General features: G+C 48.4%; 62 protein-coding genes (2 of these 62 only partly in view). 51 read left to right on the top strand and 11 right to left on the bottom strand.

Annotation, left to right across the window (positions count from 1 at the left end; translation table 11 throughout):
- The 30 genes from fliG to JQX58_RS09290 all read left to right on the top strand — a co-directional run.
- Positions 1–936 carry the 3' portion of a flagellar motor switch protein FliG gene (gene fliG, locus JQX58_RS09145; RefSeq protein WP_204146527.1) on the top strand. 75 nt of this gene lie to the left of the window's left edge, so the window shows 936 of its 1,011 coding nt (coding positions 76–1,011); its start codon lies off the left edge, out of view; the stop codon is at positions 934–936.
- Between the two features lie 3 nt (positions 937–939).
- Complete coding sequence (locus JQX58_RS09150; RefSeq protein WP_204146528.1) at positions 940–1,743, top strand: flagellar assembly protein FliH; 804 nt, start codon at positions 940–942, stop codon at positions 1,741–1,743.
- Between the two features lie 6 nt (positions 1,744–1,749).
- Positions 1,750–3,087 carry a flagellar protein export ATPase FliI gene (fliI, locus tag JQX58_RS09155; RefSeq protein WP_204146529.1) on the top strand — a complete coding sequence of 446 codons (1,338 nt, stop codon included), beginning with the start codon at positions 1,750–1,752 and terminating at the stop codon, positions 3,085–3,087.
- 49 nt (positions 3,088–3,136) lie between these two features.
- On the top strand, positions 3,137–3,574 hold the full coding sequence (gene fliJ, locus JQX58_RS09160) for a flagellar export protein FliJ (protein WP_204146530.1): 438 nt from the start codon (positions 3,137–3,139) through the stop codon (positions 3,572–3,574).
- Positions 3,574–5,274 (top strand): hypothetical protein, encoded by a 1,701-nt coding sequence (locus JQX58_RS09165; protein ID WP_204146531.1) that lies wholly within the window; start codon positions 3,574–3,576, stop codon positions 5,272–5,274. Before fliJ ends, JQX58_RS09165 begins: the two co-directional genes overlap by 1 nt.
- Before the next feature lies 1 nt (position 5,275).
- Positions 5,276–7,021, top strand: a complete 1,746-nt coding sequence (locus JQX58_RS09170; RefSeq protein ID WP_204146532.1) for a hypothetical protein — start codon at positions 5,276–5,278, stop codon at positions 7,019–7,021.
- Between the two features lie 44 nt (positions 7,022–7,065).
- The gene (locus JQX58_RS09175; RefSeq protein ID WP_204146533.1) at positions 7,066–7,365 is read left to right on the top strand and encodes an STAS domain-containing protein; all 300 of its coding nucleotides are present in this window, start codon (positions 7,066–7,068) and stop codon (positions 7,363–7,365) included.
- Positions 7,366–7,381: 16 nt separating this feature from the next.
- Positions 7,382–9,076, top strand: a complete 1,695-nt coding sequence (locus JQX58_RS09180; RefSeq protein WP_204146534.1) for a SpoIIE family protein phosphatase — start codon at positions 7,382–7,384, stop codon at positions 9,074–9,076.
- Between the two features lie 46 nt (positions 9,077–9,122).
- The gene (locus JQX58_RS09185; RefSeq protein ID WP_204146535.1) at positions 9,123–10,889 is read left to right on the top strand and encodes a flagellar hook-length control protein FliK; all 1,767 of its coding nucleotides are present in this window, start codon (positions 9,123–9,125) and stop codon (positions 10,887–10,889) included.
- A 92-nt stretch (positions 10,890–10,981) separates the two neighbouring features.
- Entirely contained in the window at positions 10,982–11,506 is a 525-nt protein-coding gene (locus JQX58_RS09190) for a flagellar basal body-associated FliL family protein (RefSeq protein WP_204146536.1), read from the top strand.
- Between the two features lie 9 nt (positions 11,507–11,515).
- The gene (gene fliM, locus JQX58_RS09195) at positions 11,516–12,484 is read left to right on the top strand and encodes a flagellar motor switch protein FliM (RefSeq protein ID WP_204146537.1); all 969 of its coding nucleotides are present in this window, start codon (positions 11,516–11,518) and stop codon (positions 12,482–12,484) included.
- 12 nt (positions 12,485–12,496) lie between these two features.
- Positions 12,497–12,961, top strand: coding sequence for a flagellar motor switch protein FliN (gene fliN, locus JQX58_RS09200; protein ID WP_239090225.1), 465 nt, complete (start codon positions 12,497–12,499; stop codon positions 12,959–12,961).
- Between the two features lie 6 nt (positions 12,962–12,967).
- Entirely contained in the window at positions 12,968–13,351 is a 384-nt protein-coding gene (gene fliO, locus JQX58_RS09205; protein ID WP_204146538.1) for a flagellar biosynthetic protein FliO, read from the top strand.
- 52 nt (positions 13,352–13,403) lie between these two features.
- Positions 13,404–14,108: a flagellar type III secretion system pore protein FliP gene (gene fliP, locus JQX58_RS09210; RefSeq protein ID WP_204146674.1), complete on the top strand. Its 705-nt coding sequence runs from the start codon at positions 13,404–13,406 to the stop codon at positions 14,106–14,108.
- Between the two features lie 2 nt (positions 14,109–14,110).
- Complete coding sequence (locus JQX58_RS09215) at positions 14,111–14,368, top strand: flagellar biosynthetic protein FliQ (RefSeq protein WP_204146539.1); 258 nt, start codon at positions 14,111–14,113, stop codon at positions 14,366–14,368.
- Positions 14,368–15,150, top strand: a complete 783-nt coding sequence (gene fliR, locus JQX58_RS09220; RefSeq protein WP_204146540.1) for a flagellar biosynthetic protein FliR — start codon at positions 14,368–14,370, stop codon at positions 15,148–15,150. The genes JQX58_RS09215 and fliR overlap by 1 nt, the downstream gene beginning before the upstream one ends.
- The gene (gene flhB, locus JQX58_RS09225; protein ID WP_204146541.1) at positions 15,143–16,279 is read left to right on the top strand and encodes a flagellar biosynthesis protein FlhB; all 1,137 of its coding nucleotides are present in this window, start codon (positions 15,143–15,145) and stop codon (positions 16,277–16,279) included. The genes fliR and flhB overlap by 8 nt, the downstream gene beginning before the upstream one ends.
- Positions 16,280–16,304: 25 nt before the next feature.
- A complete protein-coding gene (flhA, locus tag JQX58_RS09230) occupies positions 16,305–18,434 on the top strand; it encodes a flagellar biosynthesis protein FlhA (protein WP_204146542.1) in 2,130 nt (709 codons plus the stop codon).
- A gap of 99 nt (positions 18,435–18,533) precedes the next feature.
- On the top strand, positions 18,534–19,883 hold the full coding sequence (flhF, locus tag JQX58_RS09235; protein WP_204146543.1) for a flagellar biosynthesis GTPase FlhF: 1,350 nt from the start codon (positions 18,534–18,536) through the stop codon (positions 19,881–19,883).
- A 113-nt stretch (positions 19,884–19,996) separates the two neighbouring features.
- A complete protein-coding gene (locus JQX58_RS09240; RefSeq protein WP_204146544.1) occupies positions 19,997–20,713 on the top strand; it encodes an RNA polymerase sigma factor FliA in 717 nt (238 codons plus the stop codon).
- Positions 20,714–20,773: 60 nt separating this feature from the next.
- Complete coding sequence (locus JQX58_RS09245; protein WP_204146675.1) at positions 20,774–21,154, top strand: chemotaxis response regulator CheY; 381 nt, start codon at positions 20,774–20,776, stop codon at positions 21,152–21,154.
- Positions 21,155–21,163: 9 nt separating this feature from the next.
- Positions 21,164–21,961: a protein phosphatase CheZ gene (locus JQX58_RS09250; protein WP_204146545.1), complete on the top strand. Its 798-nt coding sequence runs from the start codon at positions 21,164–21,166 to the stop codon at positions 21,959–21,961.
- 15 nt (positions 21,962–21,976) lie between these two features.
- Positions 21,977–24,316: a chemotaxis protein CheA gene (locus JQX58_RS09255; protein WP_204146546.1), complete on the top strand. Its 2,340-nt coding sequence runs from the start codon at positions 21,977–21,979 to the stop codon at positions 24,314–24,316.
- Positions 24,317–24,337: 21 nt separating this feature from the next.
- A complete protein-coding gene (locus JQX58_RS09260) occupies positions 24,338–25,408 on the top strand; it encodes a protein-glutamate methylesterase/protein-glutamine glutaminase (protein ID WP_204146547.1) in 1,071 nt (356 codons plus the stop codon).
- The gene (locus tag JQX58_RS09265; protein ID WP_204146548.1) at positions 25,408–26,145 is read left to right on the top strand and encodes a flagellar motor protein; all 738 of its coding nucleotides are present in this window, start codon (positions 25,408–25,410) and stop codon (positions 26,143–26,145) included. The genes JQX58_RS09260 and JQX58_RS09265 overlap by 1 nt, the downstream gene beginning before the upstream one ends.
- Positions 26,138–26,962: a flagellar motor protein MotB gene (locus JQX58_RS09270; RefSeq protein WP_204146549.1), complete on the top strand. Its 825-nt coding sequence runs from the start codon at positions 26,138–26,140 to the stop codon at positions 26,960–26,962. The genes JQX58_RS09265 and JQX58_RS09270 overlap by 8 nt, the downstream gene beginning before the upstream one ends.
- Positions 26,963–27,033: 71 nt before the next feature.
- Positions 27,034–27,807 (top strand): AAA family ATPase, encoded by a 774-nt coding sequence (locus tag JQX58_RS09275; RefSeq protein WP_204146550.1) that lies wholly within the window; start codon positions 27,034–27,036, stop codon positions 27,805–27,807.
- A 6-nt stretch (positions 27,808–27,813) separates the two neighbouring features.
- Positions 27,814–28,863 (top strand): chemotaxis protein CheW, encoded by a 1,050-nt coding sequence (locus JQX58_RS09280; protein ID WP_204146551.1) that lies wholly within the window; start codon positions 27,814–27,816, stop codon positions 28,861–28,863.
- Positions 28,864–28,881: 18 nt separating this feature from the next.
- On the top strand, positions 28,882–29,373 hold the full coding sequence (locus JQX58_RS09285; RefSeq protein ID WP_204146552.1) for a chemotaxis protein CheW: 492 nt from the start codon (positions 28,882–28,884) through the stop codon (positions 29,371–29,373).
- A gap of 27 nt (positions 29,374–29,400) precedes the next feature.
- Positions 29,401–29,817 (top strand): DUF2802 domain-containing protein, encoded by a 417-nt coding sequence (locus JQX58_RS09290; protein ID WP_204146553.1) that lies wholly within the window; start codon positions 29,401–29,403, stop codon positions 29,815–29,817.
- 1 nt (position 29,818) lies between these two features.
- Here JQX58_RS09290 and JQX58_RS09295 read toward each other — a convergent pair whose 3' ends face one another.
- Positions 29,819–30,088, bottom strand: a complete 270-nt coding sequence (locus tag JQX58_RS09295; protein WP_204146554.1) for an EscU/YscU/HrcU family type III secretion system export apparatus switch protein — start codon at positions 30,086–30,088, stop codon at positions 29,819–29,821.
- 2 nt (positions 30,089–30,090) lie between these two features.
- Positions 30,091–31,815, bottom strand: coding sequence for a flagellar hook-length control protein FliK (gene fliK / locus JQX58_RS09300; protein WP_204146555.1), 1,725 nt, complete (start codon positions 31,813–31,815; stop codon positions 30,091–30,093).
- A 105-nt stretch (positions 31,816–31,920) separates the two neighbouring features.
- Between fliK and ccmA the strand changes: the two genes are divergently transcribed.
- The 12 genes from ccmA (at position 31,921) to JQX58_RS09360 (ending at position 41,998) form a co-directional block, all read left to right on the top strand.
- Entirely contained in the window at positions 31,921–32,538 is a 618-nt protein-coding gene (ccmA, locus tag JQX58_RS09305) for a cytochrome c biogenesis heme-transporting ATPase CcmA (RefSeq protein ID WP_204146556.1), read from the top strand.
- Positions 32,535–33,197 (top strand): heme exporter protein CcmB, encoded by a 663-nt coding sequence (gene ccmB / locus JQX58_RS09310; RefSeq protein WP_204146557.1) that lies wholly within the window; start codon positions 32,535–32,537, stop codon positions 33,195–33,197. Before ccmA ends, ccmB begins: the two co-directional genes overlap by 4 nt.
- Positions 33,197–33,943 (top strand): heme ABC transporter permease, encoded by a 747-nt coding sequence (locus tag JQX58_RS09315; protein ID WP_204146558.1) that lies wholly within the window; start codon positions 33,197–33,199, stop codon positions 33,941–33,943. The genes ccmB and JQX58_RS09315 overlap by 1 nt, the downstream gene beginning before the upstream one ends.
- Positions 33,933–34,109, top strand: a complete 177-nt coding sequence (gene ccmD / locus JQX58_RS09320; RefSeq protein ID WP_204146559.1) for a heme exporter protein CcmD — start codon at positions 33,933–33,935, stop codon at positions 34,107–34,109. Before JQX58_RS09315 ends, ccmD begins: the two co-directional genes overlap by 11 nt.
- Positions 34,110–34,553 (top strand): cytochrome c maturation protein CcmE, encoded by a 444-nt coding sequence (gene ccmE, locus JQX58_RS09325; RefSeq protein WP_204146560.1) that lies wholly within the window; start codon positions 34,110–34,112, stop codon positions 34,551–34,553.
- A gap of 12 nt (positions 34,554–34,565) precedes the next feature.
- A complete protein-coding gene (locus tag JQX58_RS09330; protein WP_204146676.1) occupies positions 34,566–36,503 on the top strand; it encodes a heme lyase CcmF/NrfE family subunit in 1,938 nt (645 codons plus the stop codon).
- Between the two features lies 1 nt (position 36,504).
- On the top strand, positions 36,505–37,014 hold the full coding sequence (locus tag JQX58_RS09335) for a DsbE family thiol:disulfide interchange protein (RefSeq protein WP_204146561.1): 510 nt from the start codon (positions 36,505–36,507) through the stop codon (positions 37,012–37,014).
- On the top strand, positions 37,011–37,415 hold the full coding sequence (locus JQX58_RS09340; protein ID WP_204146562.1) for a cytochrome c-type biogenesis protein: 405 nt from the start codon (positions 37,011–37,013) through the stop codon (positions 37,413–37,415). The genes JQX58_RS09335 and JQX58_RS09340 overlap by 4 nt, the downstream gene beginning before the upstream one ends.
- Positions 37,416–37,417: 2 nt before the next feature.
- Complete coding sequence (locus tag JQX58_RS09345) at positions 37,418–38,593, top strand: c-type cytochrome biogenesis protein CcmI/CycH (protein ID WP_204146563.1); 1,176 nt, start codon at positions 37,418–37,420, stop codon at positions 38,591–38,593.
- 66 nt (positions 38,594–38,659) lie between these two features.
- Positions 38,660–39,670: a cell division protein ZipA gene (gene zipA / locus JQX58_RS09350; protein WP_204146564.1), complete on the top strand. Its 1,011-nt coding sequence runs from the start codon at positions 38,660–38,662 to the stop codon at positions 39,668–39,670.
- Positions 39,671–39,730: 60 nt separating this feature from the next.
- Positions 39,731–41,770: an NAD-dependent DNA ligase LigA gene (gene ligA / locus JQX58_RS09355; RefSeq protein ID WP_204146565.1), complete on the top strand. Its 2,040-nt coding sequence runs from the start codon at positions 39,731–39,733 to the stop codon at positions 41,768–41,770.
- Positions 41,771–41,998 (top strand): YheU family protein, encoded by a 228-nt coding sequence (locus tag JQX58_RS09360; RefSeq protein WP_204146566.1) that lies wholly within the window; start codon positions 41,771–41,773, stop codon positions 41,996–41,998.
- Positions 41,999–42,029: 31 nt separating this feature from the next.
- Here the strand turns inward: JQX58_RS09360 and cysE are convergent, their stop codons facing one another.
- Positions 42,030–42,833 (bottom strand): serine O-acetyltransferase, encoded by an 804-nt coding sequence (cysE, locus tag JQX58_RS09365; RefSeq protein WP_204146677.1) that lies wholly within the window; start codon positions 42,831–42,833, stop codon positions 42,030–42,032.
- Between the two features lie 117 nt (positions 42,834–42,950).
- On the opposite strand from cysE, the gene JQX58_RS09370 reads away from it, so the two are divergent.
- On the top strand, positions 42,951–43,280 hold the full coding sequence (locus tag JQX58_RS09370; RefSeq protein WP_204146567.1) for a hypothetical protein: 330 nt from the start codon (positions 42,951–42,953) through the stop codon (positions 43,278–43,280).
- A gap of 18 nt (positions 43,281–43,298) precedes the next feature.
- On the opposite strand, the gene mnmC is transcribed toward JQX58_RS09370, so the two are convergent.
- Both mnmC and JQX58_RS09380 read right to left on the bottom strand, forming a co-directional pair.
- On the bottom strand, positions 43,299–45,272 hold the full coding sequence (mnmC, locus tag JQX58_RS09375) for a bifunctional tRNA (5-methylaminomethyl-2-thiouridine)(34)-methyltransferase MnmC2/FAD-dependent 5-carboxymethylaminomethyl-2-thiouridine(34) oxidoreductase MnmC1 (RefSeq protein WP_204146568.1): 1,974 nt from the start codon (positions 45,270–45,272) through the stop codon (positions 43,299–43,301).
- Positions 45,262–45,813, bottom strand: a complete 552-nt coding sequence (locus JQX58_RS09380; protein ID WP_204146569.1) for a peptidylprolyl isomerase — start codon at positions 45,811–45,813, stop codon at positions 45,262–45,264. Before JQX58_RS09380 ends, mnmC begins: the two co-directional genes overlap by 11 nt.
- An 84-nt stretch (positions 45,814–45,897) precedes the next feature.
- Here JQX58_RS09380 and JQX58_RS09385 point away from each other — a divergent pair, with 84 nt between their 5' ends.
- Positions 45,898–46,191, top strand: a complete 294-nt coding sequence (locus JQX58_RS09385; RefSeq protein WP_204146570.1) for an Rdx family protein — start codon at positions 45,898–45,900, stop codon at positions 46,189–46,191.
- 44 nt (positions 46,192–46,235) lie between these two features.
- On the opposite strand, the gene JQX58_RS09390 is transcribed toward JQX58_RS09385, so the two are convergent.
- On the bottom strand, positions 46,236–46,532 hold the full coding sequence (locus JQX58_RS09390) for a YciI family protein (protein ID WP_204146571.1): 297 nt from the start codon (positions 46,530–46,532) through the stop codon (positions 46,236–46,238).
- Positions 46,533–46,535: 3 nt separating this feature from the next.
- Positions 46,536–47,072 (bottom strand): septation protein A, encoded by a 537-nt coding sequence (locus JQX58_RS09395; RefSeq protein WP_204146572.1) that lies wholly within the window; start codon positions 47,070–47,072, stop codon positions 46,536–46,538.
- 66 nt (positions 47,073–47,138) lie between these two features.
- On the opposite strand from JQX58_RS09395, the gene JQX58_RS09400 reads away from it, so the two are divergent.
- The 6 genes from JQX58_RS09400 to JQX58_RS09425 all read left to right on the top strand — a co-directional run bounded on the left by JQX58_RS09400 (position 47,139) and on the right by JQX58_RS09425 (position 52,467).
- Complete coding sequence (locus tag JQX58_RS09400; RefSeq protein ID WP_204146573.1) at positions 47,139–47,984, top strand: PHP domain-containing protein; 846 nt, start codon at positions 47,139–47,141, stop codon at positions 47,982–47,984.
- 56 nt (positions 47,985–48,040) lie between these two features.
- Positions 48,041–48,661, top strand: a complete 621-nt coding sequence (locus JQX58_RS09405) for an L-threonylcarbamoyladenylate synthase (RefSeq protein ID WP_204146574.1) — start codon at positions 48,041–48,043, stop codon at positions 48,659–48,661.
- Positions 48,662–48,800: 139 nt separating this feature from the next.
- Positions 48,801–49,715: a 23S rRNA pseudouridine(2605) synthase RluB gene (gene rluB, locus JQX58_RS09410; protein WP_204146575.1), complete on the top strand. Its 915-nt coding sequence runs from the start codon at positions 48,801–48,803 to the stop codon at positions 49,713–49,715.
- 14 nt (positions 49,716–49,729) lie between these two features.
- A complete protein-coding gene (locus JQX58_RS09415; RefSeq protein WP_239090229.1) occupies positions 49,730–50,191 on the top strand; it encodes a DUF1499 domain-containing protein in 462 nt (153 codons plus the stop codon).
- 42 nt (positions 50,192–50,233) lie between these two features.
- Positions 50,234–50,953: a winged helix-turn-helix domain-containing protein gene (locus JQX58_RS09420; RefSeq protein WP_204146576.1), complete on the top strand. Its 720-nt coding sequence runs from the start codon at positions 50,234–50,236 to the stop codon at positions 50,951–50,953.
- A 5-nt stretch (positions 50,954–50,958) separates the two neighbouring features.
- On the top strand, positions 50,959–52,467 hold the full coding sequence (locus JQX58_RS09425; RefSeq protein WP_204146577.1) for an ATP-binding protein: 1,509 nt from the start codon (positions 50,959–50,961) through the stop codon (positions 52,465–52,467).
- 25 nt (positions 52,468–52,492) lie between these two features.
- Here the strand turns inward: JQX58_RS09425 and JQX58_RS09430 are convergent, their stop codons facing one another.
- Both JQX58_RS09430 and argF read right to left on the bottom strand, forming a co-directional pair.
- Positions 52,493–53,419 carry a LysR family transcriptional regulator gene (locus JQX58_RS09430; protein WP_239090230.1) on the bottom strand — a complete coding sequence of 309 codons (927 nt, stop codon included), beginning with the start codon at positions 53,417–53,419 and terminating at the stop codon, positions 52,493–52,495.
- A gap of 92 nt (positions 53,420–53,511) precedes the next feature.
- The gene (gene argF / locus JQX58_RS09435; RefSeq protein WP_204146578.1) at positions 53,512–54,417 is read right to left on the bottom strand and encodes an ornithine carbamoyltransferase; all 906 of its coding nucleotides are present in this window, start codon (positions 54,415–54,417) and stop codon (positions 53,512–53,514) included.
- Between the two features lie 194 nt (positions 54,418–54,611).
- Between argF and grxD the strand changes: the two genes are divergently transcribed.
- Positions 54,612–54,944, top strand: a complete 333-nt coding sequence (gene grxD / locus JQX58_RS09440) for a Grx4 family monothiol glutaredoxin (protein WP_204146579.1) — start codon at positions 54,612–54,614, stop codon at positions 54,942–54,944.
- A gap of 65 nt (positions 54,945–55,009) precedes the next feature.
- On the opposite strand, the gene JQX58_RS09445 is transcribed toward grxD, so the two are convergent.
- Positions 55,010–55,966 carry a LysR family transcriptional regulator gene (locus tag JQX58_RS09445; protein ID WP_204146580.1) on the bottom strand — a complete coding sequence of 319 codons (957 nt, stop codon included), beginning with the start codon at positions 55,964–55,966 and terminating at the stop codon, positions 55,010–55,012.
- 110 nt (positions 55,967–56,076) lie between these two features.
- Positions 56,077–56,635 carry the 3' portion of a 2-hydroxyacid dehydrogenase gene (locus tag JQX58_RS09450; protein WP_204146581.1) on the bottom strand. The gene runs 449 nt beyond the window's last position, so only the last 559 of its 1,008 coding nucleotides appear in the window; the start codon falls outside the window, past its right edge — the gene reads right to left on this strand; it ends in the stop codon at positions 56,077–56,079.

Raw genomic sequence — 56,635 nt, forward strand, 5'->3', positions numbered from 1 at the left:
GACGCCGCACAGATACTTAAGCACATGGGGCCGAAAGAGGTGCAGCGTATTGGTCAAGCCATGGCGCAACTGTCGAACGTGCAGCGCCACCAAGTGGAAAAGGTACTGGATGAGTTTTTGATCCTTGTCGGTGACCAAACCGGTCTTGGTTTGGGAGCGGATGGCTACATTCGTAACATGCTTAAAGAAGCGCTGGGTGATGAAAAAGCTGGCAGTCTGATTGACCGTATTTTATTGGGTGGTAATACCACAGGTCTGGACACGCTGAAGTGGATGGAGTCCCGTGCGGTGGCCGATGTGATTCGCTATGAGCACCCGCAGATACAGGCAATCGTTATTTCATACCTTGATCCTGACCAAGCGGCAGAAATCCTGTCAAACTTTGATGAGCGTGTGCGTTTAGATATTGTCTTGCGTGTAGCCTCCTTGGAAACGGTACAGCCGGCGGCTCTGCAGGAGCTTAACAGTATTCTTGAACGGCAGTTCTCAGGTAACAACTCAACCAAGTCGACATCCATTGGTGGTGTTCGTACTGCCGCCAATATTATGAACTTTATCGACAGCTCTGTGGAAGCTGAGCTAATGGAGTCGATCCGTGATGTGGATGAAGATCTGGCTGGCAGCATCCAAGACTTGATGTTTGTGTTTGATAACCTACAAGAAGTGGATGACCGTGGTATTCAGGTGATCTTGCGTGAAGTGGAATCCGAAACACTTATTTTGGCGCTTAAAGGTGCCGATCCCGATATGCAAGAAAAGGTCTACAAGAATATGTCTTCTCGTGCTGCGGACATGCTCAAAGACGATTTGGAAGCTAAAGGCCCAGTACGTGTTAGTGAAGTGGAAGTGGCACAAAAAGAAATTCTTGCGATTGCTCGACGCTTGGCTGATAACGGTGAAATCGTCCTTGGTGGCGGTGGCGAGCAGATGGTCTAGTAAATGTCAGACGATAATCCTAGTGAAAAAAAACTCACCGCATACGAGCGATGGGAGCTACCTAATCTCAACTCGGGACAGCAGTTAAATGCTAAAAAGCCTTCTGCAGCACTGGCTATCAAGCCAGAAGAAGATGAAGCGATAGAAGTCACCGAAGAATTTGATCAAGATTCGGTAGTGTATGAGCCGCTTACGGCCCAGCAGCTGGAAGAGATTCGCTCGGCGGCCTATGAAGAAGGTTTTGCTCAGGGCGTCGAAGAAGGGCAGCAAAAAGGCTATGAGGAAGGTCTGGTAAAAGGTCAAGAAGCAGGCCAACAAGAGGGCTTTGCCGCGGGCCTTGAACAGGGTGCGGAGCAAGCAAAAACGGCTGGCATTGAATTGGCGCAAACACAGTTGGCAGACCTTGAGCAGCTGCTTAATAATGTACTGAAAGAATTTGAGTCGCCCCTTGAGCAGTCTCGTGAGGTGCTAGAGAGCCTGTTGCTGACATCGACCAAGCGTATTGCAGAGCATGTGGTACGCCGTGAGCTCAGTGAAGACAGCAACAAACTGTTAAACGCTGAGCTCTCCAAGGTCTTACAAGCCATTGGTGAAAGTGACGGTCGCGCGGTCCTTCGTGTACATCCTGATTCATTGGAAGCTGCTCATGAACTAGCCGTAGACACCCGCCTACAAATTAAAATTAAAACCGATGAATCCCTAATGGCCGGTGGCTTTATTCTTGATTCCCACAGCTTTTATGTTGACGGCAGTGTCGAGACTCGTTTAAAAGAAGTGCTTAAATCCTTAGAAAAGTCAGACTTTTAAGCGCTTATGCCAACCTTGTTAGACCGCCTCACTCGCATTACCGAACAACCGTTACCGGATTACTCTGTTGATATTGAGGGCAAAGTCACACGCATGGTAGGCCTTACCATGGAGGCGATCGGTTGTGTGGTGGCCTTGGGTGATCGTTGTGCGGTGCAAATCGGTCATAACCGCTGGGTGGAATCCGAAGTAGTGGGTTTTACGGGCGATCTAACTTATTTAATGCCAACCGAAGCAATCGAAGGTATCTCACCTGGCGCCCGTGTGCGCCCTCTACGTGAAGACAGTCATATGCCGGTCGGCCCAGGTTTATTAGGGCGCGTAGTCAATGGTTTAGGGCGACCACTTGATGGCAAAGGTCCGATCGCCGCACAAGAAAGCATTAGTCTGCAAGGGGAGATCATTAACCCGCTGCAGCGTAAGCCGATTAGTGAGCCTCTTGATGTAGGTATCAAAGCCATTAACTCACTGCTTACAGTGGGAAAAGGGCAGCGTCTAGGCTTATTTGCCGGCAGTGGTGTCGGTAAAAGTATGTTATTAGGCATGATGACGCGTTTTACTGAGGCCGATATCACGATTGTGGGCCTAATCGGTGAACGTGGGCGTGAGGTGAAGGAGTTTATCGAGCAGATTCTTGGTCCTGAAGGTCTTGCACGCTCGGTGGTTGTCGCATCGCCCGCGGACGACTCGGCTTTGATGCGTTTGCGCGCTGCGGTGCTGACTTCGCGCATCGCCGAATATTATCGTGACCAAGGCAAAAACGTTCTGCTGCTGATGGATTCACTGACACGCTACGCACAGGCTCAACGTGAGATTGCCTTGTCCGTGGGTGAGCCACCAGCAACTAAGGGTTATCCGCCCTCCGTATTCTCTAAACTGCCATGGTTAGTTGAGCGTGCCGGTAATGGTAAAGAAGGCGGCGGCTCGGTGACGGCCTTCTATACGGTATTAACCGAAGGCGATGATCAGCAGGATCCGATTGCCGATGCGTCGCGTGCCATTCTTGATGGTCATGTGGTGTTGTCACGCCGCTTGGCTGAAGAAGGGCATTATCCGGCGATTGATATCGAAGCCTCTATTTCACGTGCCATGCCGCACATTGTCTCCGATGCTCATATGCAAGGTGCCATGCGGGTTAAGCAGCTGTATTCACGCTACCAGCAAAATCGTGATTTAATTGCTGTAGGCGCTTATACCAAAGGCTCAGACCCCGAGCTTGATCAAGCGATTCAATTAATGCCGGCAATCAATGACTTCTTACGTCAGTCCCTCAATGAGAGCTTTACCATTGATCAAAGTCTGGAAGCGCTAGTAGCGGCCATGACCTCAACGCCTTCTGCCTAGACGGTGCGTGCTGAAGCCGCTACTATCAAGGTGCTGATAAGGGAGGCGTATGAAAAAATCAAAGCGCATGCAAATACTGGTGGACATCGCCAAACGCAAAGAGGATGAGGTCGTCAAAGTGCTGGCCAAGGAGCAAGCGCGCCTGCAGCAAGATCAGCAAAAACTACAAGAACTCAAAGATTACGCAGAGCAATACGATCAGCAACGTAATCTGATTGGTTTATCCCCCTATCTTACCTCCAATTATCAGCACTTTGTTGATCGCCTTCAGCAAGCCATCACACAGCAGCAAAATCAGGTCAATCGATCACAGCAGCAAGTGAATATGGCCATGCGTCGCTGGCAAGAAGCGCAAGCCAAAACCAAGGGCATGGACTGGCTCAAAGATAAAAGTGTGTCAGAAGAAATTGCGGCAGAAGATCGCCAAGATCAGAAGCAGATCGATGAATTTGCTAACCGAGCTTTTTTCAACCGGATGCGCTCCTAATGCCCAGTGTTTCAGCGTCCACTTTGGCACAAGTGAGTAATAGCTTTTATCGCTTAGAAGGTGCGCTTTATTTGGCATCGAGTAAGCCTTTGAAAGCCATGCTGGAGATGAGCGAGGCATTGGCCTTGATTCGTCAGCATTGGCCTCAAGAGAGTTATGGTGCAGAAGACTGGATAAAACTTGATGATGTGCTGGTCCAATGCGTGGCGCAAGAAGCATTTTTACCCTCCGCTTGCCATCGATCTTTATTAGCCTGGTTCTCGGAGGCGCGTTCTCAGTTTTTGGCACAATACGCTTTTTATCTAACGCCCGATTGGCGTGCCTATGAGCGTTTAAAAGAGGGTTTTTGGCAAAGCTATCAGGGCATGATGACGGCACAAGACTATGACTATGTCGGCACCTGCCATGCACCGATTCAGCAAGCCTTCGATGAATTGCTGTCGATGCAAGATTTGGGCTTTTGGCAGATTCAAACTGGACTGCATCCCATCTACCGTGCTGAGCAACCTCAAGCCCCTAGCTTGACCATTCGCTTGCACTCCGCTTTGTCTTTAGAGCAATTAGGTGAGCGTTTTAAGGCTTGGCATTGGCAGTTAATGCCAAGTTCCGAAGCCAGTGCGGAAGTGTTGCCTAACAAAAGCTGCTTTGAGGCGATTCAATGGTTGCACTGGCTGGCGGCAGAGCGTCATATGTGGCGCAAGAATGCCACCTTAGTACAGCTTTATAAGTCCTTGCATGAGCATGTCAGCAGTCACTATTCACAGAATCTAGGTAAGCGTACTCAGGGCGCTCTGGGGGCAGGGTTGGAAGTAGGTTATGATGATTTGCCCAGCGCTCAGCAGGCCGTGTTTATTGAACTGTATTGGGGGCGTGTTTGTAGCTTTGATGAGAGCTACCAATGCCTGCACAGAATGATAGCGACGAATACCTCATTGCCTGTCTATCGGCTTACCTTTGATGAGCAGCAGATTGTGATTCCGGCCTATCGCGTCGAGCCTGGCTCAGTGGTTGAGCAAGCGCACACTTGGCTGCGCTATGGTGCAGAGGGTTGGTATGAAATCCCCCCTGTATCCGTTAACGATACCTCGGCAGTGTTGGTGCGCGCCTTAGGTAAGCTGTTTGCACTGTTGCCTGATGATAAGGTGCGGGATTATGGGGTCGTGTTGCCTGCGTCGGTTTTACCTCCGGCTTACAACAACTGCTGGCGCTTACGTTCGGATGATCTGTTTGAGCCAGGTTTACCCGGTGAGTTGGCTTATATACCTAAGCCAACAGTAACCTTCGCTGCACCTCATGGAGATTTGAGTTGTGTCGCGTTGCACCTTAATGCTGCGCAGGATTTAGTAGTGTTTAATCAATGGGTGATGGCCATTGTGCCTGTGAATCAAGTGACTTGGTTAACGTCAGGTTTGCTCTACATCCATGGTGCCGTGGTGCCGTGGCTGACGACGGCTGAACGTATGAGCGCAAATGATGTGATGGTGATTCTAGGCAATGGTGATGAGGCATACTTTGCGCTGCATGCAGAGCGTTTAAAAGTACACGCCAGTGCGCCAGAAGGGTTAGTGAATTGTGATCCAATTGTGCTAGATTGGATTGATAATCATATAAGAGTTGGGCTTACAGGGCCTGGGCAAGTGTTGCTTGATCATCAAGCAATGGATGCCTGTTATCAGCAGCTGCTAGAGATATTTATTTAAGATGGATGTAAAAAATACGGTTCATTCAGCGTTTGATAAGCGTCGTATACGCTTCGCCGATTGGTTGGTGCAATATAGTGTCGGCTTCACGCTTATCTTGGTCGCTATGCTAGTGGCGTCAGGCTATTTGGTTGAGCGTTATTACAGTGAGCGCGTCGCTAAATTGACAGCGCTGCAAGAGGTCTCTGTTGTCAGTCTTGAACTGGTGCATGCTTGGCAAACGACAGACTTTGACGCGACGCAAGCGCGACGACAAATCTCCTCATTATTGCAGCAAGAGCAGCAGTTACTTCAGCACTTACGTGCGGTTTCAGAGAAGATCGATGGTTTGCCCACCGCCCCCGTCGCCATCGCTCAGTTTACCCCCCAAGAACAAGTACAGCTCGCCCTTAATCGATTACAGCAAGTGGGGCAGGTGGCTGCTGAAAAACGCTTAATTATGTCACAGCGAGGCGTTTTGGAGAGTGCGTATCTATGGCCATTGTTGATCGGTTGGGCGCTATTATTTGTCTACACTGTGTGGGGCTGGCGTCGGACTTTGGTTGATCAACGAGAGGCGCTGCAGTTTTTCCATAGCCAAGTTGATAAAGCCCAAGGGGGTGTTGAACACCTGCCAGTACCGATTATGCGTAACGATGAATTTGGTGATTTTGCGCGCTATCTCGACAGTATGCTGAGTTCAATGCTTCAAGATAAAGCTGAACAGCAAGCGCTGGCGCAAGCCTATAAAGCGGCTTTGGCAAGTTCGCTATCTTATAAGTTACTGCTTAATGAAGAGCGCGAGGTGCTCGTGGTGAGTGAGGGCTTAAGCGAGCTCTGGGTATTAGAACCGAGTGCCTTGGCGCAAATATTAGGCGTTGACGAACATTTAGATGATCTGCATGAAGAAGTGGTCAATGCCGACGTCTTAGAAGTAAACCTTAATAATCGCTACCGCGTTGGCAAACGCTTATACGAGTTGCGTTGTACGCCTGTGGCGGGTCACCATGCAGGCTATCTGGTTGAATTGGTGCCGCAAGATGCCTACAACGAGCTTAAAGTATTGGAGACCACTGTCAGCCTTATGGCCAATGACGTATGGGACGCCCCGATTCGATTGTTAGACACCAGCTCTCCATACACGGCGTTTTCTAGCAAGCTTGAGCAAGTGCGTTTGCAAGTTGTGAAATTTATGTCGACTTTACAACCTGCTATAGACAATCTTGACAAACCATATCCCAAGATTACCAAACTGCAACAGTTGTCCCAAGTGCTGCTTGCTACACTCAGTCAAAGTGAAACAAGCGATGCTCAAACCGCATGGTTAAGCGATCGGCTTGCTTCAGAAGTGGATGTAAGCCGGCAAGATTTCTTGCAGGTGCGAGAACAAATTGAGCAACGCTTTGAATTATACGAGGCGTATTTGCAGCAGTTGGTTGAGCGTCAAGCTGCTCAGTCAACTTGGGTTGCCACGGTAAGTGAAGGCTTGCTTGATACCAAGCAAGCGGTGCTCAATTTACTTAGCTTGGTGAATGGTGATCAAAAAAGTGCCAGTGAGATTGAGCACAGTGTCATCGATTTAACTCACGACATCGATACCGTGTTGGCGGATATTTTAGACGCAAAACCTGGTATGGGTGAATTGGGAGTGGAGCACATTAAGGGCTCGGAATCTGATTTGATGCTGCGTTTAAACGATGTTCAAACGCAATTTGATCGCATTACTGACTTGGTGAAATCCAGTGCAGTAGAAAGTTCTCGCGAGTAGCTTACTTTTATTTTGACACAGCAAATTGTTGTGAGGCGAGACCTATGATCATTAGTCAGTTTGATGAAAAAACAACCACAGCGACTTTGTCTGTGAAAGGGCGCTTCGATTACTCTTGCCAAAAAGAGTTTCGCGAATGTTTCGGGCAATATCCAAAAGGAACTGGCTACATTGTGGATCTGGATGAAGTGAGTTACATCGACAGCTCTGCACTGGGGATGTTGTTACTGCTGCGCGATCACTCCGGAGGAGACAGCAGCAAAGTGGTGCTTAAAAACGCTAACGACTTTGTGGCGAACGCATTGCGTATGGCACGTTTCGAACGCTTATTTTCACTTAGGTAGAGATGGATGACTGACCATGAAAGAGCAATTTCTAAAGATCCTAGTAGCAGACGACAATCCGTCTGATCGATTACTCTTAGAAACCATGCTCAGTCAGCTTGGGCATCGTGTTGAAACGGCTGTAGATGGTCAGGATGCGGTCGAAAAGTTTGATCCAGAACTGATTCAGCTGGTTTGTCTTGATATCAAGATGCCGCGCAAAGATGGCTGGGAAGCCGCGTTAGAAATCCAAAAGATTGCCCAAGATCGTGTCATTCCGATTGTCTTTTTGTCTGGGGTGACTGACCCAGTCGTGTTGCAGAAATGCTTGGATGTCGGAGCCACCGATTTTATCTCAAAACCTTACAGTCCTACCTTGGTATCAGCAAAATTAAATGCGATTGCCCGTCTCTTAGTCTTACAAAACACATTGTCCGAGCAGCGTGATGAGTTGTCGTTGTTTAACCAGCAAATGGTGCATGACCAAGAAGTCGCGATGTCGGTGTATGAGCGTATTACACACTCTAATTGTCTTAGCGATGCGGCGTTAAATACTTTGCATCATGCCAGCCAAGTGTTTAATGGTGATGTGATTTTGGCGGCTTATAAGCCTAATGGTGGCATGCATTTGCTGCTGGGGGATTTTACCGGGCATGGTTTGTCCGCTGCTATTGGTGCGTTGCCGTTGGCGGATATTTTCTTTGAGTGGACCGAAAAAGGCTTTTTGATGCGCCAGATTTTGCCGGAGATCAATAAGCGCTTACACGCTATTTTGCCGCCGAACATGTTTTGCGCAGCCGCCTTTGTCGACATTAATTTTGCTAACCGAACCCTAGCAGTTTGGAATGGTGGCCTGCCAGATCTGTTGTTTTTTAGTGGCGATACGAAAGAACCTAAGCAGATCCGTTCAGACTCGTTACCTCTTGGTATTCTCAATGAAGGCGAGTTTGAGTCCAATATCGAATTGTTGTCTTATGACCCATCCGATTATTTCGTGGCTTTTACCGATGGTGTGTATGAGGCGCGTACCAAAGATAATAAGATTCGCTACAACAGTGCGCTCGACCCTTTGTATCAAGGCGATATAGAAGGTGATCCGTTTACTTGGTTACAGACGATGCTCAAGCAAGAAGGCATTTTAGATAATCCTCATGATGATATTTCGGTACTCGGGGTCGATTTATCTTTATGTGTCGAGGGCGGTCAATCCGAGGTAGTGGTTGAAGCGTCTGAATTAAAGCGTGAGCCGGCCAATTTTGCGTTTCGCTATGAATTGAATGCGGACTCTCTGAAAAATACCGATCCGCTGCCTTATCTATTGCAGATATTAACCACAGTACCTGGGCTTAATAAGCATTCGAGTGAGGTATTTATGATCTTGTCTGAAATGTATTCCAATGCTTTGGAGCATGGCGTACTAAAGCTTGATTCGCGATTGAAAAAAACGGTCGAAGGCTTTGCTGAATACTACGTCGCTCGCGATCGACAGTTATCGCTACTTGAGCAGGGTTGGGTACACATTGATACGCAAGTGGTGTCTAATCGCGAAGGTAGCCGTTTAATCATCAGTGTTTCTGATAGCGGTGATGGTTTTGACACCGCACAAGCTAATCTGAATAACTTTGATCATGAGAAGCCCTTTAGCCGCGGTCTGACGTTGGTGAATCAGCTCTGTGAGTCGCTTACCTTTTCCAACCAAGGCTCAACCTTAACCGTAGAATACTGCTGGTAAACTTGGCCTCTAAATTGCAGTCTCTAAGCGAATAGTGGAGGTTGCCATGATTAATAGTCCATCTTTATCGCTAACACCGACGGCGCAAAGCGTTGCCAGAAGTGGTGCTAACAAAGCGCCCGGTGAGGGCTCGTTTGCGACCCACATGGAGCAGGTGCAAAGCGCTCAACACGCGCCAAACCAGCGCCCGTCAACGCTTGAGCAAGAGTCGCGTACGTCATCTAAACCTGTCACAAACGACAGGGAACAACCTTCAGAGCCTGCTGAAAATGGTTCCAATACCCGTTTAAATGACCGACAAACAACTTCGACAGCTCAAGCAGAGTCATCAAAAGACGCTTCTAAAGAAACGGCCGATGGGCAAGATTCTGCCTCTAGTGCTGAGAAGATGACGCCAGACGGCAAAGAGGGGCAATCCCTTGCAGGTCAAGGTAAAGGCTCAGAGACCCAAGCTGACGCAGAAGTAACTGATAATGCTAAGACTAACCTCAAGGCTGAAGCCGATAGCGAAACCTCTGAATCTGACCTAGCGGCGACAACGGACGCTAAAGCTCAAACGCAAGAGACAGATGTCGCTACCGAGACAAAATCATCTGACGCCTTGGCAGATGCGGCGCAAGACAGCACGACAAAAACTGAGCAAGTGTCTGAAGAAGGCGAATCGCTTAAAGCGCAACCTGTTGCAACAGAACAAGAGGCCGACGCGACTCAAGCCGATAAGGCGCCGAACGCTCAGTCTGAGGATGCTGATTCTGCCGTGTCTGAGGCAGAGGACCTACAAGCGTCAGTGGATGCCAGTACTACCGTTTCTCAAGCAACCCCTAGCGCAGATGCTGAGGCGGCTGGTGTGGCAGCCGCTCAAGCAGCTGAATCGTCACAAGCCGCTATGCAGGCAGGCGTAGGTGTACAAAAGGCTGGCAGTCAAACTGGGATAGTCGATGATGCTGTGGCCCCCGCAAATGTGACGACGACGGTAAGCCCAAGTGTTGCAGCGGCGGGAGCTGAAGCGAAGCCTGCTGAGACGAATAACTTGCGGTGGGTGATGGATCAAATGTCGCTTAAGGGAGATAAAGCCAATCTTGCTCAGACGTTTGCTCAGGCGAATGCAGAAGCAGTAAAGGTAGATCTTAACCTGCCTGTTAAAGACGCTGTGCTGATGGCTGAAGGTGAAATGTTGCAGGAAGACTTTAGTCTTCTGGCGAATGGTAAAAAATCCCTTGATCAATTGATGTCCTCGTTGGGGAGTCAGCTACCGAACACCTCTCAGACGGGGATGAATAATGCCGCGGCCAATGCAGCAGTGCTTGCAACGCCAACGGCTCAAGCAGCAGTGCCGACTCGCGCTGATGCCAGTGCGCCGCAGCTGACGATGCAGACCATGCCTAACTCTGCCGCTTGGACAGCAGAGATGACCACCAAAGTTTCGTGGGTTGCTAAGGAGGGTTTCAAAACGGCTCACATTCAGTTGGATCCGCCAGAGCTTGGCAGCTTGACGGTTAAGGTATCGATGGATCAAGACTCCAATACTCAAGTCAGCTTTATTGCTAGTTCAGCCCAAGCGCGCGATGCGCTAGAAGGACAAATGCAACGCCTGCGTGACATGTTGGCGCAGCAAGGAGTTGATGTTGAAAGTGTGGATGTCGAAGTCTCTCAAGGTAATGATCAATCTACCGCGCAAGAGCAACTCCAGGGTGAGGGTGGAACAGGGCAACGCGGCACAGGTGAGATGCTAAGCGATGCCGAGCTAGATGAGTCGCTGGAAAATGTGGCGCATATTGCGACGCCCGAGCGCGGGATCGACTTTTACGCATAGAAAACCATGGTGATTCACGGCAATCTTAGTAGAATAGGGGCACAAGAACTGGTTTATAGGCCAGCGTTAATCAGACAGTACAAGGGTAAGTTATGGCTGAAGATGGATTGGATGTAGGTGCCGAAGAAGGCAAAAAAGGCGGTAAGAAAAAACTCATTATCATCATTGTGGCTGCCTTGTTAGTGCTTGGTGGTGGCGGTGCAGCAGCCTACTTTTTCTTGTTCAGCGGTGATGATAGCAGTGCTGAACAAGCTGATGGCGAAGGGGCTAGCGCTGAAGAAGTGGTTCAAACCGATGGCCCGGCTATTTACCTCGAGTTAGAGCAGCCATTTGTGGTCGACTTTATGGTGTCAGGGCGTCAGCGCTATCTGCAATTAAATATGACGTTGATGTCACGCGACCAAGGTCAAATTGACGCGGTGAAGCTGCATATGCCTTTGATTCGCAATAGCTTAGTGTTGTTGTTCTCAAGTCAGTCGTTTGATGAATTGCAAACCATTGAGGGTAAGCAAGCTCTGAAAGCGTCTGCGGTGGAGTCGATTAACCAAATTCTGACCCAAGAAACCGGCTTGGGTGGTATTGAAAATGTATTGTTCACAAACTTCGTGATGCAATAAGGCGTATATATGGCGGCGCAAGATTTACTCTCTCAAGACGAAATCGATGCACTCTTACACGGTGCAGATGAAAAACCTGAGGCCGATGATCGGGACGCAGGTGGTATATCGTCTTATGACATAACCAGCCAAGAGCGGATTGTGCGTGGGCGCATGCCGACGCTTGAAATGATCAATGAGCGTTTTGCCCGTTATACTCGTATCAGTCTGTTTAACTTATTACGTCGTACCGCTGATGTCTCTTCGGGCGGCTTACAAATTATGAAGTTTGGTGAGTACGTACACACCTTGTATGTACCGACCAGTCTTAACCTAGTGAAGTTTCGCCCGCTGCGGAGTACTGCTTTGTTTATCTTAGACGCCAAGCTGGTGTTTAAATTGGTAGATAACTTCTTTGGTGGAGATGGCCGCCATGCGAAGATCGAGGGTCGTGAATTCACTCCAACGGAAATTCGCATTGTCCAGCTGATGTTAGAGCAAGTGTTTGTTGATTTAACTGAGGCGTGGGCGCCGGTGTTAAAAGTTGACCTAGAGTACATCAGCTCCGAAGTGAACCCGGCGATGGCTAATATCGTGAGCCCCAGTGAAGTGGTAGTGGTCTCGACCTTCCACATTGAATTGGATGGCGGTGGCGGTGAGCTTCATATTACCTTACCTTACTCGATGATTGAGCCAGTGCGTGAGCTTTTAGATGCGGGCGTGCAAAGTGACGTCGATGAAAAAGATGAGCGCTGGGGGAAGTCGTTAGAGCAGGATGTACGTGAGTTAGATGTTAACTTGCAGGTCAATGTCGTGAATAAAAAAGTCACGCTAGGCCAAGTGATGAAGTTCAAAGCAGGCGATATTATTCCGATAGAAATGCCTGAGCTGGTGACTGTGCGCTCCAATAATGTGCCGACCTTTAAAGGTAAGCTTGGGGTTAGCAATGGTCACTACGCAGTGGAAATGGTAGAAAGTCTTAAAGGTTCGAAAAGTTAATTAGGTCAAATTATGGCAGAAGAAACAAACCCAGATGCAGCTGGCATGGATGACGATCTCGCAGATGAGTGGGCAGCAGCCATGTCGGAAGCTGGTGATACCGGCGGTGACAGTGATATTGATGATGAATGGGCGGCGGCCATGTCTGAGCAGGACGTTAAGCCTGTTCAGCTTGATCAGTTAGGTGGCGAGGTCAGCGCTGGTGGTGCAGGCCTTGGCTCAGATCTTGAGTTAATCATGGACATCCCAGTGACATTGTCGATGGAGCTGGGTAACACGGAAATCGCCATTCGCAATTTGTTACAGTTAACTCAGGGTTCAGTAGTTGAGCTTGATCGCTTTGCTGGTGAGCCGTTGGATGTATTGGTAAACGGCACCCTTATCGCTCATGGCGAAGTGGTTGTGGTAAACGATAAATACGGTATTCGTTTGACCGACGTAGTCAGTCCTAGTGAACGTATTAAGCGATTGAAGTAACCCCTCTTGAAGTATTTTTTTGCACTTATGGTTCTGCTTGGCAGCATGGGTATCGCCACCGCTGCCCCTGCTGGTATGGCGCACATCGCTGACACCTCTTCTATTTGGCGCTTGTTCTTAGCGCTTGGTTTGTTGATTGCGCTGATTCCTTTGGTTATCTGGGGGCTTAAGCGTTTGCAAGGGCTGCAGCATAAGCTTTCAAAATCAGAAATCACCTTGGTGTCGACTCAGTCTGTCGGGCCGAAAGAACGTTTATTGTTGGTGGAGGTTGATGGCCGACGCTTACTGTTAGGCGCAACGTCTCAGTCGATTACTTGCCTCAAGGAACTGAATGGCACAGGCGGCCAGTTCGCAGAATTAATGGATGAGCAACTTAAACATGATCAGTAAGGCAGAGACAAGGCGTTGGCTAGGATGTGTACTGGTCTTGTTGACTGGCTTGATGCCATGGTTTGCCCATGCAGAGCAAGGCTTGCCAGCTGTGACGGTTGTGACCAACCCAGACGGTAGCCAAGAATACACCGTCTCCTTGCAAATCCTCTTTATCATGACGGCGCTGACGCTTCTGCCAGCAGCGCTGATCATGATGACCGCCTTTACCCGCATCATTATTGTGTTGGCCATTTTACGCCAAGCCATCGGCTTGCAGCAGTCACCGTCTAATCAGATTATGCTGGGCATGGCGTTGTTTTTAACCTTGTTTATCATGACGCCGACGCTTGATCGCGTGAATGAAGTGGCCTTGCAGCCATATTTAAATGACGAGCTGACGTCACTGCAGGCGGTGGAAGCCGCTTCGGTGCCAGTGCGTGACTTTATGCTGGCACAAACCCGTGAAGATGATATCGCCTTGTATGTGAAGCTTGCAGGGCGTGAAGGACAGATTGAGTCGTTAGAAGAGTTGCCTTTTACCATTTTGATGCCAGCTTTTGTGACCAGTGAATTAAAAACTGCCTTTCAGATTGGCTTTATGTTGTTTATTCCATTCTTGATTGTCGACATGGTAGTGGCCAGCGTTCTGATGGCGATGGGTATGATGATGTTGTCCCCTATCATTATCTCGCTACCGTTTAAGATTATGCTGTTTGTCATGGTGGATGGCTGGTCTATGATTATGGCGACGTTAGCCGCAAGTTTCGGGGTGTAACCATGGATCCACAGGTCGTTCTTGATCTTTATGGGCAGGGCTTTTACCTGATCGTGGTGATTGTATCGGCGGTCATGGTGCCAAGTTTGGTGGTGAGTATTTTCCAAGCGGCGACTCAGATTAATGAGCAGACCTTGTCTTTTTTGCCGCGACTGATTGTCACTATTTTCGCGATTATGCACCTAGGTCCTTGGTTGCTGACCACGCTTACGGACTTCTTCAATCAGTTGTTCATTGATATTCCTATGTTGATAAGCTGATGCTTGAGCTCAACCCTGATCAATTGCTGGCACTAGCGTTTAGCTTTCTGCTGCCATTTTTTCGCATCGGGGCTTTTCTTATGGCGCTGCCGCTATTTGGCAGCCAGCTTGTCAGTGTTCGAGTACGCTTAATCTTTGCGTTTATTATTGCCATTATTGTCACGCCAGTCGTACCGATTCCTGAGTACGATGCGATTTCTCCTGCGATTATTCCTCTTATAGCTGAGCAACTAGTGATCGGTTTGGTGCTGGGCTTTGTGGTGACGGTCCTGTTTCAGGTGTTTGCCCTAGCCGGACAGTTGGCGGCGATGAAAGCCGGACTGGGTTTTGCCATGTCGAATGACCCTGCCAACGGTGTCACGGTAGCCAGTATGGGGCAGTATTACATGACCATGGCCGGGTTGGCGTTTTTAGGTACCAATGGTCACTTGGTGATGATTGAGTACTTAGTCGAAAGTTTTCAGTATTGGCCCATTGGTGAGGGCTTCGATAGTGAACGCTATTGGGATATCGCGTTACTCGGCGGTTGGTTGTTTGAAAAAGCCTTGTTAGTGGTGCTGCCTTTGGCGGTTGCGACCTTGATTATGAACTTGTCCTTTGGTGTGGTGGCGAAGGCGTCAGCACAATTGAATATCTTTGCGCTAGGCTTTCCTATTATTATGGTGTTCTCTCTTTGGTTCTTTTGGATCATGTTAGAAGACTTTTTGAATATTTACCGACTCTTTTTTCAAGAGTTAACTGATTGGCTTAGGTTAACGTTGGGGGCTTCCATCGATGGCTGAAAACGAAGACGGCACAGAAAAAACCGAAGACGCCACCTCCAAACGCATCGAGCAAGCACGTAAAGATGGTAATGTGCCTAGGTCGCGCGACCTTAGTAGTGCCGCGTTATTGATTGTCGCGGCATTGTCCATTTATATGGTTGGGATGCTGATTGTCTCCGATTTGAGGGGCTTGTTTGCGTTTAATTTTCGTCTCGCTCGAGAAGATTTATTTGATCATGCGATGATGATTCATCATTTGTATGAGTCGATCATGGCGACGATTGATTCCATGACCGTTTTGATGGCGATTATCGCGGTGGCGGGCATCGTCGGTAGTGTTGCTTTGGGCGGGCTGAACTTTTCCTGGAAAGCCATTACGCCAAAATTATCCAAAATGAGCCCCATCCAAGGTTTTAAACGAATGTTTTCGGTGCAATCCTTGGTGGAGCTGGTGAAGTCTTTGCTCAAAGTGGGCTTGGTTGGTTTGATTGCAACACTGGTGCTGATGAACTATTTGCCGACGCTGACTGACCTTACTTACGAAGCGACTGGCACCGCCCTCACGCATACTGTAGAGATCTTAATCTGGGCCTTTATTTTTGTATCGTCGTCTTTGGTGATCATCGCGGCCATCGATGTGCCTTTTCAAGCTTGGCAGCATAAAGATAAGCTTAAAATGACCAAGCAAGAGGTAAAGGACGAATACAAGCAAGCCGAAGGTGACCCGCAAGTGAAAGGGCGTATGCGCCAGCTGCAACGGCAAGCGGCGATGACACGCATGATGGCTGATGTGCCTGAGGCCGATGTCATCATTACTAACCCAACACACTTCTCGGTGGCATTAAAGTACGATCAGGTGACGGGTAAAGCGCCTGTCTTGATTGCGAAAGGGCCTGATTTCATTGCCTTAAAGATTCGTGAAGTGGGTAATTACTATGATATCCCTGTGATACAATCCCCCGCATTAGCTAGGGCTGTTTATAAGCACACTGAAATTGGCGATGAGATACCTGAAGGGTTATTTAAGGTGATTGCTCAGTTACTTGCCTATGTGTATCAGCTTAGAATGGCGCGTACTGGCGCTAAACCGCCTGAGGCTATGCCAAATCTAGATGTGCCAGAAGAGTTTGAATGGAATGGTCAGTAGTCAGTGATGATGTATCGAGGTGTAAGTGGAGTTTGATCGCCAACGGTTTACCGGGCAAGTAAGAGGCATCTTAAGTGGCAACTTAGGCGTGCCGTTTATGCTATTGGCCTTGCTGGCCATGATGGTATTGCCGCTGCCTGCGTTTTTGCTGGATGTGCTATTCACCTTCAATATTGCCTTGGCCATTGTGGTGCTTTTGGTGGCTGTGTACTCCATGCGGCCATTAGACTTTGCCGTGTTTCCGACTATTTTGCTGGTCTCCACTTTGATGCGTTTGGCACTCAACGTGGCCTCGACGCGAGTGGTGTTGCTCAATGGTCATGAGGGGGGCGATGCTGCTGGTAAGGTCATCCAAGCCTTCGGTGAAGTGGTGATCGGCGGTAACTACGTGGTTGGTTTTGTGGTGTTTGCCATCTTGATGATCATCAACTTCGCCGTAGTGACCAAGGGTGCAGGGCGTATTTCTGAGGTGAGTGCACGTTTTACCTTAGATGCGATGCCGGGTAAGCAGATGGCCATTGATGCGGATCTGAATGCGGGCATGATCGATTCAGATCAGGCCAAGCAGCGTCGCGATGAAGTAGCCGCCGAGGCAGAGTTTTATGGCTCGATGGATGGTGCGTCTAAGTTTGTTAAAGGTGACGCGATCGCGGGTCTGTTGATCCTTGGTATTAATATTATCGGTGGTTTAGCCATCGGTATGGCACAGCATGGTTTGTCATTTACCGAAGCGGTACAAGTCTACTCACTGTTGACCATTGGTGATGGTCTGGTGGCGCAATTACCTTCTCTAATGTTGTCGACCGCTGCCGCCATCATGGTGACGCGTGTTAATGAAGCTGGCGATATGGGCCAGCAGATCTTTGGCCAAATGCTGGGTTCCAGCAAGGCGCTTTATGTGGCTGCCGCGATCTTGACGATCATGGGGATTGTGCCGGGCATGCCGCACTTCTCCTTCCTTTCTTTAGCCGCTGCCGTAGCCGGATTGGCTTACTTTATTGAATACCGTAAAAAACAACAGGCGCAAGCCAAGTCGGCTTCCAAAGGCGCTAAAGCCAATGCTGATGGCAGTGAAGCACAGCCCCCTGCAGAGACCAAAGATTTAAGCTGGGAAGATGTGGCCCCTGTAGATATGCTGGGTCTGGAAGTGGGTTACCGTTTGATTCCTTTGGTAGATAAAAGCCAAGGAGGAGAGCTGTTATCACGTATTAAAGGGGTGCGACGCAAATTATCCCAAGAGCTAGGGTTTCTGGTACCAAGCGTTCATATTCGCGACAACCTTGATCTTATGCCCAATGCCTATCGCATCACTCTAATGGGCGTGAGCTTAGCAGAAGCGGAAGTGCACCCAGATAAAGAGCTGGCAATCGATCCAGGCCAAGTGTTCGGTAAGGTCGATGGTATTCCAGGCAAGGACCCTTCCTTTGGCTTAGACGCGATCTGGATTGATACGAAAAAACGCGATCAAGCTCAGACTTATGGTTATACTGTGGTCGATGTGAGCACCGTGGTTGCGACACATATTAACCAAGTGATGCAAAAGCACGCTTATGAGTTGATTGGCCATGATGAAGTGCAACAGTTATTGGGCTTGCTAAAACAACACAACCCGAAACTCGCTGAAGAATTAGTGCCCAATACGGTACCATTGAGTGTATTGTTGAAAGTATTGCAAAATTTGCTGCTGGAAAATGTTCCTTTACGCGATATGCGTACCATTGCCGAGGCGATTATGGGGGTGCAGCCAAAATCACAAGACCCGATGGTGTTGACGGCGGCAGTTCGTACTTCGTTGGCTCGTATGATTATGCAATCGCTTGCTGAAGGGGTGGAAGAAGTGCCCGTGATGACACTTGATCCACAGCTTGAAAAAATGCTGATGCAAACGGTACAGCAAAGCCAGCAGTCAGGCATCAAAAATGAAGAGGCTCTTATCTTGGAGCCACAAATGGCTGAGCAGTTGCAAAAGTCATTTAAAGAACACGCGGAGCAGCAAGAGGCCATGGGAAATGCGCCGATCTTGATCGTCTCTGCCCCGATTCGTCCAATGTTGGCGCGTTTTATGCGCTATGGCGGTGTCGGGATGTCGGTCTTATCTTACCAAGAAGTACCGGATAATAAGCGCGTCACGGTTGTTGCTGTCATCGGCCAGTGAAATAAGGAAATCCATTGATTTCCGAGCTATATTTATCAAAATCTTTCGGGTAAGCTATGGATTTGTATGCATAAATAATTTTAAAAGGACTGGTATTAGATGCAGTATAGGCGGTTTCGAGCTCCTGATATGCAAAAGGCGATACGGAAAATCCGTGACGCTGTGGGGCCTGATGCTGTCATTATGTCTAATAAACGCCTGTCTACCGGTGAGGTCGAGATCGTCATTGCGATCGATTATGACCCAAGCGCGGTGAATAATAATACGGCTGCTTCCGCACCGGCTATGGATGCGCCCGAGTCACGTGCAGCGCAGCCAAGTGAATCCTACCAAGAGCGTATTGAGCAGGCGCGCAACTTAAGTGGCCAACCTGCGCCAACTCCTGCCCCTAAAAAAGGCGAAGCCTACGAAGTCTTTGAAGAGGCTGCCCCAGCGGCGAGTAAGCCCGCTAAAAATCGCTACTTTGATGTGGAAGCCCCCATCAAAGAAGATTTATCTATCCGTCCGCATACCGAGCAGCGTCCTTCGCCAGATGAAGAAAAACTGCGAGCAATGGAAAAAGAGCTCGAGCAAGTACGTGAAATGCTACTACACAGCCAAGCTCAACAGGAGCAGGTGGCTGTTACAAAGTCGGCTGCTCCCAAAACTCGTACGCCGGCAGATAAGCTTCATGAGCAACTCGCAACGTTAGGGTTGTCAGATAAGGTGATTGAAAAAATCTCCGCTGATCTAGCTTTAACGGGTCGAGAAGAGGATTGGAAAAAAGCATTGTCACATTTGGCTGATAGTATTCCTATTCGCACCAATGGTGACGCGTTTAATGGCTGTATTGCTTTTATGGGACCTACTGGCGTCGGCAAAACGACCTCAATCGGTAAAATCGCTGCACAATATGTTTTGAAATATGGCTCGGACAGTGTGGTATTAATTACCACGGATACCTACCGTATTGCCGCGCATGAACAGCTACGCACCTTTGGCCGTATTTTAAATGTACCTGTTGAAGTGGTCAGTGAGTATTCGGATTTAAATGAAGTACTAGATAAGTATTCAAACTACTCTTTGATATTGGTTGATACCGCGGGTATGAACCCAAGGGATCGCAATTTAGAACGCCAATTAGCCATGATGAAACGTGCTCGTGGTTATTTAAAAAAATTACTCGTCTTACCTTGTACCAGTCAGCGACAAGTTTTAAAAACCGTGGTCGATGTGTATTCGCAAATACAACTAGACGGTTGTGTCTTGAGTAAGCTTGATGAGTCAGCCTCTCTCGGTGAAGCCATCAGTGTCGTGATAGAAGAAGGATTGCCGGTAATGTATGTGGCAGATGGCCAGCGCATACCGGATGATATTGAGCCAGCACGCGCCCATAATTTAATCAGTCGTGCCGTTTATACAGCAGAGCAATTTGGACAGCTCTATGGGTCACTAAAGTATGGGAGTTAGTAAAAATATGTTATTTGTCAGAGCACGCGTTAAAACTATATAGTACATTAAACAATAGCTCTTTCAGGTAATGGAAAAGTTTGGCCCATTGCAACGTAAAGAATGGATGTAGCATGTATACGAAAAAGGCAACGCTATCAATTGATGCGATTGTTCAAAAGTATGACTTCTTAGTCAAAAAAATTGCCTACCACTTATTGGCGAGGTTGCCGAGCAGTGTAGATGTCGACGATTTGCTTCAAGCGGGCATGATGGGATTAATCGAAGCTTATAAGCGTTTTGAGTCGAGCAAAGGGGCTTCTTTTGAAACTTACGCAGGTATTCGCATACGTGGCGCGATGATGGATGAAGTGCGCAAAAGTGACTGGGCGCCTCGCTCTGTGCGCCGTAATGGTCGTGCTGTAACCAGCGCGATTCGTGAGGTTGAGTCACTGACTGGTCGCGAGGCGACCGATGTTGAAGTCGCTGCTCATATGGGTGTTAGCATCGATGAGTATCACGACATTCTTCACTCATCCATGTCTACCCAATTGTTTAGTTACGAAGAAATGCTCGACAGTGAAACAGGCTCGCGCGAGCTCGATATCACTGTAGATGGTGAGTCCTCTCAGCCGGATCATTTAGTCGCAGAGGTAGGGTTTCAGCAACAGCTAGCAAAAGAAATTGATGCGCTACCTGAGCGCGAAAAACTCGTCTTATCACTGTATTACAACGATGAGTTGAATTTAAAAGAAATTGGCGCTGTACTTGGTGTAAGTGAATCACGTGTCAGCCAGATACACAGTCAAGCGGCCATGCGTCTCAAAGCAAGATTGGTCGATTGGCAATGATGAAAGAGAACGAAAAAATGACTTTACCTGAAGGTTGTGGAGGTTGCATTGGATAAAAATATGAAAATCCTGATTGTTGATGATTTCTCGACGATGAGACGTATCATCAAAAATCTACTGCGGGATTTGGGATTTACCAATACAGTTGAAGCAGATGATGGCACGACTGCATTGCCTATTTTGCAGACTGGTACAATCGATTTCTTGGTTACAGACTGGAACATGCCTGGCATGACGGGGATTGAGCTTTTGCGTGCGGTGCGCGCTGATGAAAAGCTTAAAACCATTCCTGTGTTGATGGTAACCGCAGAGGCCAAACGTGATCAGATCATTTCCGCCGCGCAAGCAGGTGTAAATGGTTATGTAGTGAAGCCTTTCACTGCTGTGGCCTTAAAAGAGAAAATCGAAAAGATTTTTGAACGTATTGATTCAGCTAAGTAGGGGCTACGAATGTCTGAACATAACGAGTCAAAGCTTGGAGAGTTTGAAACGGTCGTCAAGGATGGCGCAGTCGATTTGCTAAACAAGCTAGAAGTCGGTGACTTCAGTGGCGCAATTAAAACGATACAAGAGCTTAGCGAAGCTCGTCATAAAAGCTTCTACAACGAAGTGGGATATCTGACGCGTAGCTTGCACGATGCAATTCGAGATTTTCAAATTGACTCGATGGAAATGATGGTACGCAGTGGTGAAGCCGAGCCAGAAACAGGATCGCGCATAACTGACGCTTCAGATCGCCTTAATTATGTTGTAGAGATGACAAGTTCTGCGGCAAACAAGACCATGGATATGGTCGATAGTAGTGTGCCAGTGGCGAGCGAGCTACAAACGCAAGCACGAGAGCTACATAAAGACTGGAACCGTCTTATTCAACGAGACCTGACACCACAAGAGTTCCGTGAGCTTTATAAGCGTATTGATGCCTTTCTTAAGTACACTGATGAAAGTGCCACAACACTGCATAACAATTTAAATACCATTCTTCTTGAACAGGGTTATCAAGACCTGACTGGACAAGTTATTACACGAGTTAACGAACTGATACGTGACGTAGAAGAGCGTTTAGTGCATCTTGTTTCAGTAGCAGGCCGTGTTGATAGTATCTCTGGTATGGAGCATGAGTCAGAAAACGAAACGAAGAATAACGACGATCGTGGACATGGCCCTGCAATTAATAAGAATGACAACCCAGAAGTATTAAATAACCAAGACGAAGTTGACGATCTTCTTTCCAGTCTAGGTTTTTAAAAGGAGCTGCTGCAGATGAGTTTCGAAGTCGATGAAGAAATTCTACAGGATTTTTTGGTAGAAGCTGGAGAGATCCTGGAACAGCTCTCTGAGCAATTAGTAGACCTTGAGCAAAATCCTAATGATACGGCCTTGCTAAATGCTATTTTCCGTGGCTTTCACACGGTAAAGGGTGGTGCGGGCTTTCTACAATTAAGTGCACTTGTAAATTGCTGTCATTACGCCGAAAACGTGTTTGACGTACTTCGAAACCATCAGCGTGAAGTGGATTCGGATTTGATGGATGTTGTGCTGCAAGCACTAGATGCAGTCAATGAGATGTTTGAAACGGTTCGTGCTGGTGGCGAGCCAGAGCATGCGGATCCTGAGTTAATTGAGCAGCTAAGTTTCTATGCGAAACCACCTTCGGAAGATGAATTGGCCGAAGCTGAAGACGATGAAGACAGCGTAGAAGAAGACGTTGTCGAGGCCAGTGAAGATGTGGTGACAGATGAGCCAGCAGACGACACGCCAGCTGATATTTCTGATGATGAATTTGAATCTTTACTCAGTGCTCTAGGCTCAGATGATTCAAATGAGTCATCATCGGCGGCGGATGCTTCAGAGCCTGAATCCGATGACATTACTGAAGATGAGTTTGATGCCTTACTAGATCAGTTGCACGGGGGCGGTGCGCCAGGTGTAGATGCTGACAAAAAAGCTGAGCAACTTACCAGTGAAGAACCTAAAGCAAGTGCGGAAGGCAGTGATTCGGATGACATCACAGAGGATGAATTTGAAGCCTTGTTAGATCAGTTACATGGTGGCGGTGCGCCAGGTGTAGAAGACAACGAGACTGCAGCAACCTCTTCTGAACAAAACAGCTCTTCTGAAAAAGATAGCAAAGCCTCAGCAGCGAGCGACAAAAACGATCAAGCGGCGCCAGAGAGTGGCGAGTCTGATCTCATTACCGAAGATGAATTTGAGCAACTGCTAGACAGTTTACATGGTAAAGGCCACGCGCCTAGCCCTAAAGATGAGCCCGCTGCTAAAGCTGAACAGCCAAAAGCAGAAGCCAAACCCAAAGCGAGCGATAAGCCTAAGGCAAAAGCAGCACCTAAAAAACCAGCCGCGCCAGCGCCTAAAGCGAAAGAAAAAGCGGAACCTGAAGAAGCCAAAGCTGAAAAGTCTCAACATGCTCCTGTGGTGCAAGAGACGACAGTACGTGTCGATACCAAGCGTCTTGATGACATCATGAACATGGTGGGCGAATTAGTACTGGTGCGTAACCGTTTAGTGCGACTTGGTCTGCAAAGCGACGACGAATCAATGGGTAAAGCGGTTGCCAACCTTGACGTGGTGACCGGTGACCTGCAGAACGCGGTGATGAAAACGCGTATGCAGCCGATCAAGAAAGTGTTCGGTCGTTTCCCACGAGTGGTCCGCGACTTGGCGCGTAACTTGAAAAAAGAAGTTAACCTTGAGTTGCGTGGTGAAGATACTGACCTAGATAAAAACTTAGTCGAAGCCCTAGCGGATCCATTGGTCCACTTGGTGCGCAACTCAGTTGACCATGGTGTCGAAGCTCCTGATGTGCGTGAGGCCAAAGGCAAGCCAAGAACGGGTCATGTGATCTTGTCAGCGGAGCAAGAAGGCGATCATATCTTACTATCTATCGATGATGATGGTGCAGGTATGGATGCGGATGTGTTGCGTCGTAAAGCGGTTGAAAAAGGTCTAATGGACACTGACGCGGCTGAACGCTTGTCAGATGAAGAAGCCTTTAACTTGATCTTTGCGCCTGGTTTCTCGACCAAAGTTGAAATTACTGACGTATCCGGCCGTGGCGTGGGTATGGACGTGGTGAAAACCAAGATATCTCAGTTAAACGGCACATTAGATATTAAATCCGTATTAGGGCAAGGCTCTCGCTTTAGCATTAAAGTGCCACTGACGTTGGCCATCATGCCAACACTGATGGTGATGCTTAACGATCAAGCGTTTGCTTTACCTTTGGTGAGCGTGAATGAGATCTTCCATCTGAATCTGCAAAAGACCAACATTGTTGATGGTCAACAAGTCGTTGTCATCCGTGGTAAAACACTGCCGATTTTCCATCTTAAAGACTGGTTGATCAAAGGTGCGGTAAGCGAGCCGAAACCACAAGAAGCGCATGTTGTTGTAGTCCAGGTAGGAATGAATGAAGTCGGCTTCGTGGTCGATCAATTGGTCGGTCAGGAAGAGGTGGTCATCAAGCCACTAGGCAAAATGCTTCAAGGAACGCCAGGTATGGCCGGTGCAACCATCACTGGGGATGGCCGTATCGCCATCATTCTTGACGTACCTAGCATGCTTAAGTGCTACGCTTCGCGCTAGCCAAGTTACAGGAGCTGTATTATGCCAGTGAAGGTGCTGGTAGTTGATGATTCTGGTTTTTTCCGACGTCGACTCGTAGAAATTTTTAATGCCGACCCTCGTTTGGAGGTTGTCGGCACTGCGAATAATGGCAAAGAAGCAGTGGAGAAAGTTCAATCGTTGTCACCTGATGTGGTGACGATGGACTATGAAATGCCAGTACTTGATGGCATCGCCGCTGTATCTGAGATCATGAAGCGTAAGCCGACTCCAGTGTTAATGTTCTCTTCTTTAACCCATGAAGGCGCTCGAGTCACGCTAGATGCACTAGAAGCCGGCGCGGTCGACTTCATGCCAAAGAACTTTGAGGACATTTCGCGTGACTCAGCAGTCGTTAAACATGCTTTAGTCGAGCGTGTATTAACGGTTTCAAGGACGCGTGTTGGTGGGAGTACGAAACCTGCTGCTCGTGAAGTGCATAAAGTCGCGCCGAAGCCTATCGTCATGGATCATGATCGTGGTGTGATCATTCCGCGCGCACGTAAAAAAGTGAGTTTAGTGGCTATTGGTACTTCTACCGGTGGTCCTATGGCACTACAAGCGGTCCTGACAAAGCTCCCTAAAAACTTCCCAACGCCCTTAGTATTAGTGCAGCACATGCCGGCTGCTTTTACCCATGCTTTTGCTGATCGCTTAAACAACATTTGCCAAATTAAAGTGAAGGAAGCCGAAGATGGTGACAAATTACAACCGGGGGTCGCATTACTGGCCCCTGGTGGTAAGCAAATGATGGTTGACCCGCGTAACGGTGGCTGTGTACGAATTTTGGAAGGTGACGAGCGCTTAAACTATAAGCCATCTGTGGATGTAACGTTTGGTTCAGCCTCAAAATGCTATCCAGGTAAGGTGTTGTCAGTGGTCATGACGGGGATGGGAGCAGATGGTCGTGAAGGCGCGCGTATGCTGAAAAACTCAGGCTCTAAAGTTTGGGTCCAAAGTGAAGACTCTTGTGTTATTTATGGCATGCCGCAAGCGGTAGAAAAAGCCAACTTAGCCGACGATATCATTCATCTAGATCATATTGGTGAGCGAATCGTTAAAGAGGTCTCTTAGTGGATTTACTCACGCTAGGTGGTTTAATTGTTGCGTTTTCATCAGTTTTCCTCGCCAATTGGCTTGGTGGGGGAGAGATGATCCTGCTGTTTAATTTACCTTCTGCCATTATTGTAATAGTCGGAAGTTTAGGAGCAGCACTGGCACAAAGCAGTGTGCGTGAAGCGTTGGCGGCTCTTAGTGTGCTTAAGTGGGCGCTGTTTCCGCCACGTTTTGACCTTGATGGTGCCCGCCAAACCATCGTGAGCTTGTCACACAAATCTCGCCGTCTTTCGATTATTGCCTTAGAGAATGATATAAATGCTTTGCGCAATGACTTTGCCACGCGGGCGCTGCAGATGGCCATTGATGGCACAGAGCCCGACATATTAGCAGACCGTTTGCACGATGAAGCAGAGCGTATACGTGCTCGTCGCAGTCGTTGTATCAGCTTTTTAGAAGCCATTGGTGGTTATGCACCGACTCTGGGTATTATGGGCTCAGTACTCGGTTTGATTCAGGCGATGGCTAATTTAGATAGCCCTGAAGCGTTAGGTCATGGGATCGCCGTCGCCTTCGTCTCCACGCTTTATGGGCAAGGCTTCGCTAACCTTGTAGTATTTCCTATCTGTACCAAACTAAGCCGTTACGCGGACCAAGAATTGCTTAATAATCAAATGTTTATTGATGGCATTCACGGCATCGCAATCGGTAAGCATCCGCAACGCTTAGATCTGGAGCTTGGCGGTTATGAGTGACGAAGAATCCACTCGCCGCCCTCGTCGCCGTGCGCGGCAATCCTACAAAAATGAAGAGCTTAAGCGGGATCGTTGGATCTTATCTTATGCAGACTTCATTACTTTGCTATTCGCCTTTTTTGTAGCCTTGTATTCATTATCGCTAAAAGAGGCTGGCGATGAAAAAGTGTTAGCTGAAACGCTAAATGGCGTGTTTGATGCCGTACAAAAATCCATAAAACCTATTAATATTGGCGAGCCAACAGCCGGTCAACCAGACAGTGAGCGCTTACTTGAGGTGGCGCCCGATGAGCCAACTGAGTTCGAGAACCCGCCAGGTGAAGTAGAAGGTCGCAGTCCTTTATTTGAAGTACTGAACCAATCCATTACCTCACAGTTCCCAACCTTAGAGAGAGATGGCCAGTTGACCATTACTGAGGACGCTGAGTGGGTAACATTGGATATGAAGGCTGCTCTTGTGTTTGGTCAAGGGGATTACGAATTGACCAATGAAGCCGTGGCGTTGATGATTGTGATTGCCAATATTTTACGTAGTTATCCGGCGCCGATTATGGTGCTTGGAAACACCGATGATATGCCGATTAATTCCAATCGCATGCCATCTAATTGGCATCTATCGAGTATGCGTGCGGCGGCGGTAGCAGAGGAATTAGTGTACCGCGGAATTGATCCTAAGTTACTCGCACCTATCGGTTTTTCCAGCGAAAATCCGCAAGTTCGTAACACCAATGACTACGCCAGAGCTCAGAACCGTCGGGTCACCTTGAAAATCAGCAAACGGATGGCTGATAACCTCTACGATTACTTGTTTCAGTAGTGGGTTAATGTATATGATGGTGAAGCATTAATTTTGTAAATTTCTTGCAGGAACAGCAAAAAGGGGACGATGTGCACATTTGGGCGGTGGCAAATCAAAAAGGTGGTGTGGGGAAAACCACGACCGTGGTCAGTCTTTCTGGTCTATTAGCAGACGCCGGCCATCGGGTATTGATGATTGATCTAGATCCACATGGATCACTGACAAGTTATTTTCGTTTCGATCCAGACTCGATTGAGCACAGCGCCTACGATCTGTTCCAAGTAAATGGCAAGATTCCAGCCGATTTACCTCCGACACTGATTCTTGAGACAGGCCACCCCAACCTATCCTTAATGCCCGCTTCAACTGCATTGGCAACACTTGAGCGTCATGCTCAAGCTCAAGGCGGTATGGGGTTAGTGGTGTCAAAAACCTTGGCTATTTTATGGGACGATTACGATTATGTATTGATTGATAGCCCACCTGTTTTAGGTGTGTTGATGATTAATGCTTTAGCAGCCTGTCAGCAGTTGGTGATTCCTGTGCAAACAGAATTCCTTGCTATCAAAGGCTTAGAACGCATGATTCGTACCTTGACCATGATTAATCGCGCCCGCAAACGACCTGTGCCCTACACCATAGTGCCGACCTTGTACGACCGCCGTACCCAAGCGTCGAACAAAAGTTTACGCAGTTTAAAAGATTTATATGAAGACGCCGTTTGGCATTCTGTGATACCTGTAGATACCAAATTACGAGACGCAAGTACGGCTGGCGTAGCGCCTTCGGCACTGGATGCCAATGCACGTGGTGTCAAAGCCTATGCCAGTTTGATGGATACCCTACTGAATCCATCCGGTTAGAATGTGATGAAAGAAACTAAGACAAAACACGCCTCGCTTAATTCGCCGCAACAGGCTTTGCAGAGCTACTTGGACGACTTATTGCAGGAGTCGACATTCCAGGAAGAGGACAATAACGAGCCCGCCTCGCAACAGAGCGAGAGTGAGGCTTTAACGCCTGACTTTGAGAGTAAGAGCGATGTTATTGAGCAGGCTAATGCCGAATTAGAAGCCACAGCAGAAACGGTCGAAGCTGGCGATGAGTACGATTACGATGCCCTCGATGCCTCGTTTGTTGACTTCGAAAGTGCGATCCAAACGTTGCAGCAAGAGGCGCCGAGCTCAAGCACCATGACAGAAGAAATTCAGTCGTGGGAAATCGACACAGAGGTTGACTTGGTACAACAGGCTACTGAGAGTTTTAATGAGCCAGAGCCAGAGCCAGAGCCAGAGCCAGAGCCAGAGCCAGAGCCAGAGCCAGAGCCAGAGCCAGAGCCAGAGCCAGAGCCAGAGCCAGAGCCAGAGCCAGAGCCAGAGCCAGAGCCAGAGCCAGAACCAGAACCAGAACTTGAAGCCAAACCTTATATCGCTAAAACAGAGCCTTTGCCTTGGGCCAAAAGCCGTTTTGAGTGCTTATTGTTTTATGTGGGCGGGCTTAAGATCGCTGTGCCATTAGTAGAGCTGGGCGGGATTTATCAAGCCGATGCCGAGAAGTTGACGCCTATTTTTGGTCAACCCAAATGGTTTATGGGCGTGGCCAATGTTGGTGAGCACAATATTCGTACTGTGGACACAGCGCGTTGGGTCATGCCGAATCATTACGATGGTGAGCTTAAAGAACACTTCAAGTTTGTTATCCAATTGGACCGTTCCGATTGGGGATTAGCCTGTGAAAAAGTGGCCGAGGCAATATCCTTAGAGCCTTCACAAGTGAAGTGGCGTACCGATCGCAGTCGCCGGCCTTGGTTGGCCGGTACAGTAATTGACCATATGTGCGCTATATTAGATGTACAGGGATTTATCGAGCTGCTAGAAGATCCTGAAAACGGTTTTCGTAAGCATTTAAAAGAATCATAAGCTTGTTTGGAGGTCATGATGTCGACCAGTCATGCAATAACAGAAGTAAAACAAACAGATGATCCACTATTGCAGTGGGTGACTTTTCGCCTAGAAAATGAAATCTATGGCGTCAACGTTATGCAGGTGAAAGAGGTGTTACGCTACTCGGAGATCGCACCAGTACCGGGCGCGCCTTCCTTTGTATTGGGTATTATTCACTTGCGCGGTACGGTAGTGACCGTGATTGATACCTGTCAACGCTTTGATCTGCAGTCTGGCGAAGTCAATGATGACACGCGTATTATGATCCTTGAGGTGGATGGGCATGTAATCGGTATTTTGGTGGATGCAGTGTCAGAAGTCGTGTATCTGCGCCAGTCTGAAATCGAAGCGTCACCGAATGTTGGTAATGACGAATCATCTAAATTTATCCAAGGTGTATGCCACAAAAATGATACTTTGTTGATTCTGGTAGATTTAGATAAAATGCTGTCTGAAGATGAGTGGAACGAGATCGCTTCACTTTAATACCGATCAGACCTTAGAAGGCGTTTAATGGAATCTCAATGGATTTTCAATTTATTACTGGTGCTGCAATTTTTGATGATTGTGGCATTGGTTGTTTGGGTGTTACGCCTTTCTAAAAAGCTTAAGCGGACGGAGCAAGTGTTCCATGAGGCTGAGCAAGCACAAAAGAAGCAAGTTCAGGTGTTGGCCTCTGGCTCCATCGGCATGGGACGGCGCCTCGTTGCGATTGAAAAACGCTTGAATATGGCAGTTGAACGACAGTCAGAGCTGATTTCAAAAGAAGGTAGCAGTGTGTCTTACAATCGCGCGATTGAACTGCTTGAAATGGGCGCTTCGGTAGACGATTTGGTCTCTAAGTGTGGTTTGATTCGCGCTGAAGCCGAGTTGATTAGCTTACTTAAGAAAGAGTCTCGTCGCCCAAATTCCAGCCAACCTTACCAGTAGGTTAAGGTTCTTTAGTGTAGAGGTCATTGTTTTTCAGCGAGTGAGAGAAGGCAATGATTTCTGCAACGGCGAGATAGAGCGTTTCGGGGATTTCATCACCGATTTCTAGGGTCGCCAGCACTTCTACTAGTTCCGGGCTTTTGTGCAGCAGCACATCATGCTCTTGAGCCACTTCCATAATACGCTCCGCCAGTAATCCCGATCCCTTAGCCGTGACCGTCGGCGCACTTTGAAAATCATATTTTAACGCAATCGCTTTTTGTTGTTTCATGTTCAAGTCCTAATATCAATCAATCGTTTGGGCGGTTGATCTGAGTGCTCATGCGATGAGGAAGTTGGGTCTTTTAGCTTGGCCCGAAAGCAGTCGAGCGTTTCTATGCTCACATCTTTGTTACGTAAATTGCTGCGCAGTTCGTCAAGGCGTTGGCGAATCATGGCCTCGGTCGCGGCTTCCTCGACGGCGAACACAATGCCGACTTTTTGTCCTTGAATGCTGGTCCGCGCCTCAAAGCGTCCGGTTTCTTCAAAATCAAACTTTAGCTGCACCAGCCAGCGACGCTGGTGGGGTTCGGTGTCCGATGACTGGCTATGATCTTTGTCTATTTTGACATTGACGACTGAGCTTGCGCGGCCATCCTTGATGGGAATTTCCATACTCAATGGCAACAAGGTGCCATCTTGTTGTGCTTGGGCATTTTCCACTAAGTGACGTACTTGTCCTGTCGTGATGCGCTCTATAGCGCCAGACACTAGATTAAATGTGTTGGCTTGGGTGGCTGGGATGGGTTGTGGGTTGGGCTGTTTTGCCACATCGGCTACGGCATTTTCTAAACGCGATAAGTTGAGCTTTAAATCTGTGTTTAAATGCGTGCGTTGCGCAAGATTGGCCTCACTAAATAGCCCTGAGCTTTGTAGCGCTTGCTTTATCCCTTCCGAGGATTGCGTGACACTTTGCAGATTCGGTAGCTGTCGCACTAGTTGCTCTAGGGCTTGGCTGACTTTTTCAGGCAGTGCGCTACCTGCTTGGGTCATTTGATTGAGCTGACGGATCATACCGACAAATTCTTGTGCAGTGATTTGTTTGGGCAGTGCTTGCTTTAACCCTTCGCTTAAGGTGACCTCAGTACTTGAAGGGCGCTGGCTAGGGTAAAGTTGTAGCTGATTGTTTTTATCAACAAACACATTAACGGTATCACCTGCCTTAAGCGGGTGCTGCGTATTGAGGGTAAATTGCTGCTTGCCGTCACTGACCAGTGCACTATAGCCATTGGCTTGAGCTGAGCTAGAAGGGCTTGATGTCGCTGTATTGTTGGCTGAGTTTATTTGTGTCGCGCTAGGGGCGCTTTGCACTGGTGATGATGTGGTCGACATCGCGGTACTAGCAACCGCAGTGCTGGTAGTAGGCGTGGCGGAGGTGGCTGCTTGACTCGGTGCGTTGGAGCTGATGACTGTTAGCGTGATCGGGCGGCTGGCAATCGTGACATCGGCTAGGACTTTGGCATTTGTGGAGACATTGGTGTTATTAGGGCTAGCGCTTGGGCGAGACGCTGACGCTTGGTAAGCAGTCATGTTAGTATCCGCTGCCTTAGTCGTCGTGCTGGTTTGGTTGTTTTGGTGCGCTGCTGGCGAACTTTGTAAAGGATTGCTAGTCGAACCTTGCGCTACAGTAGGACGGGCGTTGTTGCTTGTGAGCGTTAGGCTAGCACTTTGGTTGCGGGCGACGGTTAATGTAGCGTTATCGCCTGCACGTATATTGGCATCGGGTTTGGGATTAACGAGTGTGAACTGTTGTTGATCGTTGCGCTGAATGCCAATCAATTGGTTAGCGCCTTGTGCACTTTGCGCGTTCTGCACGGAAGTGATTTTGACGGGGTGCATGCCTTCGATAAACTTAAGTTCGCTACTGAGTTTAGACAGCGCGCCAAGATTAGAGGTCGTTGAGGTCGTGAGCGACCCTTTAGCCTGGCCAGAAACTAGCGAATTTATGTCCGTGATCATGCTTTCACCACCCTTTCTTTCAGAAAAGCTAGAAATATATTTTATAATAGTTGCCAATTTAGAGCGCTGCTCTGATGTTGTTAACGGCCAGTATGGGAAATTCTTTTGCAAAAGTCAGTCAACTTGCAGGTGAATCAGCTTTACCTTGAACGCGGCGATCGTGATCTCTGCCAGGATTTAACGTTTAGTGTCACCAGTGGTGAACTGGTACGCGTTGCGGGTGAGAATGGCGCAGGCAAAAGTTCGTTAATGAAGGCGTTGTTGGGTTGGCTACCCATAGAGTCAGGCCAAATTGAATATAAGGGCGAAGATGTGACGGTGCACCGTGATGTGTTGTTGGCCGATCAGCTTTATCTGGGGCATACGCCGGGTATTAAGACGGTACTGACGCCACTGGAAAATCTGCGATTGTATTGCCCAGAAGCTAGCTTGCAAGCATTGGAGCAGGCGCTGGAGCACGTTCAGCTTGGGCCCTATGCAGATATTCCCGCCGCACAATTATCAGCAGGGCAGAAGCGCCGCGTAGCGTTAGCTAGATTGTGGCTAACAGACAAGCCGCTGTGGTTGTTAGATGAGCCCTTTACGGCGCTCGATCACGCCGGTGTCCTAGCATTAGAAGCGCACATCAAAACCCATTTAGATTCAGGTGGTGCCGTGATGTTGACCACGCATCAAACGTTGCTCACTCTTTCTGCGAAAACAGTGGAGTTAGCCGCCGCGTGAACTATACCTCTTTTTTTAAAGCCGAGTGGCTGTCGTTATTGCGCCGTAAACAAGACACCTTAAATGCGTTGTTGTTTTTTGTCATGGTGATCACGTTATTCCCTTTAGGTGTTGATCCCAGTTCCGAGTTTTTAGCCCCAGCAGCGGGCGGCATTATTTGGTGTGCGACGGCCTTGTCAGTGCTGATGGCAGTGGAAGGATTATTTAAGGAAGACTTTAACGACGGCTCTCTTGAACAGTGGCTAGCCAGTGGTTTGTCTGTAAGTGTATTGGTGTTGCTCAAAGTATTAGCGCAGTGGTTGATGGTGATGGTGCCGTTATTGCTGGCGTTACCCGTACTGGCACAGATGCTGTTTTTGCCATGGTCTTCGTTGCTGACAGTGATGGGCTCATTGTTATTGGGGACACCAGCGTTATTTCTGATCGGGGCGATCGGCGCTGCTTTAACGGTGTCTTTGCGCCGTGGTGCGGTGCTGATGTTGTTGCTTATCTTACCGCTCTACATTCCGGTCATTATTTTTGCTACAGGGGCTATTCGAGCAGCACAGCTGCAGATGAGTGTCAGTGGCCAGTTGGCGATTTTAGCCGCGATGTCTATCGTCGCGTTGGCGTTGGCGCCAGTGATGACAGCGATTTCAATTAAGGCGAGTGTGAACTGATGAATTGGACATGGTTTCATAAACTTGGCTCTCCAAAATGGTTTTATCAATGGGCGAGCAAATGGGCCGGTAAATTGGTCTGGATAGGATTGTTACTGCTGCTGATAGGAGTGGTCTGGGGGTTGGCTTTTGCGCCTGCGGATTACCAGCAGGGCAATAGCTTTCGTATCATTTACATCCATGTGCCCGTCGCTATGTTGGCACAAAGCTGCTACTTGGCGATGGGGATAGCTGGTTTTGTGGCGCTTGTCTGGCAAATGAAGCTGGCGCCAGTGTTTATCAAGTCAGTCGCAGTGGTTGGCGCTGTGATGGCGTTTATCGCGCTGCTGTCAGGTGCCATTTGGGGCAAACCTACGTGGGGCACATGGTGGGTATGGGATGCACGCTTAACCTCGGTATTGGTGTTGTTTTTACTCTACATGGGCGTGATAGCCATCCAAAATGCGCTTGATGATCAGGTGTTTGCCGATAAGGCGGTGGCCGTCGTGAGTTTGGTGGGCGTCATTAATTTACCCATCATTAAATATTCGGTTGAGTGGTGGAATACTTTGCACCAGCCAGCGACGTTTAGGCTGACCGAAAAACCGTCCATGCCGATGGAAATGTGGTTGCCCTTATTATTTTCAGCGCTTGGGCTTTATCTATTCAGTGCTGGGATTGCTATGTGGCGCATGCAAACGGAAGTGCTAAAACGTGAGCGTAAGGCTAACTGGGTGAAGCAGGAGGTAATGTCAGATGGCATTTGAATCGTTGACTGACTTTTTGCAAATGGGAACGCACGGGGTTTATGTGTGGTCTACCTATGGCATCAGCCTTTTGGTGCTGGCTGGACTCGGTATTGGCACGCTAAAGGCTCGTGCAGAGCTTAAAAAGCAATTAAAAAAACGTTATCAAAGGGAGCAGAGTCGTTAAATGCATCCAGTCCGAAAAAAACGCATGATCACCATCGGCGTCATATTAGTTTTGCTTTCTGCAGCCATTGGTTTGGTGATGTTTGCGCTGTCACAAAATATCAATTTGTTTTACTCGCCGACTCAGATTGCAAAGGGTGAAGCCCCTCAGCAAGTGACGATCCGAGCGGGCGGTATGGTTGTCGACGGCAGTGTTGAGCGCCAGTCCGAAACCTTAGATGTAGCGTTTGCTGTGACCGATTATCAGCACCAACTGCGCATCGAGTATCGCGGTATTTTGCCGGATCTATTTCGTGAAGGTCAGGGCATCGTCGCGCAAGGCAAGCTTGACCAACGCGGTGTGCTGATCGCCAGTGAAGTACTGGCCAAGCATGATGAAGAGTATATGCCGCCAGAAGTGACCGAAGCGCTTGAGCAATCCAAGCAAGCCAGTGCTCAACCATAAGGATAAGTTATGATGTTTCCCGAGATTGGGCATTTTGCGTTAATGCTGGCACTGATGTTTGCGCTAGCATTGGCAGTGGTGCCGCTGTTAGGCTACGTCCGCCACAATGCGATTTTGCTGGCCAGTGCCAAGCCACTGACCTATGTAATGACGGCTTTGACCGGGCTAAGCTTTGTTATTTTGGCGGTGGCCTTTGCACAGGATGATTTCTCCGTGCTGTATGTTAGTCAGCACTCCAATAGTTTGCTGCCGATCTGGTACAAGCTCAGTGCCGTTTGGGGCGGCCACGAGGGTTCGTTACTGCTTTGGGTAACGATTTTAGTGGCCTGGGCGAGTGCGGTCGCTTACAAAAGTGACTCGTTACCAAATAGTACTGGGCCAGTAGTGTTGGGTGTGTTGGGGATCGTTGCGACTGGATTTCTATCCTTTATTCTCTTTACCTCTTCGCCTTTTATCCGAGTGCTTCCTGATCAGCCAATGGATGGGGTTGATTTAAACCCGCTACTACAAGATATCGGCTTGATCGTGCATCCGCCGATGCTTTACATGGGCTATGTGGGCTTTTCGGTGGCCTTTGCCTTTGCTATTGCTGCGTTAATCACTGGGAATTTGAATGCGTCTTGGGCGCGCTGGGCACGACCATGGACCAATGTGTCATGGGCGTTTTTAACCCTTGGTATTGCGCTAGGTAGCTGGTGGGCGTATTACGAACTAGGCTGGGGCGGCTGGTGGTTTTGGGACCCAGTTGAAAATGCTTCCTTGATGCCTTGGTTGGCGGGTACGGCTTTGGTTCATTCTCTAGCCGTGACTGAAAAGCGGGGTGTGTTCAAGAGCTGGACCGTATTACTGGCGATTTTCACCTTTAGCCTATCCCTGCTTGGGACCTTTCTAGTGCGTTCTGGGGTGTTGACCTCGGTGCATGCGTTTGCCGCAGATCCGACCCGCGGGGTGTTTATCCTCGCTTTGTTGGTCATCATCATCGGTAGCAGCTTGTTGCTCTATGCCGTACGGGCGCAAGCGGTTAAATCCAGCGCCAGTTTTGGTTTAAGCGGCCGTGAGTCTTGGCTGCTGATCAACAATATCTTATTAACCGTACTGACCTTAACGGTGCTGTTGGGTACGTTATATCCGCTTATTTTTGATGCCTTTGGCTTGGGTAAAATTTCGGTCGGGGCGCCGTATTTTAATGCGGTGTTTGGTCCGATTGCGTTATTGCTGATTGTGTTTATGGGTATTGGCCCAGTGGCTAAGTGGCATCGCACTCAAGGTAAGTTGCTGTGGCGCAAAGCCTGGCTGTCAGCACTGCTGAGTGTGGTGTTGGCGGCGCTAGTGTTTACCTTCCACGAGTTTGATGCCTTGATGTGGGCCAGCTTCGCCATTGCCTTGTGGCTGGTGTTGATGTGTGTGCGTGATTACTGGGATAAAGTTCGTACCGCGCGCCAATCAATGTGGCAACGGGCGCGTCAGTTGCCACGCAGTTACTATGGTATGCAGTTGGCTCATATTGGTGTCGCGGTGACCTTGATCGGTGTGATTTTTGTTAGCATGAACAGCACCGAAACCATTGTGCGCATGGCGCCTGGTGATCGGGTGAATGTCGGCAATTATGAGTTTGAGTTCACTGGTACGCGCCACGTTGAAGGCCCAAATTACAGTGCTGATATGGCCGTGATCAATGTGTATCAAGCGGATCAATTAGTCACGCAGATGTTGCCACAAAAGCGTCTTTATAAGGCGCGCCAACAAATGATGACAGAGGCCGCGTTGCACCCAGGTTTTACCCGTGATCTGTATGTCTCCTTAGGTGAGCCGTTGGCAGACGATGCTTGGGGCGTGCGTATTTATATCAAATCCTTTGTGCGTTGGATTTGGCTGGGTGCCATTCTGATGACTATTGGTGGGTTGGTCGCTGCATGGGACAAACGCTACCGCCGTAAAACAGGAGCATAAAATGAAAAAGTTGTTTTTCTTCATTCCGTTAGTGATTTTTTTAGCCTTAGGTGCTGTGTTTTATCAGCAGCTTGGCAAAGACGCTGAGTACATGCCATCAGCATTGATTGGACAATCTGTGCCTGAGTTTCAGTTAATTGATCTGGCCACTGATAGTGTGGTTGGTAACGAGGCGCTACCCAATGAGCCTTACCTAATGAATTTTTGGGCGACATGGTGTCCTTCTTGTGCGGCTGAACATGCGTATTTAGGTGAGCTTGCCGAGCAAGGCGTGACGATTGTTGGTATTGATTATAAAGATGATACGCCCGCTGCACGTGAGTGGTTGGCTGAGCGCGGTAATCCTTACTCATTGGTGTTAACCGACGAAATGGGGCACTTTGGTGTGGATATGGGGATTACCGGTGCGCCAGAGACTTTCGTTATCAGTGGTGAAGGTGAAGTCTTGTACCGCCACCAAGGTGTGGTGAATGCTGAAGTTTGGCAAACACTGAAAGGATACATGCAATGAAGGCCTGGTTAATGGCGTGTTTTGTGTGTCTGGCCAGTGGTTTGCTGCACGCCGAAGAAGTGGTGCAGTTTGCCTCACCAGAGCGTGCTGAGCGCTACAACACGCTGATCGAAGAACTGCGTTGCCCCAAGTGTCAAAACCAGAATTTAGAAGACTCTAATGCGGGCATTGCGGTGGATTTAAGGCAGCAAGTTTACAGCATGATTCAAGCAGGTCAGAGCGATGAGCAGATCATCGATTATATGGTCGCTCGATATGGCGAATTTGTACTGTATCGCCCGGTGCAAAAGCCGAGTACGGCTATTTTATGGTATGGACCATTTGCTTTGTTATTGGTTGGTGCTCTGATTTTTATTGGCGTAACCGTTAATAATCGCCGTAAAGCCCGCAAAGGAGTGTAAACATGATGATGGCTTGGTTGGTGATGGCTGCAATAGCGGTACTGAGTGTGCTGTATGTGATGCGCGCTTTGTTCGGCGCGGCCAATCGCCCGATTAAGGAGCGTGACAGTGAACGCTTTATTGCCTTACGTGAGCAAGAGGTTGCAGAAGAGCTTCAAGCTGGTCGGCTGACTCAAGACGAAGCCAATCAGCTACGTGATGACTTGGCGCTGGAAGCTCAATACATCGATAAGCAACAGTTTTACCTGATCAAAGATTTAAACGTAACGCGTTGGGTATTATCGGCGATGGTGGCTGTGGTGTTGGTCGGTGCTTTGGCCTTATACCAGCAGCTAGGATTTTCTAAAGAGGTAGCGTTTACCGAGAAGATGCTAGAGCGCAGTGCGACTGAGCAGGATATCTCTGAGTTTTTAGCGTATCGCGTAGCGCGTTATGACCGAGCTGAGGATTGGTATTACCTTGCCAGCGAGCAGGTGCTTGCCGAGGATTACGCTGACGCGGTTGAGTCGTATCAGCAGGTATTACAAAAGTTAGATACCGACTCCCCAGATTACATCAATGTACAGGTAGAGTTAGCCCAAGCGATGTTTTATAACCATGACAATACCGTGTCAGAGCCGATGCGTGAGTTAGTGACGCAAGCCCTGCAAAGTAATCCCAATCATGTCAAAGCATTGGGGTTGATGGGCATTGTACAATTTGATGCAAAGCGCTACAAAGAAGCGATCTTAGCATGGCAAAAAGCGATTCGTCTGGGGAATGACCCTCAAGCCAGAAACGATTTATTGTCAGGAATTACGGCAGCACGTAAACAAGGCGCAATTTCTGAGGAAGAGGTTCCGGCGCTGATCAGTCATCGGGTACAGTTAAGTCTTACGCTGACGCAAGGGCAGCTAGCAGCGGATGATGTGTTTTTGGTCTATGCGACTGCAAACGGCCAAACAATGCCTGTTGCGATTCAGCGTATAAGCAGTGCTGAGTTCGGTGCGCCGCTGGTGTTAACAAATCTGGATAATTTAATGCCAGGCAAGTCACTCGCAGAGGTTGAGGAAGTGGATATCGTGGTCAAACACGCGAAACAGACCAGCCAAGATCTGAGCCAGGGACAAATTGTTGGTTATTTATCGCCCGTACCGTCCAATAGTGACAAGATTTTTAACGTCAAGGTCGCCTTGTAATTGAAACAATCTTCGCTTCGACTGATAATACGGGCAAATGTATTGATCTAAAGCGGATTTATAATAATGGATTTTAGCTTGCGTGAGTGGCTAATTGTAATTGGCGTCATCATCATTGTCGCCATTTTAATCGACGGCTACCGTCGTTATCGTAAACCCCAACTTGGGAGTTCCTACGATGATGACTATGTCGATCCTGATGAGGCCAAGAAAGAGGCCATCATTCGTCATGAGTTGCCTAATGGTGGCGCGCGCCCAGTCGCGCCTCGTGCCGCCTCGGCCGACCCAGTTCAGAGTGCGTTTGAAAACGCACGCATGACAGCCCGTGGCCCGTTGACGGAAATGCCACATAAAGTCGATGCTGGCCCGCAAATGGACCGTACTGATAAATTTGAGCTGGATGAGCTTGCCTCGCTTGTGCCTGAGCGTGATAAAAGTGCCGCCGCGGCTTCAGCAGAGCAGGATTACGCGGATGTGCTGTACGAAGGCTATGCGCAGCAGGAGCTTGAAGCGACCTTAGAAGATGAGCTTGAGCCGGTGCAAGACTTTGAGCGTGATTACTCTAATGTCGATCTGGCTCAGTCAGATATCACCGCCATTGAAGAGCCGGTTGAAGAAGACGAAGAAGAAGCTGAAATCGAAGAAGTCATTGTTATCAATGTATTTGCGCCCAAAGACAGTGCGTTTGCGGGGATGGAGTTGCTGCAGTTAGTACTAAACTGTGGCATGCGTTATGGCGAAATGGATATTTTTCATCGTCATGAAGACGGCTTTGATAAAGGCAAAATCCAATTTTCCATGGCCAATGCGATTGAACCAGGCACATTTGATTTAGATACCATGGGTGAATCAGAGTGCCCAGGTGTGAGCTTCTTTATGGGCTTACCTGGCCCTAAAAATAGCATGAAGGCGTTTGATTTCATGCTAGAGACGGCCCAGGCGTTGGTGCGTAATCTAGGTGGTGAGTTACGTGATGAACGTCGCGCGCCCATGAGTGAGCAAACCATCGCTCATTGTCGCCAGCGCATTCGTGATTTCGAACGCCGACAACTGGCCAAGAAAAAGCGTCCTTCTTAATTTTTTATAAAAGGCCCTTCGGGGCCTTTTGTTATGTTACCTATCCGTTTTGAGTGACTTATGAGCGATACACAAACGTCCTCTAGAGAAGAGATGTTGACGTTGATCCGTCAGCTAAATGATTACAGTTATGCTTATCACGTAAAAGATGAGCCACTGGTGCCAGATGCCGAATACGACCGTTGCTATCGTGCTCTGCAAGCGATTGAAGCGCAGCACCCAGAGTGGGTTCAAGCGGACTCACCGACCCAGCGTGTGGGTGAAAAGCCTGATAATGGCTTTGCCTCGGTTGAGCATACCGTGCCTATGTTATCGCTTGATAATGCGTTTGATAACGACAGCATGGTGGACTTTGATGAGCGCGTGCAAAAGCTTAGTCAAGCTGCCGTGCTGACGTACTGCTGTGAGCCCAAACTGGATGGTTTAGCCATCAGTTTGCGCTACGAAGACGGCCTTTTAGTGCGCGGTGTCACCCGTGGTGATGGCCTAGTCGGTGAAGACATTACCTCTAACATTAAGACCATTTATTCGGTGCCGATGCGTCTGCGCACCGAGACGCCGCCACCTGTGCTCGAGGTGCGTGGTGAAATTTATATGCCCAAAGAGGGCTTTGAAAAGCTGAATCAACAAGCCGCTGAAAAAGGCGAGAAAACCTTCGTTAATCCGCGTAATGCCGCCGCCGGCAGCCTGCGTCAGCTTGATCCCAAGATCACGGCATCGCGCCCTTTAGTGTTGTGTGCTTATAGCATCGGCTACGTCGAGGGGTGGCAGCAGCCTGATAGCCATTACGAAGGCTTACTGCAGCTGTCCGAATGGGGCTTTAAAATTAACCAGCTAATGCAGCGTGTTGAAGGTATCCAAGGGTGCTTAGATTACTACGACAAAGTCGCTGCTGAGCGTGATGGTTTAAGTTATGACATTGATGGCATTGTCTATAAGGTTGACAGCATCGCCCAGCAGAAGCAGTTGGGCTTCGTTGCTCGAGCGCCACGCTGGGCCATCGCGCGTAAGTTTCCCGCGCAAGAAGAAGTGACGCAGATCCTTGGTGTGGATTTCCAAGTAGGACGTACGGGCGCAATTACGCCGGTTGCACGTTTACAGCCGACGTTTGTGGGTGGGGTAACCGTCTCTAATGCCACGCTTCACAACCAAGACGAAATCGAACGATTAGGCGTTAAAGTCAAGGATTGGGTGATGATTCGTCGTGCTGGTGATGTGATCCCGCAAGTCGTGCAAGTTTTGACTGAGCGCCGTCCTGAAGACGCCACAGAGGTCGTGTTCCCTGTACAGTGTCCGGTATGTGAGTCGGACATCGAGCGTGTTGAGGGAGAAGCGGTACAACGCTGTACTGGCGGTTTGGTCTGTGGCGCCCAGCTGAAAGAGCGCCTGAAGCATTTTGTGTCGCGCAAAGCAATGGACATCGATGGCCTAGGCGACAAGCTGATCGAGCAACTGGTGGATGCCAAACTACTCAATACGCCAGTCGATATATACCGCCTTAAAGAAAAGCCAGCGCGCTTGTTGGCCATGGAACGCATGGGCGATAAGTCGGTGGAAAAGCTACTCAACGCGATTGAAGCATCAAAGCAAACCTTGTTTAACCGCTTTGTATATGCCTTGGGAATTCGTGAGGTTGGGGAAGCGACGGCCCGCACAGTGACTCAATACTTTGGCACGCTTGACGCTTTAATGAACGCTACCCAAGAAGAATTGATTGAAGTCGAAGATGTGGGCCCTATTGTGGCGCAACATATTCGCTTGTTCTTCGAGCAAGAAGACAACGTGGCGACTGTTCATGGGCTGTTGGAGCAAGGCGTGCACTGGCAGATGGCGGAATCTTCTGAAGACAGCGGCGAGCGCCCACTTGAGGGTAAAACCTATGTCGTCACGGGCACCTTGAGCCGCTATTCTCGCGATGAAGTAAAAGATCATTTGATTAAGCTTGGTGCGAAAGTCAGTGGCTCGGTTTCGGGCAAGACGGATTGTTTGGTGGCCGGTGAAAAAGCGGGTTCGAAGCTCACTAAAGCGCAGTCGCTTGAGGTCCCTGTGATGGACGAAGAGGCGTTACATGAGATGCTAACAGGCTTTGGAGTCGTCTAAATGGATACTTTGATTCCTTACGACGCTCTAGATCCTGAGACGCTCGATAATATTTTGAATGATATCGTATCACGCGATGGTACTGATTATGGTGACTATGGGTTATCAGCGGAGCAAAAACGCCAACAAGCGCTGAAGGCCCTGCAATCGGGTAACGCGGTCTTAGTTTTTGATACCGAAAGTGAAACCATTCAAATGGTAGACAAGCAAGTCGCGCAGCGAATGTAACTAAAAAGGGTCCCGCGGGACCCTTTTTAGATTATTTGTAGCAGCCTTTGATGGTGTGATCCATCTCGCGAGAAGGCTCTTTCTCTCGGTTACGACCAACTACCTTAGCTGGCACGCCAGCCACGGTAGTGTGAGGCTCAACCGGTTCTAGCACCACGCTATTGGCGCCCACTTTAGCCCCTTCTCCCACTTCGATGTTGCCCAAAATCTTGGCGCCTGCTCCGATCAATACACCGGAACGGATTTTGGGGTGACGATCGCCTGTTTCTTTACCGGTACCACCCAGTGTGACCGATTGCAGAATCGAGACATTGTCACCAATGACACAGGTTTCACCGACCACTAGGCCTGACGCGTGATCCAGCATGACGCCACAGCCAATGCGTGCCGCTGGGTGGATATCGACGCCAAAGACCATCGACATTTGCCCTTGTAGGTATAAGGCTAAGCTTTCTCGGCCTTGTTTGAAAAGCCAGTTAGCAACGCGGTAAGTTTGTAACGCATGGAAGCCTTTGAAGAATAACAACGGGGTCGTCAAACAATCGCAAGCCGCATCACGCTCTTTAATGGATAAAATATCCTGTTTGATGCAGGCGACAATGTTAGACTCAGGGTCAGACATTGCTTCTTCAAAAACCTCACGTAAGACCATGGCAGGGATCGAAATACTGTCAAGCTTACTGGCAAGTAAAAAGCTCAAGGCTGAGCTTAAGGAGTCATGGCGAAGTATGGTGGTATTAAAATAGCTTGCCAAAATGGGTTCATCTTGTGCTAGCTTTTCAGCTTCAGCTTGTAATGATGGCCACAGGTTGTCAGATGTCACGTCGGGTTGCATTGGGTTACTCAAAATCAATATACCTACATTTTTTCGTGGCGAGAGAGTGGTTATGGGGTTAGCATCTATCAATACAAGGGTGAAAGTAAACAGAATGCTCGTTTTTATGGAGACACTATGAGTCAAAAAACCGTATCAGATGCGTTACACGTATTTTACGAACTAAATAGCGCTTTGTCCGATGCATATTGGGAAACAAATGACATAAATAGCAAGGATCTATTTTTCGCTATGAAGTCTATGTTGCAAGATGAGCTCGACGAACTACACAAGCTTAGTATTCAAGATCATATTTATCCATATGAGCCAATCAACCCAGCGGTGGTTCAGCTCAGTGACAAACTGCGTGATTTGCATCCTAATATGGGCGCGATTGTTTATCGTCCCAAGACTTACCAACGCCTTGACGATTTGATTCCGTCGGCATGTGACCTATTTGAAATGTAATGGCTTTAAGCGGTGAGGTTAAACCTCACCGCGCTTAAGTTTTCGAATCACAAAACGATTTGGGTGTAGCGCTTCCAACACAGTTTGTTCCAGTGGTGCAACTTCCTCTGCAATGATACTGGCTAGATAATTGGCGCAGAGCGGTGCGCTGACCAATCCCCGCGAGCCATGCCCAATATTGACGAACAGACCTTTTACAAACGCCGCTGGTTGCGTTGACTGCCACTTTGCATTGGTGCGTAGCATGCCATATTGCTCAATTAAAGACGCTTGATCACTTATCGGTCCGACAATCGGCGTATAGTCGTTTACGGTGCAGCGTAACGCACTGCGTCCGCGACAATCAGATAGTGCTACTTGATCAAGGTCGCAATCCAACAACCGCTCAAGCTTTGCTAGATTCTCTTTGTGTGAGTCCTCTAGGATTGCAAGACTGGTTGAGTTCAAGTCGTAAGTGGCGCCAAAGTTAAGTTGCCCTTCAAGCGCGGGCGACACATAGCCATCGGCGCATACCACTTGAGATAAAGCTTCTGCTTGTGCTTGAGTGTGCGCATCCGGAATGTCTTTAATACTTAGCTGTGTCACTTGGCCACGGATCGCTTTGGTCGGCAGTGTTTGGATCGAGTCCAGCATGTGTTGCTGGTTGGCGCTACAAACTATGACATGGCTAAACTCATGAGCGTGCTCGCCTTGATAAGCCGTTAAACCAGTCTCACTAGGCTCAAGGCGCGACAGCTCATGATTCAGCTTAAGTTCGATATTGGCATGACTTAGTAATGTCTGGCATATGGTTTTAGGACGTGCCCAGCCAGAGAGAGGCAACATCAACCCCGCTTGATCTTCGCTACGGCGAAGAATGCTGTCAGGGTACAACTGAGTGGCTAAGATCTTGTCAAATTTGACCTGTTCTTGAGGTGTTTTAGGACGTTGTAATAAGCCACTTTGTTGCCATAGCGTTGCTTCAGGGTGAGCTGCGCTGAGTGTCTGATAAAAACGCTGTGCATACAAATAAGCCGCCAAGTAAAAGCGATTGACCGGTGTGTCGCTGGCGCCTAATTTAGGATACAGCATGCCTTGCTCATTGCCTGAAGCGCCCTCAGCGATATGATCAGACTGCTCCCAGACTTCTACTTGAAAACCCTTTTGCGCCAAAGTATTTGCGGTAGTGGCGCCCGCCAGGCCCGTGCCGACAACCAAAATTCGGTTATAGGAAGAGGGGGCTTGTGTCACCTCAAACCATGGCGCTTGAGGTGAAGGCGTTGTATCAGTCACTGAGTTACTCAGCTGACCGACCATCATTTCACGCTTATGACCAAACCCTTTGACTTTTTGTACGTTAAAACCATGGGCTTGCAGACCGCGGCGAACGATACCTGCTGCGGTGAAGGTCGCAAAAGTTGTGTTGTGCCGACTTAAGCGCTGAATGTTTTGAAATAATTCAGCGCTCCACATCTCAGGATTTTTGCTGGGCGCAAAACCATCTAAGAACCATGCGTCTATGTGGCCATTGAGCGCGGCAAAGCCTTCACTTGCTTCGCCAAACCAGAGAGTTAGTGTGGTACGAAAATCGGGAAGCTCGATGCGATGCAGGCCATGGCATAGGATTGGATACTGGGCTAATAACGCTTGGGCGAACGGGGCCAAGCTTGGCCACATAGCCAGTGCTTGCTCAAGTTTGTCTTTGCTTAATGGGAACTTCTCTACTGAGGTAAACGTCAACCAAGCGCTGTCAGGCGCTTGCTCAGCGAATAATTGCAGTGCACAGAGAAAGTTCATCCCAGTACCAAAGCCTGTTTCCGCAATATGAAAACGAGCCTGGTCAGTAAGTGATTGAAAGCGTTCTGCTAGATGGTTGTGGGCCAAGAAGACGTAGCGCGTCTCCTCAAGCCCAGCATCTTTATCAAAATACACATCATCAAATGTGCTGGAGCGGGGGACGCCATCGGCGCCGAAATCTAACGCTGGAGAATCCAGCTGATAACTAGTCAACACGGGTTACTTTCTCAATGATCACAGGTGTTGTGGGTACATTTTGGTAAGGACCAATGTTGCGGGTTGGCACATTGGCAATTTTATCGACTACCTCTAGGCCTGAGATGACCTTACCAAAGACTGTGTAACCAGCACCGCCGCGGGCGCCGTGGTTTAAAAAGGCATTGTCGTTGTGGTTGATAAAAAACTGTGACGTGGCGCTATTTGGATCACTGGTACGAGCCATCGCTAGTGTCCCGCGATAGTTTTTAAGGCCGTTGTCCCCTTCGTAGGCGATCGCATGGTGTGTTTGTTGGCGCTCAAGGTCCTTATCAAAACCTCCGCCTTGCACCATAAAGCCACGAATGACACGGTGGAAAATTAGGCCTTCATAAAAACCTTCATCGACGTAACGCAAAAAGTTTTTAACGGTATTGGGTGCGGCTTTTTCGTTTAGATCGACACGGATGTTGCCCATTGAGGTCTGAATGTTCACTTCGGTCGCCAAAGCAGGCAAACTGATCACTGAGCATAATAATGCGCTTACTAACGTTTTTTTCATCGGACTCTTCCTTCTTGGCAATGTGCCCATAGTATTAGGGTTCGAGGCATTACGCCAAGATCTAATGATTAAGAGAGGTACTACATGAGAAATGCAGTGGTTGAGATCGAATACTGCACCTTATGTCGCTGGATGTTGCGGGCGACTTGGCTGGCCCAAGAGCTGTTAACAACCTTTGATGATGATATTAAAAGTGTCACCTTGATGCCAACGCAAGGCGGTATTTTTAAAATACGCGTAAATGGTACTGAAATCTGGTGTCGTAAGGCAGAAGATGGCTTTCCGGAGGCCAAAGTATTGAAGCAGCGCATGCGCGATGTGATCGATCCAGAGCGTGATCTGGGGCACTCGGATGTGAAAATAAAACCTGACGCTTAAAGAGAAGGACGAGTGATGCCACAAAAGCACCACTCGTTAAGCCATTAGAAGACTTGTTTGAAGGGTTTCACTTCGACGTGTGCATAGACGCCAGCCGCCACATACGGATCTGCATCTGCCCAGGCTTGAGCGTCTTCTAAAGAGGCAAATTCAGCCACCACGACACTGCCGGTAAAGCCCGCTTCGCCTGGATCGTTAGAGTCGATTGCTGGGTTTGGGCCAGCCAATACCAGACGACCTTGATCACGCAGCGCTTGTAGGCGTTCAAGGTGCGCTGGGCGTGCCGCTTTGCGACCTTCTAAGCTTTGTTCAACATCTTGGCCAACGATTGAATACAACATCTATTATTCCTTATTTTGTAGGTGGGAAGATAAGTAAATCCCTTGTAAAACGATGAAGACTAGGGTCATGCCGAGCAGACCGAAAAGTTTGAAGTCTACCCAGATGTCTTCGCTGAAGTTAAAAGCAACATAAAGGTTGGCCGCGCCAGAGAGAATAAAAAAGCCTACCCAAGCGAGATTCAATGTTCGCCATACTTTGTGTGGCAGCTCCAATTTGTCGCCCATCATGCGCTGAATGATGTTGCGTGAGCCAATAAATTGACTGCCTAAAAATACCGCTGCAAAGAGCCAGTTAACCACGGTTGGTTTCCATTTTATGAAGTCGCCATCGCCGGCTAACACCGTTGCGCCACCAAGTAGAACGACCAATGCCAAAGACACCATATGCATCTTTTCGACTTGGCGATGTTTCCACCAAGTATAAGAGACTTGTAGCAAGGTGGCTGGAATCAAGACAGCGGTTGCCAAGATGATGTCGTTAGTGGATTTGTACACTAAAAAGAAAACAACGATAGGTAAAAAGTCGAATAATAATTTCATAGTCAAGCCAGTTTCTGTATGCTCGAATGATGATACCTAGCAACTGTCGGAAAGAATACCCCTTTGATGTCTGAACAGCCCTATCAGCGAATCGACCTACACACACATTCCACAGCTTCAGACGGCAAACTGTCTCCAGCCGAGTTAGTAGCGCTTGCGGCACAAGAAAACGTGCAAACCTTAGCCTTAACCGATCACGACACCTTGGCAGGCTTACCAGCAGCTCATGAGGCGGCTTTGCAGCAGGGCATACGCCTAATTAATGGCTGTGAATTATCGGTTGCTTGGCAAAAAATCCCTCTGCACATGGTGGCGCTTAACTTTGCTCAAGACGATACGCAAATGCTGCGTTGGACAGAGCATAATCAAACAGTACGTTTACAGCGTGGTCGACAAATCGCTGATCTATTGCGTAAAAAAGGTCTACCTGACTTATTTGATAAGGCGGTTGCCGAAGCTGGAGAAAGTCAGCTAGGTCGACCGCATTTTGCGAAAGTAATGGTGCAAGAAGGCATTGTTAAAGATGTGAACAAAGCCTTTGATCACTACCTAGGCAATAAAAAGATTGGCCAAATTCGTGATGTTTGGCCGCAGCTTGAAGAGATTGTGCCGCAGCTACATGCGGCAGGTATTGAGCTGGTGCTGGCGCATCCTAAGCGTTACCCCATTACGGTGACCAAACTAAAAGCTATTGTGACTGATTTTAAAAAGCTTGGGGGCAGCGCTATTGAAGTAGCCTCTGGTAATGAGCGTCCTGATCACGTGCGCTTTTTAGAGCGCTTGTCTCGTGATTTTGAGCTGCAAGCGTCGGTGGGCAGCGACTTTCATGGACCGTTTGGACCTTGGACTCAGGTGGGGCGCTATACTCAGATACATGAGCAAGAGGTCACACCGATCTGGTACAAATGGTAAGTGCATGAGCGCTTTAGTCAGTGCTTAGCCGACACGATTAAAAGGGAGAGATTACCGTGAGTCAGTTTTTTCAAATACATCCAGAAAACCCACAAGCGCGCTTGATTAAGCAAGCCGCGGATATGATTCGCCAAGGCGCAGTGATCGCTTACCCGACCGACTGCGGTTACTCTTTAGGCTGTCATATTGGTGATAAAGCGGCGCTGGAAAAAATACGTCAAATTCGCCGCTTGGATGACAAGCATAACTTCACCTTGGTGTGTAAGGACTTGTCTGAGATTTCCACTTACGCGCGCTTTGATAACACGCTGTATCGTTTGCTCAAGCATCATACGCCGGGCCCTTACACCTTTATTTTTAACGGTACCTCAGAGGTGCCGCGTCGATTGATGCACCCTAAGCGTAAAACCATTGGTATTCGTGTTCCGGATAGTAAAATCGTGCAAGCCTTGCTGGAAGAATTGGGTGAGCCGATTATGAGCTCGTCATTGATTTTGCCCGGCGAAACGGATCCTATGATGGACCCTTATGACATTCGCGATACGCTACAGCATCAGCTGGACTTGGTCATCGATGGCGGCTTTTGCGGTCTAGAACCTACTACAGTGGTGGCGATGGATTCAGAAGAAATCAAAGTGCTGCGCGTGGGTGCTGGCGACCCTGCGCCATTTATGTAAAAGCGTACGGCACAGCTATCAAGTCAGACTTGATATGACTATAATATGGCCATAAGTCGCAATGGGGTTTTACCTATTGCGAAAGCACTGAATTAAACAAACTAAGGGTTGCTGCGAAGCATTCCCAGATGAGGTCGTAATGGACGAAAAATTACAGAAAGTGTTAGCAAGAGCTGGTGTTGGTTCACGTCGTGAGATGGAAAATCGTATTCGCGAAGGTCGTGTGACAGTCAATGGTGCGGTGGCCAATCTAGGTGACCGCGTACGCTCGAGTGATGAAATCGCGTTTGACGGTGAACCCGTGAAAACTTCAGCATCAAGCGATGTTGAGCGTCGTGTCATTATCTACAACAAACCTGAAGGCGAAGTGTGTACGCGCAAAGACCCAGAAGGTCGCCCAACGGTGTTTGATCGCTTACCAAAGCTGCGTGGTAGCCGTTGGATCGCTGTTGGTCGTTTGGATATCAACACGTCAGGCTTGTTACTGTTTACCACCGACGGAGAGCTGGCTAACCGTCTGATGCACCCTTCGACAGAAATAGATCGCGAATATTTGGTTCGTGTCATGGGTAATGTCACAGAAGAGCATGTTGAAACGCTGAAAAAAGGTGTACTGTTAGAAGATGGTATGGCGAATTTCACTGACATCGTTGATGGTGGTGGTGAAGGCATCAACCATTGGTTCTACGTTTGTCTGATGGAAGGCCGTAACCGTGAGGTGCGTCGTTTATGGGAATCCCAAGGTGTAAAAGTTAACCGCCTTAAGCGCGTTCGCTTTGGTCCAGTATTTTTGCCATCCAAAGCAAAAGTTGGTCGTTGGGTTGAAATGGACGATGCTGATGTGACAGCGTTATGTGAACTGGTTAGCTTGCCGCATACGCCGGTAGGCCCTAAGAGCCAGCAAGAAACACACGATCGTCGCCGTAATCGTAATTCAAGAGTTAGTGGTAGCGTGGCCAAAACCAAGCGCCGTGACAAAGGATTTGACTGGCAATCGTCGGATAAGCAACAAGAGTTTAAGCCTAAGAAGCCAGGGCGTAGATCATTTAGATAAGAGGATGTATTGGTATGATCATGGTGCGATGGATGTTTGTAGTCGTCATTGCAATGTTACTAGGGTTCATAGTGTACGTGAGCTTGAATAACGGTGTTCCTGAAGGATTAGGGGTCAATGAAGGAAACTTAGCGCCCTGCCCAGCTATGCCTAATTGCGTATCCTCGCAAGCATCAACCGAAGACACGGAGCATTACGTCGAGCCGATTATCTATCGTGGCGACGCAATGGAGACACAGTTAAAAGTCGAACAATTTATCTTAGACGCCACCGATGCGCGTATCCTAGATAGCCAGCTTGGTTATTCCCATATCGAGATCAGTAGCCCATTACTTGGTTTTAACGATGATCTGGAATTGTACTTCCCTGAGGCAGACAGTGTGATTCATGTGCGCTCTGCTTCGCGGGTAGGTTATGACGATCTCGGGGCAAATCGCGAACGAGTTAGACAAATTCGTGAACTTTTAGTAGATTGATTGTAAAGGCAATTATTTAAAATCAAAGGACGAGGATAGACTATGAGCGTGAATGAACCCCAATCAATTTTGATTGTTGAAGATGATGAGCGCCTGGCTACACTGACGCAGGAATACCTTCAAAAAAATGGTTTTTCAGTAGACATTGAGCCAGATGGCCGCAACGCCATTGGCCGTATCGTCGATGAGCAGCCATCGTTAGTGATCCTTGATTTAATGCTGCCTGGTGCAGATGGTTTTACGGTATGTCGCAGTGTTCGTAACGATTACCATGGACCAATCTTGATGTTGACTGCACGTAGTGATGATGTAGATCAGATTTTGGGACTTGAGATTGGCGCTGACGATTACGTCTCCAAGCCTGCCAAACCACGTGTACTGTTAGCGCGTGTGCAATCACTACTGCGTCGCAGTACACAAGATGCCGATCTTTCTAGCGCTGAAGCAAGCCCAGAACAAACCTTAGAGTTTGGTAATTTGGTCATTGATAATTCGCGTCGTGAAGCATGGCGCGAAGGCGAAGAGATTGAACTGACCAGTGCGGAGTTCGATTTGCTATGGTTATTGGCTAGCAACTCTGGTCGTATCCTAAGCCGTGAAGAAATTTTCGGTGAGCTGCGTGGTATCGAATACGATGGTCAAGACCGCTCGGTCGATGTGCGTATCTCGCGTATCCGCTCTAAAATCGGCGATGACCCAATCCATCCGCGTCGTATTAAAACGATTCGCAGTAAAGGCTACCTATTCGTTAAAGAGGTGTAGTCGTTATGAGCAGTGATATGTGGCGCCTCTATCGGCATATTTTGATTGGGGGTGTCATCATATTGCTGGCCTGTTATGCCGTAATTGAATCCCTCCAAGAACGTGACCGTCACAAGCAACAAGTGGCGTTTCTCAACCTCGATGCAGAGCTTTCAGCTCAGCTGTTAGCCAGCGATGTCCCGCTCGAAGCCGTTAACCTGAGATCCCGGTTTGATTGGCAGGTCTTGGCGCCGCTTAGCGCTAATCATTCCAAGTATGAGTTTCGAATCAGTGATCCGCGTGCAACGCCGAACGTTACGGTCTACGACGGTGATGAGATTGTTTTAAAAGGCCTAGGTAAAGAAGCTCATGGTTATAGCATTGCCGGTTTGCTGCGCTACTTTTTAGACAGTGATGCTAGCAATGAGGCAAAGTTGGATTTTGTTGAAACCGTTTCAGGCGCACGCTTTGAGCCAGTTTCTCCTGAGCTCTGGAGTACCGCGGATGTTAAAGCAACAGAGCTGATTCGTACCAAAGAAGGAATGCTCGCCTTATTATGGCGCCCACAAGGCTCTGAGGCTGAGCAGGCTTGGTTGATTACCATGAAGCCCAAAACGGGTCTATCACTTAGCTTAGCTGCAATGTTGACGATGCTGGTGGCGATCACTGCTTTGTTGGCCTTAGTGTGGTATGAGCTGGTTGGCTTAGATAAAAAGCGCGTACACTTTGAAACAGCGACACGACAAATTGCTCGAGGGCGTGGTAGCCTGCCACAGGGCGTTGAAGACAGCTCGGGTACTCTAAAAGAGCTGGCGTATTCATTTGACTCCATGTCGACACATATCCAGCGCTTATTAAAAGTACAGCGTGAAATGATTAATGCGATTTCTCATGAGTTGCGTACTCCGATTGCTCGTTTGCGTTTTGGTCTTGAGGTATTAAAAGACGAGGTGACGCCGGATCAAGAGTCGTCAATCAGTGCACTGGAAGTCGATGTAGAAGAGCTAAATACACTCGTGGACGAGGTGCTTACCTATGGCAAACTGGAAGAGGGCTCGTTAGCGTTAAACTTCGAGAAAACCAGCATTGAGCAGCTGCTTAACGACATTGTCGATCACAACCAAAGTCTGCTGCAAAAGCTAACCGTGACGATCGAAACTTCTGGTGATGATATTGTTAATGCCGACGCACATCATCTGCATCGGGCACTGCAAAATCTAATTCTGAATGCCTCTAAATATGCCAATGATGCGATCAAAATCTCATTCTTTGCCGACGATGAACGCTGGCAAGTGGACATCGAAGATGATGGCCCAGGAATTCCTGCAGAAGATCGTGACAAGGTGTTTATTCCGTTTCAACGCTTAGATAACTCTCGCACCCGTGCTTCGGGTGGTTATGGCTTGGGCTTGGCGATCGTGCAGCGTATTGCCTTTTGGCATGGTGGAGCGGTGCTAGTAGAAGAGAGCAGTTTAGGCGGGGCAAAGTTCAGCTTCATTTGGTCGCGTAGCCAGCATCAAAATCAACTTGGTTGATGCTGGCATAACTGGCATAAGCCTGTTATAGCTCGGGCGATAATATACCGCGTAAGTTTTTAAAGCAGGTTTTCGATGCGGTCGTGATCAGATCATCCATGTAGGCGTTTTCACGCTGATCTTTACGGATAGCCAGATAGAGTTTGCACCATACACCTTCTTCACCAAGGGATTTGGTGATGGCGTATTGGCGATTGGTATATTCCGTTAAGGCCCAATTCGGTAGGCAGCAAACACCACGTCCACTGGCAACCAATTGCATCATCATCAGCGTTAGTTCGCTGTGACGAATCTTGGCCGGTGACACACCTGCGGGTGTTAAGAAATGCTTGAAGATATCTAGGCGCTCAGATTCTACTGGGTAGGTAATCAAGGTCTCCGTCTTGAAATCCTCTGGCGTTAAATATTCTTTTTTGGCCAATGGGTGGTGACGTGAGAGCGCGACTTGTGACTCGTATTGAAACAAAGGGATGTATTCAATATTTGGTAGTTCTTGCGGATCGGATGTAACGACTAGGTCTAAATCACCACGAGCCAGCGCAGGTAGCGGCATAAAACTAAAAGCGGTCGATAGATCAAGCTCAACATCAGGCCAGTGTTCACGGAAGTGATCAATGGTTGGCATCAGCCATTCATAGCAACTGTGACATTCGATCGCGATGTGTAAACGGCCGCTTTCGCCTTCGGCAAAACGTTGGATATCACGCTGGGCAGAACGAAACGACATTAAGACATCGTCGGCAAGTTGTAATAATCTTAGGCCGGCGCTGGTGAAGCGCACCGGTTTGGTCTTGCGAATAAACAGTGGACATCCCAGCTTTTCTTCTAAGTCTTTTAATTGGTGGGATAGCGCGGATTGCGTTAGATGGACGCGCTCGGCAGCTTCGACTAGGCTTCCAGTTTCTCTTAATGCTGTCAGTGTTTTTAGATGCCTAACTTCAATTATGCTCATAGTAATCTCTAGTTTTTGAGTGATATTCAGCTCATAACGTATAAAAAAGGCCCGAGTTAGATGCCTCTAACCTCGAGCCTTACGAGATTGTCTTAGTTACAGATCAAAAATTCAAGTAGCGCTTTCTGAGCGTGTAGGCGGTTTTCCGCTTCATCCCATACCACAGAGTCTGGATGATCAATGACTTCAGTCGTGACTTCTTCGCCACGGTGAGCGGGTAGGCAGTGGAAGAACAGGGCGTCAGACTTAGCTAAGGCCATCAGTTCTTGGTTAACTTGGAAGCCATCAAAGTCACGCATACGTTGCTCTTGCTCATCTTCTTGGCCCATTGAAGCAAATACATCGGTGACCACAAGGTCAGCATCTCGTACAGCATCTTGTACCGAGTTAGTGACGCTCACGCAGTGTTTGTTCTCGCCTAGGATTTGATCGTTTGGCTCGTAGCCTTTCGGGCAGGCAACAACAAGGTTGAAGCCAAGTAGGTCGGCAGCATTCATGTAGGAGTGGCACATATTGTTGCCATCACCTACCCAAACCACTTTTTTGCCTTCAATTGAGCCACGATGCTCAAGGTAGGTCTGCATGTCAGCCAACAGCTGGCAAGGATGGTAGTCGTCAGTTAGCGCATTGATCACAGGTACGCGTGAGTTGGCGGCAAAGGTTTCCACCATGGCATGGTCAAAAGTACGAATCATCACAGCATCGACCATACTTGAAATAACGCGTGCGCTGTCCTCGACCGGCTCACCACGACCTAGCTGAGTATCGCGTGGTGACAAAAACAAAGCATGACCGCCAAACTGAGCCATGCCAGCTTCAAAAGAAACGCGTGTTCGAGTGGATGACTTTTCAAAGATCATCGCCAACACCTTGTTCTTTAAAGGCTCGTAAAGCTCACCTCCACGGTGCATTTTTTTCAGTTCGATCGCACGTGAAAGTAGTTGTTTAAGCTCGTCAGACGAAAGGTCTTTCAGAGTCAAAAAATGTCTTGGCGACACGGTAGGCTCCTGTCAGAATTTAACCAGTAATTAGGGAATCCGCCAATTTAATACACTGGTGCGATTGAGTAAAGAGACTTTTGCCCAAGGATTTTGCCGCAGCAGGGTTGTAAAAATTATAAACATCCCCATACTCCCACCTAATACACCAATAAAGCCGTAACCATAACGGCAAACGAAGAGGTTTACTGATCGTGAGTAACACAATTGAGACGATTCAAGAGCAGATCAACAACAACGACATTTTGTTGTACATGAAAGGCACGCCACGCATGCCTCAGTGCGGCTTCTCTGCGCAAGCAGTGCAAGCACTGATGTCTTGTGGTGAGCGTTTTGCGTTTGTGAACATTCTTGAGAATCCAGATATCCGTGCTGAATTGCCTAAATACGCTAACTGGCCAACTTTCCCGCAGCTATGGGTGAAAGGTGAATTGGTCGGCGGTTGTGACATCATCGTTGAGATGGCGGGCAATGGCGAGCTTCAGTCTATTATCAAAGAAGCAGCAGCCTCTGCTGACGAAGAGTAATTCTCTTACTTTGATATTAAAAAACGCGCCTTGAGCGCGTTTTTTTGTGTCTGGAGAAGGCCAAATTAGCGGTGGTAGTTTTGTGATTTTAGCTCATTAGCAAGCTCAATCACTTGTTTGCGAAACCAGATGTGGCTGGCATCGTGATGCAGCAGAGGGCTCCAAATCATTTTAAGCTCAATGGGCGGAATGGTAAAAGGAGGCTCTAAGATGACTAGATCTGGATTGTTGCGATTAATCATGGCGACTTTTCTTGGTAAGGTCGCCACCAAATCTTGCTCCAATGCTAAGTGCATGGCGGTGTGATAGCTTCGAGTAAACACACGGATGCTGCGTTTACGGCCTTGTTGCTGCAAGGCTTCGTCAACCCAGCCAAGTTTTTGTACATCGGTTGGATCCATGCCCACGCCTACACCAAAGCCCGTCTTACTGACCCAAATGTGTTGTGCTTCTAAGTAGGTCTCAAGGGTGAAGTTTTTGGCCACAGGGTTGTCTGCGGCCATCATGCAAACAAAGGTATCGTGCCACACACTTTTTTCATGGAATGACTGCGGCAGCTCTTCAAAGCGGTTAATCGCCATGTCGATTTTGCCTGCTTCCACATCATGGAAAGTGACATCGCTTGGGGTCATGATATCGATAGTGATGCCTGGGGCTTGTTCGCGTAAGCGCGTAAGAAGCCTAGGAATGACGGTCGAAGCCGCGTAGTCACTGGCCATGACGCGAAAAACACGGGTCGAAGTCCGTTCATTAAAGTCAGCCTCGGGTTGTAAGGCTTCTTCAAGCTCTAGTAACACCTTGCGTACGATCGGCTGCAGTCGTAAGGCCTTTTCGGTGGGCTTCATGCCTTCACTGGTGCGTACGAGTAGCGGGTCACCTAGTAAATCGCGCAAGCGCTTGAGGCCATTGCTCATGGCGGGTTGGGTGATATTGAGCTTGCTCGCGGAGCGCGTCACGTTACATTCGCGAAGCAGGACGTCTAAGTAAATAAGCAGATTTAGGTCGATCTTATTTATATTCATACGCGTAATGAAGACTGTGCCAATTAAAATATTGATGAATGATTTTATGACAGTTGCACAAAAGTACAACTGTTTTCATTGGAGTCAGTCAGGCATCACGCATAAAAGTGTTAGGCCGAAGCGGTGAGTTCACGCACAAATTTGTGGTCTTTGCTTTGCTGTAGTTGTTCTAAGTTTGCGCAGGTGGTGTTGGCAATGTGCTCCAACGCGATATCAGTGAAATAGCCTTGATGGCCTGTGACCACTACATTAGGGAAGGTAAGCAGTAACTGGAATACGCTGTCATAGATAATGTGGTCTGACATGTCTTCAAAGAAGAGTTTGCCTTCTTGTTCATACACATCTAATCCCAAGTAGCCAATCTTGCCACTATACAATGCGTCGATGGCTTGCTGTGCATTGACCAAAGCACCTCGGCTAGTGTTGATGATCATCACGCCGTCTTTCATTTTGGCGAGGGAGGTTTGGTTAATGAGGTGATGGGTTGAAGCGTTAAGAGGGCAGTGCAAGCTAATAATATCACTGCGGTTATATAGTGTTTCTAAGTCCACATATTCGGCGCCCTGTGCTTCTAGATTCTCGTCAGGGTTTAAATCATAGCAGAGTACGCGGCAGCCAAAGCCATTCATGATTCGCGCAAAAGCAGCGCCAATACGGCCAGTGCCAATA

The sequence above is a fragment of the Marinomonas ostreistagni genome (assembly GCF_016888445.1).
Lineage (GTDB): Bacteria > Pseudomonadota > Gammaproteobacteria > Pseudomonadales > Marinomonadaceae > Marinomonas > Marinomonas ostreistagni.

Coding starts and splice junctions, on each gene's coding strand:
- JQX58_RS09150 (WP_204146528.1), top strand. CDS start 940: ATGTCAGACGATAATCCTAGTGAAAAAAAACTCACCGCATACGAGCGA.
- fliI (WP_204146529.1), top strand. CDS start 1,750: ATGCCAACCTTGTTAGACCGCCTCACTCGCATTACCGAACAACCGTTA.
- fliJ (WP_204146530.1), top strand. CDS start 3,137: ATGAAAAAATCAAAGCGCATGCAAATACTGGTGGACATCGCCAAACGC.
- JQX58_RS09165 (WP_204146531.1), top strand. CDS start 3,574: ATGCCCAGTGTTTCAGCGTCCACTTTGGCACAAGTGAGTAATAGCTTT.
- JQX58_RS09170 (WP_204146532.1), top strand. CDS start 5,276: ATGGATGTAAAAAATACGGTTCATTCAGCGTTTGATAAGCGTCGTATA.
- JQX58_RS09175 (WP_204146533.1), top strand. CDS start 7,066: ATGATCATTAGTCAGTTTGATGAAAAAACAACCACAGCGACTTTGTCT.
- JQX58_RS09180 (WP_204146534.1), top strand. CDS start 7,382: ATGAAAGAGCAATTTCTAAAGATCCTAGTAGCAGACGACAATCCGTCT.
- JQX58_RS09185 (WP_204146535.1), top strand. CDS start 9,123: ATGATTAATAGTCCATCTTTATCGCTAACACCGACGGCGCAAAGCGTT.
- JQX58_RS09190 (WP_204146536.1), top strand. CDS start 10,982: ATGGCTGAAGATGGATTGGATGTAGGTGCCGAAGAAGGCAAAAAAGGC.
- fliM (WP_204146537.1), top strand. CDS start 11,516: ATGGCGGCGCAAGATTTACTCTCTCAAGACGAAATCGATGCACTCTTA.
- fliN (WP_239090225.1), top strand. CDS start 12,497: ATGGCAGAAGAAACAAACCCAGATGCAGCTGGCATGGATGACGATCTC.
- fliP (WP_204146674.1), top strand. CDS start 13,404: ATGCCATGGTTTGCCCATGCAGAGCAAGGCTTGCCAGCTGTGACGGTT.
- JQX58_RS09215 (WP_204146539.1), top strand. CDS start 14,111: ATGGATCCACAGGTCGTTCTTGATCTTTATGGGCAGGGCTTTTACCTG.
- fliR (WP_204146540.1), top strand. CDS start 14,368: ATGCTTGAGCTCAACCCTGATCAATTGCTGGCACTAGCGTTTAGCTTT.
- flhB (WP_204146541.1), top strand. CDS start 15,143: ATGGCTGAAAACGAAGACGGCACAGAAAAAACCGAAGACGCCACCTCC.
- flhF (WP_204146543.1), top strand. CDS start 18,534: ATGCAGTATAGGCGGTTTCGAGCTCCTGATATGCAAAAGGCGATACGG.
- JQX58_RS09240 (WP_204146544.1), top strand. CDS start 19,997: ATGTATACGAAAAAGGCAACGCTATCAATTGATGCGATTGTTCAAAAG.
- JQX58_RS09245 (WP_204146675.1), top strand. CDS start 20,774: ATGAAAATCCTGATTGTTGATGATTTCTCGACGATGAGACGTATCATC.
- JQX58_RS09250 (WP_204146545.1), top strand. CDS start 21,164: ATGTCTGAACATAACGAGTCAAAGCTTGGAGAGTTTGAAACGGTCGTC.
- JQX58_RS09255 (WP_204146546.1), top strand. CDS start 21,977: ATGAGTTTCGAAGTCGATGAAGAAATTCTACAGGATTTTTTGGTAGAA.
- JQX58_RS09260 (WP_204146547.1), top strand. CDS start 24,338: ATGCCAGTGAAGGTGCTGGTAGTTGATGATTCTGGTTTTTTCCGACGT.
- JQX58_RS09270 (WP_204146549.1), top strand. CDS start 26,138: ATGAGTGACGAAGAATCCACTCGCCGCCCTCGTCGCCGTGCGCGGCAA.
- JQX58_RS09280 (WP_204146551.1), top strand. CDS start 27,814: ATGAAAGAAACTAAGACAAAACACGCCTCGCTTAATTCGCCGCAACAG.
- JQX58_RS09285 (WP_204146552.1), top strand. CDS start 28,882: ATGTCGACCAGTCATGCAATAACAGAAGTAAAACAAACAGATGATCCA.
- JQX58_RS09290 (WP_204146553.1), top strand. CDS start 29,401: ATGGAATCTCAATGGATTTTCAATTTATTACTGGTGCTGCAATTTTTG.
- JQX58_RS09295 (WP_204146554.1), bottom strand. CDS start 30,088: ATGAAACAACAAAAAGCGATTGCGTTAAAATATGATTTTCAAAGTGCG.
- fliK (WP_204146555.1), bottom strand. CDS start 31,815: ATGATCACGGACATAAATTCGCTAGTTTCTGGCCAGGCTAAAGGGTCG.
- JQX58_RS09315 (WP_204146558.1), top strand. CDS start 33,197: ATGAATTGGACATGGTTTCATAAACTTGGCTCTCCAAAATGGTTTTAT.
- ccmD (WP_204146559.1), top strand. CDS start 33,933: ATGGCATTTGAATCGTTGACTGACTTTTTGCAAATGGGAACGCACGGG.
- ccmE (WP_204146560.1), top strand. CDS start 34,110: ATGCATCCAGTCCGAAAAAAACGCATGATCACCATCGGCGTCATATTA.
- JQX58_RS09330 (WP_204146676.1), top strand. CDS start 34,566: ATGTTTCCCGAGATTGGGCATTTTGCGTTAATGCTGGCACTGATGTTT.
- JQX58_RS09335 (WP_204146561.1), top strand. CDS start 36,505: ATGAAAAAGTTGTTTTTCTTCATTCCGTTAGTGATTTTTTTAGCCTTA.
- JQX58_RS09340 (WP_204146562.1), top strand. CDS start 37,011: ATGAAGGCCTGGTTAATGGCGTGTTTTGTGTGTCTGGCCAGTGGTTTG.
- JQX58_RS09345 (WP_204146563.1), top strand. CDS start 37,418: ATGATGATGGCTTGGTTGGTGATGGCTGCAATAGCGGTACTGAGTGTG.
- zipA (WP_204146564.1), top strand. CDS start 38,660: ATGGATTTTAGCTTGCGTGAGTGGCTAATTGTAATTGGCGTCATCATC.
- ligA (WP_204146565.1), top strand. CDS start 39,731: ATGAGCGATACACAAACGTCCTCTAGAGAAGAGATGTTGACGTTGATC.
- JQX58_RS09360 (WP_204146566.1), top strand. CDS start 41,771: ATGGATACTTTGATTCCTTACGACGCTCTAGATCCTGAGACGCTCGAT.
- cysE (WP_204146677.1), bottom strand. CDS start 42,833: ATGCAACCCGACGTGACATCTGACAACCTGTGGCCATCATTACAAGCT.
- JQX58_RS09370 (WP_204146567.1), top strand. CDS start 42,951: ATGAGTCAAAAAACCGTATCAGATGCGTTACACGTATTTTACGAACTA.
- JQX58_RS09380 (WP_204146569.1), bottom strand. CDS start 45,813: ATGAAAAAAACGTTAGTAAGCGCATTATTATGCTCAGTGATCAGTTTG.
- JQX58_RS09385 (WP_204146570.1), top strand. CDS start 45,898: ATGAGAAATGCAGTGGTTGAGATCGAATACTGCACCTTATGTCGCTGG.
- JQX58_RS09390 (WP_204146571.1), bottom strand. CDS start 46,532: ATGTTGTATTCAATCGTTGGCCAAGATGTTGAACAAAGCTTAGAAGGT.
- JQX58_RS09395 (WP_204146572.1), bottom strand. CDS start 47,072: ATGAAATTATTATTCGACTTTTTACCTATCGTTGTTTTCTTTTTAGTG.
- JQX58_RS09400 (WP_204146573.1), top strand. CDS start 47,139: ATGTCTGAACAGCCCTATCAGCGAATCGACCTACACACACATTCCACA.
- rluB (WP_204146575.1), top strand. CDS start 48,801: ATGGACGAAAAATTACAGAAAGTGTTAGCAAGAGCTGGTGTTGGTTCA.
- JQX58_RS09415 (WP_239090229.1), top strand. CDS start 49,730: ATGATCATGGTGCGATGGATGTTTGTAGTCGTCATTGCAATGTTACTA.
- JQX58_RS09420 (WP_204146576.1), top strand. CDS start 50,234: ATGAGCGTGAATGAACCCCAATCAATTTTGATTGTTGAAGATGATGAG.
- JQX58_RS09425 (WP_204146577.1), top strand. CDS start 50,959: ATGAGCAGTGATATGTGGCGCCTCTATCGGCATATTTTGATTGGGGGT.
- JQX58_RS09430 (WP_239090230.1), bottom strand. CDS start 53,419: ATGAGCATAATTGAAGTTAGGCATCTAAAAACACTGACAGCATTAAGA.
- JQX58_RS09445 (WP_204146580.1), bottom strand. CDS start 55,966: ATGAATATAAATAAGATCGACCTAAATCTGCTTATTTACTTAGACGTC.